At 63.0% G+C, this 52,722-nt stretch carries 64 protein-coding genes and 2 tRNA genes (1 of these 66 cut by a window edge); 29 read left to right on the top strand and 37 right to left on the bottom strand.

The features are described 5' to 3' along the window. Nucleotides 1-73, top strand: the final stretch of a protein-coding gene (locus VSR72_RS27970) for an ABC transporter ATP-binding protein (RefSeq protein WP_342955585.1). Its footprint begins 1,757 nt before the window's first position; only the last 73 of its 1,830 coding nucleotides appear in the window; its start codon lies beyond the left edge, outside the window; it ends in the stop codon at nt 71-73. Nucleotides 74-116: 43 nt separating this feature from the next. Here the strand turns inward: VSR72_RS27970 and VSR72_RS27965 are convergent, their stop codons facing one another. Together VSR72_RS27965 and VSR72_RS27960 are read right to left on the bottom strand one after the other, a co-directional pair. Then, on the bottom strand, nt 117-422 hold the full coding sequence (locus VSR72_RS27965; RefSeq protein WP_321913927.1) for a HigA family addiction module antitoxin: 306 nt from the start codon (nt 420-422) through the stop codon (nt 117-119). An 11-nt stretch (nt 423-433) separates the two neighbouring features. Next, entirely contained in the window at nt 434-715 is a 282-nt protein-coding gene (locus VSR72_RS27960; RefSeq protein WP_342955584.1) for a type II toxin-antitoxin system RelE/ParE family toxin, read from the bottom strand. 223 nt (nt 716-938) lie between these two features. Between VSR72_RS27960 and ribBA the strand changes: the two genes are divergently transcribed. From ribBA to VSR72_RS27940, 4 genes are all read left to right on the top strand, one after another. Then, nucleotides 939-2,105 (top strand): bifunctional 3,4-dihydroxy-2-butanone-4-phosphate synthase/GTP cyclohydrolase II, encoded by a 1,167-nt coding sequence (gene ribBA / locus VSR72_RS27955; RefSeq protein WP_342955583.1) that lies wholly within the window; start codon nt 939-941, stop codon nt 2,103-2,105. Between the two features lie 57 nt (nt 2,106-2,162). After that, nucleotides 2,163-2,678 carry a 6,7-dimethyl-8-ribityllumazine synthase gene (gene ribH / locus VSR72_RS27950; protein ID WP_112171437.1) on the top strand — a complete coding sequence of 172 codons (516 nt, stop codon included), beginning with the start codon at nt 2,163-2,165 and terminating at the stop codon, nt 2,676-2,678. Further along, nucleotides 2,675-3,109, top strand: a complete 435-nt coding sequence (gene nusB / locus VSR72_RS27945) for a transcription antitermination factor NusB (RefSeq protein ID WP_028205233.1) — start codon at nt 2,675-2,677, stop codon at nt 3,107-3,109. The genes ribH and nusB overlap by 4 nt, the downstream gene beginning before the upstream one ends. Before the next feature lie 84 nt (nt 3,110-3,193). Next, complete coding sequence (locus VSR72_RS27940; RefSeq protein ID WP_342955582.1) at nt 3,194-4,387, top strand: pyridoxal phosphate-dependent aminotransferase; 1,194 nt, start codon at nt 3,194-3,196, stop codon at nt 4,385-4,387. A gap of 80 nt (nt 4,388-4,467) precedes the next feature. Here the strand turns inward: VSR72_RS27940 and VSR72_RS27935 are convergent, their stop codons facing one another. Continuing rightward, the gene (locus VSR72_RS27935; RefSeq protein WP_342955581.1) at nt 4,468-5,679 is read right to left on the bottom strand and encodes a transglycosylase SLT domain-containing protein; all 1,212 of its coding nucleotides are present in this window, start codon (nt 5,677-5,679) and stop codon (nt 4,468-4,470) included. A gap of 643 nt (nt 5,680-6,322) precedes the next feature. Here VSR72_RS27935 and VSR72_RS27930 point away from each other — a divergent pair. The 3 genes from VSR72_RS27930 to VSR72_RS27920 all read left to right on the top strand — a co-directional run bounded on the left by VSR72_RS27930 (nt 6,323) and on the right by VSR72_RS27920 (nt 10,289). Next, on the top strand, nt 6,323-7,900 hold the full coding sequence (locus VSR72_RS27930) for a UbiD family decarboxylase (protein ID WP_342955580.1): 1,578 nt from the start codon (nt 6,323-6,325) through the stop codon (nt 7,898-7,900). A 143-nt stretch (nt 7,901-8,043) separates the two neighbouring features. Continuing rightward, complete coding sequence (locus VSR72_RS27925) at nt 8,044-9,513, top strand: NAD-dependent succinate-semialdehyde dehydrogenase (RefSeq protein ID WP_342955579.1); 1,470 nt, start codon at nt 8,044-8,046, stop codon at nt 9,511-9,513. Between the two features lie 101 nt (nt 9,514-9,614). Further along, nucleotides 9,615-10,289, top strand: coding sequence for a LysE family transporter (locus VSR72_RS27920; protein WP_342955578.1), 675 nt, complete (start codon nt 9,615-9,617; stop codon nt 10,287-10,289). A 129-nt stretch (nt 10,290-10,418) separates the two neighbouring features. Here VSR72_RS27920 and VSR72_RS27915 read toward each other — a convergent pair whose 3' ends face one another. Next, nucleotides 10,419-10,724: a hypothetical protein gene (locus tag VSR72_RS27915; protein ID WP_342955577.1), complete on the bottom strand. Its 306-nt coding sequence runs from the start codon at nt 10,722-10,724 to the stop codon at nt 10,419-10,421. Between VSR72_RS27915 and VSR72_RS27910 the strand changes: the two genes are divergently transcribed. Then, on the top strand, nt 10,702-11,004 hold the full coding sequence (locus VSR72_RS27910; protein WP_342955576.1) for a hypothetical protein: 303 nt from the start codon (nt 10,702-10,704) through the stop codon (nt 11,002-11,004). The genes VSR72_RS27915 and VSR72_RS27910 overlap by 23 nt on opposite strands. 150 nt (nt 11,005-11,154) lie before the next feature. On the opposite strand, the gene VSR72_RS27905 is transcribed toward VSR72_RS27910, so the two are convergent. After that, entirely contained in the window at nt 11,155-11,316 is a 162-nt protein-coding gene (locus tag VSR72_RS27905; protein ID WP_165822777.1) for a hypothetical protein, read from the bottom strand. 611 nt (nt 11,317-11,927) lie between these two features. On the opposite strand from VSR72_RS27905, the gene VSR72_RS27900 reads away from it, so the two are divergent. The 5 genes from VSR72_RS27900 to trmB all read left to right on the top strand — a co-directional run bounded on the left by VSR72_RS27900 (nt 11,928) and on the right by trmB (nt 14,631). Next, nucleotides 11,928-12,248 (top strand): EthD family reductase, encoded by a 321-nt coding sequence (locus tag VSR72_RS27900; protein WP_342955575.1) that lies wholly within the window; start codon nt 11,928-11,930, stop codon nt 12,246-12,248. Nucleotides 12,249-12,353: 105 nt separating this feature from the next. Further along, nucleotides 12,354-12,917 (top strand): YggT family protein, encoded by a 564-nt coding sequence (locus VSR72_RS27895; protein WP_342955574.1) that lies wholly within the window; start codon nt 12,354-12,356, stop codon nt 12,915-12,917. 109 nt (nt 12,918-13,026) lie between these two features. After that, a tRNA-Gly gene (locus VSR72_RS27890) sits at nt 13,027-13,101 on the top strand. A 249-nt stretch (nt 13,102-13,350) separates the two neighbouring features. Continuing rightward, entirely contained in the window at nt 13,351-13,560 is a 210-nt protein-coding gene (locus tag VSR72_RS27885) for a hypothetical protein (protein ID WP_342955573.1), read from the top strand. Between the two features lie 294 nt (nt 13,561-13,854). Then, the gene (gene trmB / locus VSR72_RS27880) at nt 13,855-14,631 is read left to right on the top strand and encodes a tRNA (guanosine(46)-N7)-methyltransferase TrmB (protein WP_342955572.1); all 777 of its coding nucleotides are present in this window, start codon (nt 13,855-13,857) and stop codon (nt 14,629-14,631) included. A 58-nt stretch (nt 14,632-14,689) separates the two neighbouring features. Here trmB and VSR72_RS27875 read toward each other — a convergent pair whose 3' ends face one another. The 3 genes from VSR72_RS27875 to VSR72_RS27865 form a co-directional block, all read right to left on the bottom strand. Then, nucleotides 14,690-15,544 (bottom strand): undecaprenyl-diphosphate phosphatase, encoded by an 855-nt coding sequence (locus VSR72_RS27875; RefSeq protein ID WP_342955571.1) that lies wholly within the window; start codon nt 15,542-15,544, stop codon nt 14,690-14,692. An 88-nt stretch (nt 15,545-15,632) separates the two neighbouring features. Beyond that, on the bottom strand, nt 15,633-16,220 hold the full coding sequence (locus tag VSR72_RS27870) for a DUF1439 domain-containing protein (protein ID WP_342955570.1): 588 nt from the start codon (nt 16,218-16,220) through the stop codon (nt 15,633-15,635). 78 nt (nt 16,221-16,298) lie between these two features. Then, nucleotides 16,299-16,616, bottom strand: a complete 318-nt coding sequence (locus VSR72_RS27865) for a YkgJ family cysteine cluster protein (RefSeq protein ID WP_342955569.1) — start codon at nt 16,614-16,616, stop codon at nt 16,299-16,301. Nucleotides 16,617-16,855: 239 nt separating this feature from the next. Between VSR72_RS27865 and hemN the strand changes: the two genes are divergently transcribed. The 4 genes from hemN to VSR72_RS27845 all read left to right on the top strand — a co-directional run bounded on the left by hemN (nt 16,856) and on the right by VSR72_RS27845 (nt 20,386). Beyond that, nucleotides 16,856-18,241 (top strand): oxygen-independent coproporphyrinogen III oxidase, encoded by a 1,386-nt coding sequence (gene hemN, locus VSR72_RS27860; protein WP_342955568.1) that lies wholly within the window; start codon nt 16,856-16,858, stop codon nt 18,239-18,241. 110 nt (nt 18,242-18,351) lie between these two features. After that, nucleotides 18,352-18,436: transfer RNA gene (locus VSR72_RS27855), tRNA-Leu, on the top strand. 211 nt (nt 18,437-18,647) lie between these two features. Next, nucleotides 18,648-19,871, top strand: a complete 1,224-nt coding sequence (locus VSR72_RS27850; RefSeq protein ID WP_342955567.1) for an integrase arm-type DNA-binding domain-containing protein — start codon at nt 18,648-18,650, stop codon at nt 19,869-19,871. Nucleotides 19,872-19,903: 32 nt separating this feature from the next. Further along, a complete protein-coding gene (locus tag VSR72_RS27845) occupies nt 19,904-20,386 on the top strand; it encodes a J domain-containing protein (protein ID WP_342955566.1) in 483 nt (160 codons plus the stop codon). 58 nt (nt 20,387-20,444) lie between these two features. On the opposite strand, the gene VSR72_RS27840 is transcribed toward VSR72_RS27845, so the two are convergent. Together VSR72_RS27840 and VSR72_RS27835 are read right to left on the bottom strand one after the other, a co-directional pair. Then, entirely contained in the window at nt 20,445-20,741 is a 297-nt protein-coding gene (locus VSR72_RS27840) for a hypothetical protein (RefSeq protein WP_342955565.1), read from the bottom strand. Between the two features lie 14 nt (nt 20,742-20,755). Further along, nucleotides 20,756-21,079, bottom strand: coding sequence for a DUF3761 domain-containing protein (locus VSR72_RS27835; protein ID WP_342955564.1), 324 nt, complete (start codon nt 21,077-21,079; stop codon nt 20,756-20,758). 279 nt (nt 21,080-21,358) lie between these two features. On the opposite strand from VSR72_RS27835, the gene VSR72_RS27830 reads away from it, so the two are divergent. Continuing rightward, nucleotides 21,359-22,528 (top strand): acyltransferase, encoded by a 1,170-nt coding sequence (locus VSR72_RS27830; RefSeq protein ID WP_342955563.1) that lies wholly within the window; start codon nt 21,359-21,361, stop codon nt 22,526-22,528. A 100-nt stretch (nt 22,529-22,628) separates the two neighbouring features. Here the strand turns inward: VSR72_RS27830 and VSR72_RS27825 are convergent, their stop codons facing one another. The 15 genes from VSR72_RS27825 to VSR72_RS27755 form a co-directional block, all read right to left on the bottom strand. Continuing rightward, nucleotides 22,629-23,273 carry a hypothetical protein gene (locus tag VSR72_RS27825; RefSeq protein WP_342955562.1) on the bottom strand — a complete coding sequence of 215 codons (645 nt, stop codon included), beginning with the start codon at nt 23,271-23,273 and terminating at the stop codon, nt 22,629-22,631. After that, a complete protein-coding gene (locus VSR72_RS27820) occupies nt 23,270-23,539 on the bottom strand; it encodes a hypothetical protein (protein ID WP_342955561.1) in 270 nt (89 codons plus the stop codon). The genes VSR72_RS27825 and VSR72_RS27820 overlap by 4 nt, the downstream gene beginning before the upstream one ends. 106 nt (nt 23,540-23,645) lie before the next feature. Continuing rightward, complete coding sequence (locus VSR72_RS27815) at nt 23,646-24,224, bottom strand: recombinase family protein (protein WP_342955560.1); 579 nt, start codon at nt 24,222-24,224, stop codon at nt 23,646-23,648. 442 nt (nt 24,225-24,666) lie between these two features. Further along, nucleotides 24,667-26,187 carry a hypothetical protein gene (locus tag VSR72_RS27810; protein WP_342955559.1) on the bottom strand — a complete coding sequence of 507 codons (1,521 nt, stop codon included), beginning with the start codon at nt 26,185-26,187 and terminating at the stop codon, nt 24,667-24,669. Nucleotides 26,188-26,210: 23 nt separating this feature from the next. Beyond that, entirely contained in the window at nt 26,211-26,471 is a 261-nt protein-coding gene (locus VSR72_RS27805) for a hypothetical protein (RefSeq protein ID WP_342955558.1), read from the bottom strand. Nucleotides 26,472-26,507: 36 nt separating this feature from the next. Continuing rightward, nucleotides 26,508-26,789 carry a hypothetical protein gene (locus tag VSR72_RS27800; protein ID WP_342955557.1) on the bottom strand — a complete coding sequence of 94 codons (282 nt, stop codon included), beginning with the start codon at nt 26,787-26,789 and terminating at the stop codon, nt 26,508-26,510. Between the two features lie 48 nt (nt 26,790-26,837). Further along, nucleotides 26,838-27,665 carry a hypothetical protein gene (locus VSR72_RS27795; protein WP_342955556.1) on the bottom strand — a complete coding sequence of 276 codons (828 nt, stop codon included), beginning with the start codon at nt 27,663-27,665 and terminating at the stop codon, nt 26,838-26,840. Between the two features lie 55 nt (nt 27,666-27,720). Beyond that, the gene (locus VSR72_RS27790) at nt 27,721-29,505 is read right to left on the bottom strand and encodes a glycosyl hydrolase family 28-related protein (RefSeq protein WP_342955555.1); all 1,785 of its coding nucleotides are present in this window, start codon (nt 29,503-29,505) and stop codon (nt 27,721-27,723) included. A 117-nt stretch (nt 29,506-29,622) separates the two neighbouring features. Then, nucleotides 29,623-30,669 (bottom strand): tyrosine-type recombinase/integrase, encoded by a 1,047-nt coding sequence (locus tag VSR72_RS27785; protein ID WP_342955554.1) that lies wholly within the window; start codon nt 30,667-30,669, stop codon nt 29,623-29,625. Further along, the gene (locus tag VSR72_RS27780; RefSeq protein ID WP_342955553.1) at nt 30,666-31,748 is read right to left on the bottom strand and encodes a hypothetical protein; all 1,083 of its coding nucleotides are present in this window, start codon (nt 31,746-31,748) and stop codon (nt 30,666-30,668) included. The genes VSR72_RS27785 and VSR72_RS27780 overlap by 4 nt, the downstream gene beginning before the upstream one ends. Next, nucleotides 31,745-32,431, bottom strand: coding sequence for a phage antirepressor KilAC domain-containing protein (locus tag VSR72_RS27775; protein ID WP_342955552.1), 687 nt, complete (start codon nt 32,429-32,431; stop codon nt 31,745-31,747). Before VSR72_RS27775 ends, VSR72_RS27780 begins: the two co-directional genes overlap by 4 nt. A gap of 122 nt (nt 32,432-32,553) precedes the next feature. Next, complete coding sequence (locus VSR72_RS27770; protein WP_342955551.1) at nt 32,554-32,820, bottom strand: AlpA family phage regulatory protein; 267 nt, start codon at nt 32,818-32,820, stop codon at nt 32,554-32,556. Between the two features lie 106 nt (nt 32,821-32,926). Continuing rightward, nucleotides 32,927-33,538 carry a hypothetical protein gene (locus tag VSR72_RS27765; RefSeq protein WP_342955550.1) on the bottom strand — a complete coding sequence of 204 codons (612 nt, stop codon included), beginning with the start codon at nt 33,536-33,538 and terminating at the stop codon, nt 32,927-32,929. Nucleotides 33,539-33,631: 93 nt separating this feature from the next. Further along, entirely contained in the window at nt 33,632-33,859 is a 228-nt protein-coding gene (locus VSR72_RS27760) for a hypothetical protein (protein ID WP_342955549.1), read from the bottom strand. Next, complete coding sequence (locus VSR72_RS27755) at nt 33,849-34,244, bottom strand: hypothetical protein (RefSeq protein WP_342955548.1); 396 nt, start codon at nt 34,242-34,244, stop codon at nt 33,849-33,851. The genes VSR72_RS27760 and VSR72_RS27755 overlap by 11 nt, the downstream gene beginning before the upstream one ends. A 345-nt stretch (nt 34,245-34,589) precedes the next feature. Between VSR72_RS27755 and VSR72_RS27750 the strand changes: the two genes are divergently transcribed. Continuing rightward, complete coding sequence (locus VSR72_RS27750) at nt 34,590-34,895, top strand: helix-turn-helix domain-containing protein (RefSeq protein WP_342955547.1); 306 nt, start codon at nt 34,590-34,592, stop codon at nt 34,893-34,895. A gap of 622 nt (nt 34,896-35,517) precedes the next feature. Here VSR72_RS27750 and VSR72_RS27745 read toward each other — a convergent pair. From VSR72_RS27745 to VSR72_RS27735, 3 genes are all read right to left on the bottom strand, one after another. Beyond that, nucleotides 35,518-35,643 carry a hypothetical protein gene (locus VSR72_RS27745; RefSeq protein ID WP_342955546.1) on the bottom strand — a complete coding sequence of 42 codons (126 nt, stop codon included), beginning with the start codon at nt 35,641-35,643 and terminating at the stop codon, nt 35,518-35,520. Between the two features lie 170 nt (nt 35,644-35,813). Further along, complete coding sequence (locus tag VSR72_RS27740) at nt 35,814-36,440, bottom strand: ImmA/IrrE family metallo-endopeptidase (protein ID WP_342955545.1); 627 nt, start codon at nt 36,438-36,440, stop codon at nt 35,814-35,816. Beyond that, entirely contained in the window at nt 36,437-36,763 is a 327-nt protein-coding gene (locus VSR72_RS27735; RefSeq protein WP_342955544.1) for a hypothetical protein, read from the bottom strand. Before VSR72_RS27735 ends, VSR72_RS27740 begins: the two co-directional genes overlap by 4 nt. A gap of 485 nt (nt 36,764-37,248) precedes the next feature. Between VSR72_RS27735 and VSR72_RS27730 the strand changes: the two genes are divergently transcribed. Continuing rightward, a complete protein-coding gene (locus tag VSR72_RS27730) occupies nt 37,249-37,470 on the top strand; it encodes a hypothetical protein (protein WP_342955543.1) in 222 nt (73 codons plus the stop codon). 21 nt (nt 37,471-37,491) lie between these two features. On the opposite strand, the gene poxB is transcribed toward VSR72_RS27730, so the two are convergent. Continuing rightward, nucleotides 37,492-39,210, bottom strand: coding sequence for a ubiquinone-dependent pyruvate dehydrogenase (gene poxB, locus VSR72_RS27725; protein WP_342955542.1), 1,719 nt, complete (start codon nt 39,208-39,210; stop codon nt 37,492-37,494). Nucleotides 39,211-39,467: 257 nt separating this feature from the next. Between poxB and VSR72_RS27720 the strand changes: the two genes are divergently transcribed. Together VSR72_RS27720 and VSR72_RS27715 are read left to right on the top strand one after the other, a co-directional pair. Further along, complete coding sequence (locus tag VSR72_RS27720) at nt 39,468-40,175, top strand: 16S rRNA pseudouridine(516) synthase (RefSeq protein WP_342955541.1); 708 nt, start codon at nt 39,468-39,470, stop codon at nt 40,173-40,175. 155 nt (nt 40,176-40,330) lie between these two features. Further along, nucleotides 40,331-40,519: a hypothetical protein gene (locus tag VSR72_RS27715; RefSeq protein ID WP_254333857.1), complete on the top strand. Its 189-nt coding sequence runs from the start codon at nt 40,331-40,333 to the stop codon at nt 40,517-40,519. 34 nt (nt 40,520-40,553) lie between these two features. Here VSR72_RS27715 and VSR72_RS27710 read toward each other — a convergent pair whose 3' ends face one another. After that, nucleotides 40,554-41,645: an NAD-dependent epimerase/dehydratase family protein gene (locus VSR72_RS27710; RefSeq protein WP_342955540.1), complete on the bottom strand. Its 1,092-nt coding sequence runs from the start codon at nt 41,643-41,645 to the stop codon at nt 40,554-40,556. Nucleotides 41,646-41,776: 131 nt separating this feature from the next. Here VSR72_RS27710 and VSR72_RS27705 point away from each other — a divergent pair, with 131 nt between their 5' ends. The 3 genes from VSR72_RS27705 (at nt 41,777) to VSR72_RS27695 (ending at nt 44,827) form a co-directional block, all read left to right on the top strand. Continuing rightward, the gene (locus VSR72_RS27705; RefSeq protein ID WP_342955539.1) at nt 41,777-42,808 is read left to right on the top strand and encodes a CDP-6-deoxy-delta-3,4-glucoseen reductase; all 1,032 of its coding nucleotides are present in this window, start codon (nt 41,777-41,779) and stop codon (nt 42,806-42,808) included. 354 nt (nt 42,809-43,162) lie between these two features. Further along, entirely contained in the window at nt 43,163-44,347 is a 1,185-nt protein-coding gene (locus VSR72_RS27700) for an acetylornithine transaminase (protein WP_342955538.1), read from the top strand. An 18-nt stretch (nt 44,348-44,365) separates the two neighbouring features. Further along, nucleotides 44,366-44,827, top strand: a complete 462-nt coding sequence (locus VSR72_RS27695) for a GNAT family acetyltransferase (RefSeq protein ID WP_342955537.1) — start codon at nt 44,366-44,368, stop codon at nt 44,825-44,827. A gap of 96 nt (nt 44,828-44,923) precedes the next feature. Here VSR72_RS27695 and VSR72_RS27690 read toward each other — a convergent pair whose 3' ends face one another. The 7 genes from VSR72_RS27690 to VSR72_RS27660 form a co-directional block, all read right to left on the bottom strand. Next, on the bottom strand, nt 44,924-45,640 hold the full coding sequence (locus tag VSR72_RS27690; RefSeq protein WP_342955536.1) for an ABC transporter ATP-binding protein: 717 nt from the start codon (nt 45,638-45,640) through the stop codon (nt 44,924-44,926). Continuing rightward, entirely contained in the window at nt 45,640-46,416 is a 777-nt protein-coding gene (locus VSR72_RS27685) for an ABC transporter ATP-binding protein (RefSeq protein ID WP_321913954.1), read from the bottom strand. The genes VSR72_RS27690 and VSR72_RS27685 overlap by 1 nt, the downstream gene beginning before the upstream one ends. Nucleotides 46,417-46,431: 15 nt before the next feature. Further along, nucleotides 46,432-47,601, bottom strand: coding sequence for an ABC transporter ATP-binding protein (locus tag VSR72_RS27680; protein WP_342955535.1), 1,170 nt, complete (start codon nt 47,599-47,601; stop codon nt 46,432-46,434). Between the two features lie 16 nt (nt 47,602-47,617). Beyond that, complete coding sequence (locus VSR72_RS27675; protein WP_158758450.1) at nt 47,618-48,568, bottom strand: branched-chain amino acid ABC transporter permease; 951 nt, start codon at nt 48,566-48,568, stop codon at nt 47,618-47,620. 213 nt (nt 48,569-48,781) lie between these two features. Next, nucleotides 48,782-49,084, bottom strand: coding sequence for a hypothetical protein (locus VSR72_RS27670; RefSeq protein WP_342955534.1), 303 nt, complete (start codon nt 49,082-49,084; stop codon nt 48,782-48,784). A 551-nt stretch (nt 49,085-49,635) separates the two neighbouring features. Beyond that, complete coding sequence (gene ispH / locus VSR72_RS27665) at nt 49,636-50,607, bottom strand: 4-hydroxy-3-methylbut-2-enyl diphosphate reductase (protein ID WP_342955533.1); 972 nt, start codon at nt 50,605-50,607, stop codon at nt 49,636-49,638. Nucleotides 50,608-50,612: 5 nt separating this feature from the next. Continuing rightward, nucleotides 50,613-51,068: a peptidylprolyl isomerase gene (locus VSR72_RS27660; protein ID WP_342955532.1), complete on the bottom strand. Its 456-nt coding sequence runs from the start codon at nt 51,066-51,068 to the stop codon at nt 50,613-50,615. Between the two features lie 189 nt (nt 51,069-51,257). On the opposite strand from VSR72_RS27660, the gene radC reads away from it, so the two are divergent. The 3 genes from radC to rpmG all read left to right on the top strand — a co-directional run bounded on the left by radC (nt 51,258) and on the right by rpmG (nt 52,602). Next, the gene (radC, locus tag VSR72_RS27655) at nt 51,258-51,950 is read left to right on the top strand and encodes a DNA repair protein RadC (RefSeq protein WP_342955531.1); all 693 of its coding nucleotides are present in this window, start codon (nt 51,258-51,260) and stop codon (nt 51,948-51,950) included. A 240-nt stretch (nt 51,951-52,190) separates the two neighbouring features. Beyond that, complete coding sequence (gene rpmB / locus VSR72_RS27650; RefSeq protein ID WP_027794135.1) at nt 52,191-52,424, top strand: 50S ribosomal protein L28; 234 nt, start codon at nt 52,191-52,193, stop codon at nt 52,422-52,424. A gap of 10 nt (nt 52,425-52,434) precedes the next feature. Further along, on the top strand, nt 52,435-52,602 hold the full coding sequence (gene rpmG / locus VSR72_RS27645; protein WP_027817504.1) for a 50S ribosomal protein L33: 168 nt from the start codon (nt 52,435-52,437) through the stop codon (nt 52,600-52,602). Nucleotides 52,603-52,722 lie beyond the last annotated feature (120 nt).

Below are 52,722 nucleotides of genomic sequence, written 5' to 3'. Positions count from 1 at the left end.
GTACCGGCGCCTGTTCGAGCGCCAGGCGCTGGAACTGACGAAGGGACTCGCCGACGATGTGATCCTGCGCTGAAACGGCGCGTCTTCACGCTCGCGCCCTCGCGCCGCAAGCCGGCTCAGGCGGGAACGGCGCGCGCGTGCGGCGTGATGCGCGCGAGCACCTCGGCGAGCGCCTCGCTTGCGATTTCGGTGTCGTAGTGCGCCTGCAGCTCCATCCAGCTGCGGGCGTCGGTGCCGAAATAAACCGCGAGACGCACCGCCGTATCAGCCGTGATGGCACGCTTGCCGAGCACGATCTCGTTGATACGGCGCGGCGGCACGCCAATCGCCTTGGCGAGCGCGTACTGGCTGATGCCCATGGGCTTGAGCCACTCTTCGTTCAGAATCTCGCCCGGTGTGGCAAGCGGTACTTCACGTGCCATGGTTTTGCTCCTCAGTGATAGTCCACGATGCGTACGTCCGATGCCTCACCGCCCGCGAAATGAAAGCAGATTCGCCACTGCCCATTGATGCGGATGCTGTACCAGCCATCCAGTTCGCCGGAAAGGCTCTCCAGCCGGTTGCCCGGCGGTGCCTTCAGAAACGCGAGCGTAGCGGCCGCATGGACCTGCTGAAGCTTGCGCATGGCGACCGTTTCAATGGCAACGAAGCGGGCGACGCGTCGCCCGGCAAAAAGCGCCGCGGTATCGCGGCAGGCAAAGGAGGTAATCGTCATGGATAGTAACGTCTCGCGTTAATAACGTCAAGCGTTACTAGTGTGAAACAGGTGCGATTCGCGCACCAGTCGGCCGTTCGGCCAACATGGGCAGCCGCGCGCCGCCGCCCCGGCGCACCGGAACACAGGGCCACCGGGCAAAACGCGCTGCGTCGTCCCGCGTTCTGGGCGACGCGCCCGCCCGCGTGGCGTAAAATGTGGCCTTTCCAGCCAGAATCCCAACATGACGCTCGCCTCCACCCCTGAGATCATCGCCGAGCTCAAAGCCGGCAAGATGGTCATCCTCGTCGACGAAGAAGACCGGGAAAACGAGGGCGACCTCGTCATCGCTGCGGAGTTCGTCACGCCTGAAGCCATCAACTTCATGGCGAAGTACGGCCGCGGGCTGATCTGCCTCACGCTCACCCAGGAGCGCTGCAAGCTGCTCAACCTGCCGCTCATGACCTACCGCAACGGCACGCAGTACGGCACGGCGTTCACGGTCAGCATCGAGGCCGCCGAAGGCGTCACGACCGGCATTTCCGCCGCCGACCGCGCCCGCACGATCCAGGCCGCCGTCGCGCACGACGCGCGCGCGGAGCACATCGTGCAGCCCGGCCACGTGTTCCCGATCATGGCGCAGCCAGGCGGCGTGCTCGTGCGCGCGGGCCACACCGAAGCGGGCTGCGACTTCACGGCGCTCGCGGGCCTCACGCCCGCGTCGGTGATCTGCGAGGTCATCAAGGACGACGGCACGATGGCGCGCCTGCCCGACCTCATGGAGTTCGCTCAGGAGCACGGCCTGAAGGTCGGCACCATCGCCGACCTGATCCACTACCGCAGCCGCACCGAATCGATCGTCGAGCGCGTGGCCGAGCGCACCATGCAAACCGCGCATGGCGCCTTCCGCGCGATCATGTACGTCGATCACCCCACGCGCACGCCGCACATCGCGCTCGTGCGCGGCACGCCGAAGCCCGACGTCGACACGCCCGTGCGCGTGCACGAGCCGCTCTCGGTGCTGGACCTGCTCGAAACGGGCTCGTCCACGCACTCGTGGACGCTCGACGCCGCCATGCGCGAGATTGCCTCGCGCGACGTGGGCGTGATCGTCATGCTCAACTGCGGCGAACCCAAGGAACATCTGATCGACGTCTTCAAGGCGTTCGACCAGAAAGAGCGCGCGGAGGCGCTCGCCCGTCGGCCCGTGGACTTCAAGACCTACGGCATCGGCGCGCAGATCCTGCGCGAACTCGGCGTGGGCCGCATGCAGGTGCTTTCGAAGCCGCGCCGCCTCGGCAGCATGTCGGGCTACGGTCTCGAAGTCACCGGCTTCGTGCCGATGCCGGGCGGGAACGCGGAAGCGCCCTGCCCGCCGGAAGCCGCTGACCCTGCCTCGTCGCGCGCCTGAAGTCGCATCGCGCTCTTTTCACGCGTCACCACGCTCAACCGAACTTACGGACACCACATGGAAATCGGACAATACCAACCGAACCTCGACGGCGACGGACTGCGCATCGGCATCGTCCAGTCGCGCTTTAACGAACCCGTCTGCAACGGCCTCGCCGACGCCTGCATCGAAGAACTCGAACGCCTCGGCGTGACGGGCGAAGACGTGCTGCTCGTCACCGTGCCGGGCGCACTCGAAATCCCGCTCGCGCTGCAAAAGCTCGCCGAAAGCGGCCAGTTCGACGCCCTGATCGCGCTCGGCGCGGTCGTGCGCGGCGAGACGTACCACTTCGAACTCGTTTCGAACGAAAGCGGCTCGGGCATCTCGCGCGTCTCGCTCGACTTCAACGTGCCGATCGCGAACGCCGTGCTCACCACCGAAAACGACGAGCAGGCCGTGGCCCGCATGACCGAGAAGGGTCGTGACGCCGCGCGTGTCGCCGTGGAAATGGCGAACCTGACGGTGGCGTTGGAGCAGCTCGACGGCGGCGACGACGATGAAGAAGACGAGGAAGACGAAGAGGAACAGCAATGAAGAGCGCGCGCCGCCGCTCCCGCGAACTGGCCACGCAGGGGTTGTATCAGTGGCTGCTGTCGGGTGTGCCCGCCGGCGAGATCGACGCGCAGTTGCGCGGTTCGCAGGGCTACGACAAGGCCGATCACGAGCATCTGGACGCGATCCTGCACGGCGTGATCCGCGAGTCGGACGAACTGTCCGCCTCCATCACGCCGTGTCTCGACCGTCCGATCGAGCAGCTTTCGCCCGTCGAACGCGCGGTGCTGCTCGTCGCGACCTACGAGTTCAAGCATCACGTCGACATTCCGTACCGCGTGGTGATCAACGAGGCGGTCGAGCTCACGAAGACCTTCGGCGGCTCGGACGGCTACAAGTACGTGAACGGCGTGCTCGACAAGCTCGCGGCGCAACTGCGCGCCACCGAAGCGCAAAACGCCCGCAAGTCGTAAGAACGCGAGCTGCCGGGGCAACGGGGTGCGCCTGAACGCCCCGCCCCGCGCGCCGCGTGATCTGTCAGTACTGGAAATACCCGCATGAACACCGTTGCCGAACCGCTGCTGCGGCTAGCCGCACGCGTCGACGAGATCCAGCCTTTCTACGTCATGGAACTGGCGAAGGAAGCCGCGAAGCTCGAACGCGCTGGACGCGACATCATCCACATGGGGATCGGCGAGCCGGACTTCACGGCGCCCGAGCCCGTCGTCGAGGCCGCGGCCGCCGCGCTGCGCCGCGGCGTCACCCAATACACGAGCGCGCTCGGCATCCACGCGCTGCGCGAGGCGATCGCCGCGCACTACCTGCACGCGTACGGCCTCACGGTCGACCCCGCGCGCATCGTCGTGACGGCTGGCGCCTCGGCGGCGCTCCTGCTCGCGTGCACGGCGCTCGTCGACCGCGACGACGAAGTGCTGATGCCCGACCCCTGCTATCCGTGCAACCGCCACTTCGTGGCCGCGGCGGAAGGCAAGCCGGTGCTCGTGCCGAGCGGGCCGGAGGCGCGCTTTCAGCTCACCGCCGCAGATGTCGAGCGCCTGTGGTCGCCGCGCACGCGCGGCGTGCTGCTCGCTTCGCCGTCGAACCCCACCGGCACCTCGATCGAACCCGACGAACTCAAGCGCATCGTGCAGAGCGTGCGCGCGCGCGGCGGCTTCACGATCGTCGACGAGATCTATCAGGGCCTGTCGTACGACACGCCGCCCGTCTCCGCGCTTTCGTTCGGCGACGATGTGGTGACCGTCAACAGCTTCTCGAAGTACTTCAACATGACCGGCTGGCGTCTGGGCTGGCTCGTGGTGCCGCCCTCGCTCGTAGGCGCGTTCGAGAAGCTGGCGCAGAACCTGTTCATCTGCGCGTCGGCACTCGCACAGCATGCCGCGCTCGCGTGCTTCGAAGCGGACACGCTCAAGATCTACGAAACGCGCCGGCTCGAATTCAAGCGCCGCCGCGACTTCATTGCACCGGCGCTCGAGTCGCTCGGCTTCACGGTGCCCGTGATGCCCGACGGCGCGTTCTACGTCTACGCCGACTGCTCGAACGTCACGCACCCCGCCGCCGGCGACAGCGACGCGCTTACCCGCGCGATGCTGCACGACGCGGGTACGGTGATGGTGCCCGGCATGGACTTCGGCGTTGCCGCGCCGCGCCGGTACGTGCGGCTTTCGTATGCCACGGCGTACGAGCGCCTGGAGGAAGCGGTCGACCGGCTGCATACGTTCTTCGGACGCTGATCCGCCGTGGTCGTGAAATAGAAAAAGGCACCCGAGGGTGCCTTTTTCGTTTCGTCCGACGTTCCAGCTACGCGCAAGTCTTATGCGCCGAGCTCCGACGAACCGTGCTTCTGAGCCGACGTGCTCGTGCTGGCGTCGTCCTGATCGGAAGCGCCGTTCGCAGACGACTTCTCAACCATCGCGTGGGCGTTGTCGAGCGTCACGTGCACGCGCTTCTCGCCATTGATGCTCGCCACCTTCTGCGGCGCAGGTGTGCTGGCCGTGTTGGTGACGGGCGCCTGCGGCGCGTTGATCGGCACGTTGCGCCCGCGTGCGACGTCGCGCAGACGCCCGCGCTCTGCCATCACCTTGGCGCCGTAGCCGCCGTCGTCCGGCGAGGTCGAACCGACATAGAGGCGCAGGCCGCCCGGCAGCGTACCACCGCGCGCGATGCAATCCTTGAGCACCAGCGCCCCGACCTTGATGTTCGCGAGCGGATCGAGCGCCGCGCGCTGGCCGCCGAAGTACTGGAACTTGTCCGAGTGCACCTTCGACATGACCTGCATGAGGCCCTTCGCCCCCACCCCGCTTTCAGCGTACGGATTGAAGCCCGATTCGATCGCCATCACGGCGAGCAGCAGCAGCGGATCGAGCCCCACTTCGTGACCTGTGTCGAACGCCGCTTTAACGAGTTCGCCAACCGGTTCCTGCGCCACACGATAACGACGCGCCAGATAGGTGGCGACGAGCGCCTGCTCGCGCGCCGAGACGAGCACGCGGTCGTCGCGTGCGTCGGGCGTGATGCGCTGCGGCGGAATCATGCGCGCCAGCGAGCCGACGCTGGTCGGCAGCGCACGCGGATCGAGACCGTTGAGCGTCACGGCGTCGAGCGTGGCGATGCCGCCGTTCGATACCGAGGTCGCGACCTTCGCGACCGTGCCGTTGGAGCCAGCGGGCGAAATGCCCGTGGCGCCGGCGGCACTGGCATCGGGCGCGAGCGCCGTCGGCAGCATCGCGCCGTCGGCGTTGTCGTCGTTGGTCGTCACGCCGTGGGGCGCGAACGAGGGCAGCGGGTTGCCTTGCAGCAGACGTGCAGGACCGGCCTGCACCGCCGCCGAGACGAAGGGCATCACGCGTGCTGCCAGCGTGATGCGCCAAGCGGGCAGCAGCCAGAGGGCAACTGCGAGCAGAACGGCACAGCCGCCAACAATGCTGAACAGGTGATGGCTTAGGCGCGTGCCAAGACGCAGCAACGCGCGCAGGCCGGGAGCTCCACGCTCGTCGGCGCGCCACCACGATAACCAGGTATTCATCTACAGATCTCCCATGTTGCATGATCCGGCTCAGGGGTCTGCACGAGGCAGACGACCAATCGCAGGATCAAGACACCGCGCGCCCTGGCTGGTGCGGCAGCGGCGTCGGGAAAACGGCAAGTCGCCGTGGGTGGAACTCCTTTCGTACGACCAGGCACGCAGTGTGCGCGCACGGAGTTCTCACGCGAATAGCCAGCGCGAAGGCGCGCTAGCGAGGAAAGCCAATCTAAACCGTGGACAGCCGTGCAGGGATTCGGCTAAACGGCGACGCGTTGCGTCTGAAGGACCGGGAAGGTGGTTAAAAATTTCAAAACCTGCAACCAATGTCGACGGATTCTAGCAGCGTTTTATAGATCGTCAATACTATAGAATGCAGAAATCATAACTAATAGTAATGATAAACACTGTTCAATCCGCCGGAATCCGCGTCGCACGCGCGTCTGCGGGCGCTTATGCAGATTGGCACCCAGCGTGCGCTAGCCAACGCAGGTAAAATCGACAATCGTTACGCCGCGTTTCCCCGGCCAGATGTCAGATACGTCTTGATACGTCTGATACATCTGATACGGCGGCCGCGGAATCCGTGCCGTCGCCCTATGCGGCCCCCAAGCCGGCCACCCGTGTTGGCCACGATTGGTTCCTGATGAAATACAAAGACCTGCGCGACTTCGTTGGTCGCCTGGAGACGCTCGGCGAATTGCGCCGCGTCCCGCAAGCTGTTTCCCCGGTGCTGGAAATGACCGAGCTGTGCGACCGCGTCCTGCGCGCCGGCGGCCCGGCCCTACTTTTTGAGAACCGTTCGACGCACGCGTTCCCCGTGCTCGGCAATCTGTTCGGCACGCCCCGGCGCGTCGCGCTCGGCATGGGCATCGACGCGCCGGAAAGCGGCGGCGACGGCGCCGCGCTCGAGTCGCTGCGCGACGTGGGCCGCCTGCTCTCGGCGCTCAAGGAACCCGAGCCGCCGCGCGGCCTGAAGGACGCGGGCAAGCTTCTGACGCTCGCCAAGGCTGTCTGGGACATGGCGCCCAAGACCGTGAGCGCGCCGCCCTGCCAGGAGATCGTCTGGGAAGGCAACGACGTCGATCTCGCGAAGCTGCCGATCCAGACCTGCTGGCCCGGCGACGCCGGCCCGCTCGTCACCTGGGGCTTGACCGTCACGCGCGGTCCCAACAAGACGCGCCAGAATCTCGGCATCTACCGCCAGCAGCTCATTGGACGCAACAAGCTCATCATGCGCTGGCTCGCGCATCGCGGCGGCGCGCTCGACTTCCGCGAGTTCGCGCTGAAGAACCCCGGCAAGCCGTACCCGGTCGCGGTCGTGCTCGGCGCGGACCCCGCGACGATCCTCGGCGCCGTCACGCCAGTGCCCGACACGCTCTCCGAATACCAGTTCGCGGGCCTGTTGCGCGGCGCCCGTACCGAACTCGCGAAGTGCCTGACGCCCGGCGTCGACACGCTCCAGGTGCCCGCACGCGCCGAGATCGTGCTCGAGGGCTTCATCTACCCGCAGGCGGGCGAGCCCGGCCCGGCGCCCGCCGGCGCCCCGCCCCGCCCCGCCAAAGGCGCGAGCGCCACGTATGAGCATGCGCTGGAAGGCCCCTATGGCGACCACACGGGTTACTACAACGAACAGGAGTGGTTCCCCGTGTTCACCGTCGAGCGCATCACCATGCGCCGCGATGCGATCTACCATTCGACGTACACGGGCAAACCGCCCGACGAGCCCGCGGTGCTCGGCGTGGCGCTCAACGAAGTCTTCGTGCCGCTCCTGCAGAAACAGTTTCCTGAGATTACCGACTTCTATCTGCCGCCCGAGGGGTGCAGCTACCGCATGGCGATCGTGCAGATGAAGAAGAGCTACCCCGGGCACGCAAAACGCGTGATGTTCGGGGTATGGAGCTTCCTGCGCCAGTTCATGTATACAAAGTTCATCGTCGTGGTCGACGATGACGTGGACATCCGCGACTGGAAGGAGGTGATCTGGGCGATCACCACGCGTATCGATCCGGCGCGCGACACTGTGCTGGTCGAGAACACGCCGATCGACTATCTCGACTTCGCTTCGCCGGTGGCCGGTCTCGGCTCCAAGATGGGCCTCGACGCCACCAACAAGTGGCCTGGAGAAACGGACCGGGAATGGGGCCGCGCAATCGAGATGGACGCGGCCGTGAAGACGCGCGTCGACCGTCTCTACGACGAGCTCGGCTTTAGCCGCAGCTAACGCGCCTCGCGACCCGGCGCGGCGCCCTCGGGCGCCACGCCGGCCGATTCATACGCGACGCCTTTTCGCGACGCCGCGCTTACCGCGTCACGCCTCGTGCATGGCATGAGCCGCGGCGCCAGTGAACCTGAGGAGACTCAAGGATGATGCCCGCATCGGAGCGCCTGACACAACTGAACGATCCCGCCCTCTTCAAGACCCGCGCGTACATCGACGGCGAATGGAGCGGCGGTGCAGCCACGTTCGCCGTGCTCGACCCCGCCGACAATGCCGAGATCGCGAGCGTGCCCGACTTCGGCGCCGATGAGGCGTATCGCGCCATCGGCGCCGCGCACGCCGCGCTGCCCGCGTGGGGCGCGAAGACGGGCAAGGAACGCGCGGCTGTGCTGCGGCGCTGGTTCGACCTCGTGATCGAGCACGCCGACGACCTAGCGGCGATCATGACCGCCGAGCAAGGCAAGCCGCTCGCCGAAGCGCGCGGCGAAGTCATATACGGCGCCTCCTTCCTGGAGTGGTTTGCCGAAGAAGCAAAGCGCGTGAACGGCGATGTGCTCGCAAGCCCCGCTGCCGACCGCAAGCTCGTCGTGCTCAGGCAGCCTGTCGGCGTGTGCGCCTCGATCACGCCGTGGAATTTCCCGATCGCGATGATCACGCGCAAGGTCGCGCCGGCCATCGCAGCGGGCTGCACGATCGTCGTGAAGCCTGCCGAGCAAACGCCGCTTTGCGCGCTCGCGCTCGCCGAACTGGCGCAGCGTGCGGGTGTGCCCAAGGGCGTGTTCAACGTGATCACCGCGGACTCCGCGAATTCCATCGAGATCGGCAAAGCGCTGTGCGAGAGCGACATCGTGCGCCATCTGTCGTTCACGGGATCGACGCCGGTGGGCCGCATCCTCATGGAGCAGTGCGCGCCGACTGTGAAGAAAGTCGCCCTCGAACTGGGCGGCCACGCCCCCTTTATCGTGTTCGACGACGCCGATCTCGACGCCGCCGTGGAAGGCGCGATGATCTCGAAGTACCGCAACGCGGGCCAAACCTGCGTCTGCACGAACCGCTTCTATGTACACGACAAGGTGTACGACGCTTTCGTCGAGAAGCTCGCCGCCGCCACGCGCAAGATCAAGGTGGGCAATGGCTTCGATGATGGCGTGAACCAGGGGCCGCTGATCGACGACGCGGCCGTCGCCAAGGTCGCGCAACATATCAGCGATGCGACCGCCCAGGGCGCGAAGGTCGTTGCGGGCGGCAAGGTCAGCTCGGGCCGCTACGTCGAGCCCACCGTGCTCGCCGACGTCACGCGCGAGATGCTGATCGCGCGCGAGGAAACCTTCGGGCCGGTCGCGGCGGTGTTCCGCTTCAGCGACGAAGCCGAAGTCATCGGCCTCGCCAACGACACCGAATTCGGCCTCGCCTCGTACTTCTACAGCCGCGATATCGGCCGTGTCTGGCGCGTGGCGGAAGCGCTCGAGTACGGCATGGTCGGGATCAACACCGGACTCATCTCGAACGAGGTTGCGCCGTTTGGCGGCGTGAAGCAGTCGGGCCTCGGGCGCGAGGGTTCGAAGTACGGCATCGACGAATATGTCGAACTGAAGTATCTGTGCATCGGCGTCTGAACGACGCCTAAACCAAGTTTGATTAGTTGTCCGGCGACGCCCGCATTCTTCCTGGCGGGCGGGCGCGGCGCGCAGTCCCATACCAACAAGAAATCGTTTTCATGTCTCACGTTTCCCTGCTTTCCGACGGTTTTTTTCTGTCGCTTTCGCTTTGTCTCGACATCGGTCTCGTCAACGTCGCCATCATCTCGCTCACGCTCACGCACGGCTTCCGGTCTGGTTTCTGGCTGGGGCTCGGCTCGTGCTTCGGCGACCTCATCTACGCCGCGCTCGCGCTTGCGGGCATGGCCGCGCTGCTGCAGTTCTCAGCCGTGCGCTGGATCGTGTGGATCGGCGGCTCCGCCCTGCTGCTCATGCTCACATGGAAGATGGCGCGCGAGGCGCTCAATCCGGCATCCGCGCCGCCCGTGGAAGGCGAAGCCGATAGCACCGCGCCGCTGCCCAACCCGTGGCGCAGCTTCGGGCGCGGCGTCCTGCTCGCACTCTCGTCGCCGAGTGCGATTCTCTGGTTTGCGGCTGTCGGCGGCGCGCTCATCGCAAAGTCGGGTGCGACGAGCGCTGGCGCAGCCTCGCTCTTTCTGCTGGGCTTTTTCGCGGGCGGACTCGGCTGGACCTTCTTTCTTTGCGGACTGGCTAGCCACGGCCGCAAACGCGCTGGCACCGGACTGCTGCGCGCCTGCCACGTGCTTTCGGCGCTGCTGTTCGCGTACTTCTCGTATAGCGTGATCGTGCACGGCTATCGCGATTTCATCCTGCAAGGCGCGGGCGCGACGTAATCCGTGTCAGCCGCGCGCCATGCAAGCGGTGAAATCGAACGCTGGAAAGCAAACGGCGCAACGCGGCATTAGCCGGCGTTGCGCCGTTCGTGAAACCTGCGGCCGGGCGGCGTGCGCCGCCCGTCACGCTCAATGACGGTAGTAGCCGCGGCCGTAGTAACCGTGGCCGTAGTAGCCGTGATGCCAATGCGGATGGCCGTAGTAGCCGTAACCAGGGTAGCCGCCAACGACGACGGCAGGCGGCGGCGCGTACACCACCGGCGGCGGCGCATAGACCACGGGCGGCGGCGGTGCGTAGACCGGCGCAGCATAAACGGGATAAGCCGGGGCAACCGGAATGCCAATGCCGATACCCACCGAGACGTGCGCCTGGGCCGCGCTGACGAACCCCACACCCAGCGCGGCGGCAACGATGAACGATACGGTCTTTTTCACTTCTCTTCTCCTGGCGGCCGCCAGCGGCGACGCGCATATTACGGGCACTGCCCACACATTCAATGTATCGAAAACGGCGGCCCTCATTGGTAGCCATTTGTTTCGAATTGCAATCTTATTTGGGGGGCGCTTAATAGCGCGTCAAGCCCGCTGGGCGCGGCTGCCGCGAAAAATCGCCGCACACGCGCCCGGTCGCGCTGCCATTGGTTACAAAAACCGGGGCGCTGTCATTGTTACCGCCGCGAGGGTATCGCGCGGCAAGTCGCCCGGTAATGTTTGATTACAAATTGGTTGAGCGGGACTACGTTCGGGCCGCCGTTGCCTGCGCGCGGCGAGGCTGTAAACGACGATGCCCGGTCTTGGGACCGGGCATCTCATCCGATCAGCCGGCGATGCAAAAACCGCCGGCCGCAAGTCAACGCACTCTCCGTTATCCGACCTTCACGTAGGTGAACTCGCGCGTGACGTTCGGCGGCACGTAGGCGCCGCTGATGCGAACGCGCGGCGTCAGGCGCTTCTTCTGATCCCACCAGCGGCGGCGCTGAAAGGGCGTGAGGAACCGCAGATGCTTTCGGTAAGCGAAGATGCTCATGGTGAACTCCCCGAATCGGACTACCGACAGGAACAAACCCAATTGCACGATTGCAACAACGAAACCGAAACGATGAAAAGTATTGTGCTCAGATTCCGCGACAAAAATTGCAGTGTTGCGAGATAGCCTCATGACTGCCGTATATGCACAGCGCACTGTTCGTTGCGGCCTCCCCGTGCTGGATTTGGGGGCTGCGCAATAGGCGCGACCGCCAGCCATCAGCAGAAATCGTGCCGCGCCAGGCTACCGGGCGCGATTCCATGCCCGTCAGTGTTATTTGTAGTCGCACCGTCGGCGCGTGATCGGTACGAAAGCGAACATTTCGCGCGGCGCGCGCTTTCGCAGCAACACTCGGTCAACCCGCCGCCTGCTAACGTAGTCCGTCAGAAACACTGTAGCCGTTCGCGGAAAAGCCTGCAGTGAGTGCAGCCATTTGGCGCGACGTCCCCGTCAGGAACGGCGGCAGCAACCGCGCGCCAAACCCGCGCGGCTGAATCGATCGCGGATACTGGCGAGGCATGAGCCGTGGTAATGTGGCGACGGCGCGGGCATCGCAACGGCACCCCGTACACGCCCAGCGCGCCCAAGGGACTCACCGACGAGCACGCACAATGATCAAGGTCAGCATCCTCTATCCGTATCGCGAGAACGGGCGTTTCGACACCGAGTACTACTGCTCGCACCACATGCCGCTCGCGGCGAAGCTCTTTGGCGCATCGCTCAAGGGCTGGTCGGTCGACATCGGCATCAATGCGGGGCCGCCGGGTACGCCGCCGCCGTACGTCGCAGCGGGACACTTTCTGTTCGAGACGGCGGATGCGTTCTACGCCGTGTTCCAGCCGAATGCCGACACACTCCTCGACGACATTCCCAACTACACCGACGGCGGAAATGGCACCATTCTGATCAGCGAGGTCAAGGTGTCCGTCTGACGTGCTCCGCCCGGCTTACCGGGGCGAGAGAGCTTCGGCTAGACCTCTTATCGGCCGCCACACGCCAAGCGCGCCGCCACCCAACACAAGAAGGAAACAACACCGATGTTCGGCGATATCGCCCGCTTTCTGCTCAATACGGTCTTCACGCTGTTCGGCGCCGCCCTGCTGTTGCGCGCCTGGCTCCAGTACGTGCGTGTGCCGCCGTACAACCCCGTAACCCACGCGATCCAGCAGGTCACCAACTGGCTGGTGCTGCCGCTGCGGCACGTGATTCCCGGCGTGCGCGGCATCGACTGGGCAAGCGTGGTCGCCGCGCTGGTCGCGGCCATTGCCTACGTGCTGCTGATGGTATGGATCGCGGGCGTCGACCCATTGGGTCTTTTGCCGACGCTGCTCATCGTGGCCGTCCTCACGCTCGTGAAATGGGCGCTCAACCTGCTGATCTGGATGACGATCCTGATGGCGCTGCTCTCGTGGCTCAACCCGCGCTCGGCGGCGATGCCCGTGCTCTTCCAGCTGACGGCGCCGTTCCTCAACCCGCTGCGCCGTATCCTGCCGAACCTGGGCGGTCTCGACCTCTCGCCGATTCTGCTGTTCGTGATCGTGCAGGTGCTGTTGATGGTGGTCACGCGCGCGGCGGTTTCGCTGACGCTGTTTGGGATCTGAGGACTCATCCGCGCACTGTTTAGCACCTCCTGCGGCGCGCTCGGCGCGCCGCGTCGTTTGACCGCGTCATTGCGCAACCCGGCCAAAACCGCGTAAAATGGCGCGCTCTGCGGGCGTCGTATAATGGCCATTACCTCAGCTTCCCAAGCTGATGACGTGGGTTCGATTCCCATCGCCCGCTCCACGTCGGTTTGCCGACCTCTCTTCGAGGCTTGGGCTTTCGAACAGCGCCCCTCCCGGGACGCCATGCCCGCCCGACCGGCCCATGCAGGGCACGACCTGAATTCCTCCGTTGCACAATGCACTCTGGCGCTCCTCGGGTCCTCCCGCACGCGCCGCGAGCAGGTCCGCCGATACGTAATTCGCTCGACTACCGCATAACGACTCGCTGCGCGCCCTCTGGCGCATCAGTCCTCCGATGGATCATTTTTTCATGTCCCGGCCGAGCGCGATCGCCCTGATCGTGCGCTCGCGCAAAGCCCTTCTCGCCGACGCCGACGAGCGCCCAGCCGCCGAAGCCGAACGCCTGCGCACTGCGGCCGGCGACCTCACGCGCCTGCTGTTCGACGTGCGCGCCGGGCGTCTGAACGCGTTCAAGTTGAACCAACCCACACGCATGCAGGTCGTCGTTTCAGCCGATTGAGGTGGCGCGCCGCGCCAGCCGCCAGACGCATACGAGCGCGCTGATATAATGCGCGACGGCTTTGGAGCCGCTGGGCTTCGAGCGCGCCGCGCCCGCCCTGCCTGGCCAAAGGCCGCCGCCGATTCCGGCTAACGCAAAAGCGGCCCATAAGGCGCCCGGCCACGCCGGCCCGCCTGCCGCCCGGCAATGCGCGTCGCTGGATACCCCGCGCAACGTCCCGCACCGAGCCAACGGCACAGCCTGCCCCGATTATCGACAGCCGCGACATCCGCCGCTCTCACACCACCCGCGAAGATGAATCACGATCCCAACGACGCCGCCCGTCCCGACAGCACGCCGTCAGACCAAGCCGCCTCCGACACGAACACGCGAGCCGAGGCGCCCACCGGCGACGCGCTGCACCACCGCCGCATCCGCAGCTTCGTGACCCGCGCCGGCCGCGTCTCGACCGGCCAGCGCCGCGCGCTCGACGAGCTCGGCCCGCGCTTCGTCGTGCCCTACGCGCCCGAAGCCGGCGACTGGGACGCCGTGTTCGAGCGGCACGCACCGCGCATCCTGGAGATCGGTTTCGGGATGGGCGCGAGTACGGCGGAGATCGCCGCACTGCGGCCCGAGGACGACTTCCTCGGCGTGGAGGTTCACGAGCCTGGCGTGGGCGCGCTGCTGAAGCTGATCGGCGAGCAGAATCTGGAGAACATCCGCATCATTCAGCACGACGCCGTGGAGGTGCTCGAGCACATGATCGCGCCCGCGAGCCTCGACGGCGTGCACATCTTCTTCCCCGACCCGTGGCACAAGGCGCGCCATCACAAGCGCCGCCTGATTCAGCCGAAGTTCGTCGCGCATCTCGTCTCGCGCATGAAGCCGGGCGCGTACCTGCATTGCGCGACCGACTGGCAGAACTACGCCGAGCAGATGCTCGAAGTGCTCAGCGCGGAGCCCACGCTCGAGAATACGGCCGTCGACTACGCGCCGCGCCCCGAGTACCGCCCGGTGACGAAATTCGAGCGCCGCGGCCTGCGGCTCGGTCACGGCGTGTGGGATCTCGTGTTCCGTCGCCGCGCGGACTGACACTGGGAACCATGAAAAAAAACGGGCGCCGTGATGTCACGCGGCGCCCGTTGCGTTTTTAGTCGTCCCAGCCTAGTCCGCCGCCGTAGCCGAACAGCAGGATCACGAGGCCGAAGGCGATCCGATACCACGCGAAGGCCGTGAAGTCGTGCGACGCCACGAAGCGCAGCAGCCAGCGCACGCACGCGAACGCGCTAACGAACGCGGCGACGAAGCCGATGCCGAAGAGCCCGAGCCAGTCCGCGGAAAGCTCGTGCCAGCTCTTGTAAAGCTCATAAACGGTCGCGCCGAAGATCACGGGAATCGCAAGGAAGAACGAGAACTCCGTCGCGACACGCCGCTCGAAACCGAACAACATCGCGCCAATGATGGTCGAACCCGAGCGCGACATGCCCGGAATCAGCGCGCAGCACTGCGCACAACCCACCTTGAACGCGTCGAGCGGCGTGATCTCGTCGATCGAGTTCACGCGCGCGCCGCGCTGCGCGGCGACCGGCAGTCCCTTCGGACCGCGCAGGCGATTTTCGACCCACAGGATCACGAGGCCGCCGCCGACGAGCGCAAACGCGACCGGCACCGGCGCGAAGAGCACCGACTTGATCGCCTTCTCGAACATCAGACCGAGCACGACTGCCGGAATGGTAGCGATGATCACGTTGAGCGTGAAGCGCCGTGCGTCGGACCGCGAGGGCAGCCCCACAACGACCTCGCCGATCTTGCGCCGGAACTCCCAGCACACGGCGAGGATCGAGCCGAACTGGATCACTACGAAGAAGGTCTTTGCATACTCGCCATCGAAGTTGAGCAAGCTGCCGGCGACGATCAAATGCCCCGTGCTCGAAACGGGCAGAAATTCCGTCAGCCCTTCGACGATGCCGAGAATCAAGGCCTTGCAGGTCAAAATCCAGTCCATCCCTTTTATCCCTCTTCTTTGAGCGTCGGGACGGCGCACGCCGCGCCACACGACCGACGACGGCCGCGTGTGCTGGCGTTTCGTCGGCTTACTTCTCGACGATCTGCACGCGTATGCCGTTTGTAAGGATGGTGATTGTACCGGGTTCGTAGTTGACGCCGGCAAATTGGAGCTGCTCGGGTTTGAACGTGTAGACCGGATAGTTGTTGAGCAACTGGGTGGCAACGAGCGCGGCGACCGCGCTGACCTGCGACGCGTAGGCGGCGGCGTTGCCCGCCATGTCGACGCCGTCGACCGAAGGCGAGCGCAGCACCACGGCGCGGCTCGCGCTGTCATACGCGAGCTCGCTCGACACCGTGAACGCGCCGCTCACGGGCTGCTGCATCAACGGGCTTTCGAGGTGCGCATCGAGCCGCACGGCCACGCGGTTGCGATCGGGCAGCAGCGTTACGACGGGGTTCGTGAGCGAGACGTCGATAATCTGCTGCATCGAGCGGTGGTAGGGAAACTTGCGTTGCACCGCGTCCTGCACCTGTTGCTGCGAAAACGTGTAGTGATCGGGAATGAACGGGAAGATCCCCGTCGCGCACGCGCCGAGCGACATCGCCGTACCCGCCGCAGCGCAGGCTGAGAACAGGAAGGCGCGCCGGGAAACGCGCGTTGCGGTGTGGGCCATGCGAAATCTCCTTGTTGGGCCGCGTTTGACGCGCCGTCATTCTGGCGCATAACGGCTGGCCGACGCAGTTTGCCTGGTTCAGCGCGCGGCTGGCGATGGTGGCGGGGTTTGCGGCTGGGTCTGCGCCTCGAGACGCGTGAGCCAGACAATGGCCTCCTCGCGCGACGCCCCGCACATCTCAGGCTGTGGCTGCAGCCCCGAGCAGCAAGCCGGCCGCAACGGCGAGCCGAAGATCATGCAGCGCAGATCCTCGCCGAGCTGAACGCAACGCACGCCGGCCGGCTTGCCGTGAGGCATGCCCGGAACCGGGCTCGTAATGGACGGCGCGATGCAGCATGCGCCGCAACCGGGACGGCAGGCATGCGCTGAGACATCGGCGGGAATAACGGTACTCACTTCGGCTTCCTGGAACTCTGACAAATTGTGTCCGCGACGGAGTGGCGATCGCGCCACCGCGCTGCTGCGGACCAGACGCATTGTGCCATTGCCCGCATGCGACCTTTTTACACAATCGCTACTTCCTGCTCGCTCGTACACTTTGTTCATCTGGCGCTGTAGGACACGCCACCGGTGCGCGGCGTTCCGTCGCGCCGGACGCTGCCCGCCCATGCGCCGCCCTTCCCAGTGAGCCTTGCATGAGCGACGCCGACCTGCTCTTTCGCCCCGACCTGCTTGCCAAATACGGCGCCAACGGCCCGCGCTACACGTCCTACCCCACCGCCCTGCAGTTCCGCGACGACTTCGATCCCGCCGACTACCGCCGCGCGGCTGCCGATCCGGGCGCGAGCGAAACCGATCTCTCGCTGTACTTCCACATTCCGTTCTGCGACACCGTCTGCTTCTATTGCGGCTGCAACAAGGTCATCACGAAGAACCGCGGCCGCGCGAAGCCGTATCTCGCGCAGATGATCCGCGAAGTGGAGCTGCAGGCCGCGCTCTTCGACACGAAGCGCCCCGTTTCGCAGCTGCATTGGGGCGGCGGCACGCCCACCTTTCTCTCGCTGGACGAAATGAGCACGCTCATGGCCGCCACGCGCGAACACTTCGCACTGCAGCCCGACGACGCAGCCGAATACTCGATCGAGATCGACCCGCGCGAAGCCACGGCGCAGACCATTGCGCATTTGCGTTCGCTAGGCTTCAACCGGCTGAGCCTGGGCGTGCAGGACTTCGATCCGGTCGTGCAGAAGGCGGTCAACCGCATTCAGCCGCTCGAGCTGACCGTCGACGTCATGAACGCCGCGCGCGCGAACGGCTTCGAATCGATCAGTGTCGATCTGATCTATGGCCTGCCGCACCAGAACGTCAAAACCTTCGGCCGCACGCTCGAGACGATGTTGCTGCTCGCGCCCGATCGCATCTCGGTGTTCGGCTACGCGCACATGCCGCATCTGTTCAAGATGCAGCGTCAAATGGACGACGCCGCGTTGCCCACGCCCGCCGAGCGCATGGCGCTGTTGAGACTCGTGATCGAACAACTCACCGAGGCGGGCTACGTCTACATCGGCATGGACCATTTCGCGCTGCCCACCGACGAACTCGCGCGCGCGCAGGCGCAACGCACGCTGCACCGCAATTTCCAGGGTTACAGCACGCGCGCCGACTGCGACCTGATCGGCTTCGGCGCTTCGGCGATCGGCAAGGTCGGCGACGTCTACGCGCAGAACGCGAAGGACCTGATCGGCTATGGCGCGGCCATTGACGCGGGCAAGCTCGCGACCGCGAAGGGCGTGCGCCTCACCGCCGATGACCGTCTGCGCCGCGACATCATTACCGAGCTGATGTGTAACCTCGAACTGCGCTATGACGAGTTCGAGGCCGCCTACGGCGTGCGTTTTCCGGCGGCCTTTGCGGCCGAGCTCGAACGGCTGAGTGAGTTCGAGCGCGACGGGCTCGTTGCGCGCAGCGCCGACCGCCTGGAGGTACTGCCCGCCGGGCGCATGCTGGTGCGCAATATCGCGATGGTGTTCGACCGCTATCTTGGTGCGCAACAGCCCGAACGGTTCTCGCGGACGATTTAACGGCTTGCCGCCGCCACATGGTTGCTCGGGCGGGCGATTTGCGTCATAATCTACGGCTACTTCGCGCGCCTGTGCTTGGCGCCTGAAGAAGTTGCCAGGAAGTTGCAAGCGCCTCGGTGGTGAAATTGGTAGACGCGCCGGACTCAAAATCCGGTTCCGAAAGGAGTGCCGGTTCGATTCCGGCCCGAGGCACCAGATACTCTTCAAACGTTCACAACGTTTCGCACAAATACCCCGCCGGGCTTGGCTCCGCGGGGTTTTTTGTTGCACACTACTGCAACCTACCACTCACTGATACAACCCCCACGCGGGGGTTTTTCCGGGGGTTGTTCTGTTCTGTGGCGGGTCGACACCCCCAAAGAACCCCCGCGGCAACCCCCAACTCGGCCGCGGAACCGGAGCAGACATGGCTCTCACCGATCTCGCGATCCGCAATGCCAAGGCTGCAGCGAAACAGCAAAAGCTGTTCGATGCCGGTGGCCTGTTCCTGCTCGTAACCCCCGCCGGCGGCAAGCGCTGGGTGCTCAAGTACCGCTTCAATGGGAAGGAAAAGAGCCTCGCGCTCGGCACCTACCCGGAAGTCTCCCTGGTCGAAGCGCGAAAGCGGCGCGACGCCGCGCGCGAGAAGCTGGCGACCGACATCGATCCTGGGGAAGCCAAAAAAGCGGATAAGCGAGCAGCCAAGCTCGCGGCCACCAATTCGTTTGAGGCGGTCGCCTTGGCTTGGATGGACGAGCGCCGCCCCTACGTCGAACCAGCGCAGTACGACAAGACGCTGGCGCGCTTCAAGAACGATGCATTCCCTTGGCTAGGAAAGCGGCCCATCTCAGAGATCGAGGCGCCGGAGATCCTCGAGACATTGAAGCGCGTCGACAGCCGTGGCGCCCGCTTTACGGCCCATCGCCTGCGCGGCGAAATTAGCCGCGTGTTCCGCTACGGGATCAAAGAAGGCTTCTGCAAAAGCGACCCTGCGCGCGACCTGCTTGGCGCAATCCCGCCAGCCCAGACCACCCATTTCGCGTCGATCACCGAGCCGGCCAAGGTCGGCGAAATGCTGCGTGCGTTTGACGGCTTCACAGGCACATTCCCGGTGCTGTGCGCGCTCAAGTTGGCGCCTATGCTGTTCGTGCGGCCTGGTGAGCTGCGGCAAGCCGAGTGGTCGGAGATCGATCTGGACAAAGGCGCGTGGCGCTATCACGTCAGCAAAACAAAAACTGAGCATCTGGTGCCGCTAGCATCGCAGGCCGTCACAATCTTGCGCGAACTATACGCGCTGACGGGCGCCGGCCACTATGTCTTCCCCGGCGCACGAGATCGCAAGCGCCCGATGAGCGAGGCCACGGTCAACGCCGCGCTGCGCCGCCTCGGCTATGACACGCGCACCGAGATTACCGGCCACGGCTTTCGGGCGATGGCTCGAACGATCCTGCACGAGGAGCTCGAGCAAAAGCCAGAGGTAATTGAACACCAGCTTGCGCACGCAGTCCCGGACAACCTTGGCGGCGCGTACAACCGCACGCGGTTCATCAAGGAACGCCGCGCCATGATGCAGAAGTGGGCGGATTACCTCGATCGGCTTAAGGCCGGGGCCGAGGTGATCCCGATCAATACGGTAGGCGGCGCCGCTTAAACGCCGCGCACCGGGGCTCAACGGAGAAGGCGGTGGCAAATATCCGAAGTCACTACGAACGGCTCTCGATCGCGCGAGATGCGCCGCCGGAGGTCATCCGGGCCGTATATAAGGCACTCTCGCAGAAATGGCATCCGGACAGGAACCAAAACCCGGCATCGGCGGAAATGATGCAGGCAATCAACGTTGCCTACGCAACCCTGTCCGACCCGGCCGCGCGTATTCGTTACGACCAGTGGCTGGAATCGGAAGAAGCCGCGCGAGCTGCGCCGCCCTCGCAAACTACTTGGACACGTGCGCAGCGGCCTGCTCATGAGCGGCCGGCACCGAACGCCGAGTCACCGCAGGCGGAACGCCGGCGTGGAAGGGCATTCGAGATCGATGAGGAAAAGCTGAAGACAGTAAGGTTCCGGCCGCCTCCCGAAGAAGTCCATTGGGCGCGATACATCCTGTACTTCCTTTTCCCGCTCTATATTCCAATCGACTTGATGCGTCGGAAATGGCCCAGTCGCTGAGTCCATGCTTTCGACAGCGCACGCCAATGCCCTCGACGCTTTGAGGAGACTTGGCGGATCAGGCAGCCGGCTTCTTGCAGGCGATGACCATCGATCGCTCGTTCGTCTTCGCGCCGAAGAGACCGCTGTGGGTCGCGCCCACCGCAGCCGCATCCTCATCGCTTCGGTCGATCACATCGAAGCCGCTCGTCTTGCAGAGATCCCCAGCGGCCTCGAAGCACTTGTCCCAGCCGCGGGCGATGCCGCTGCAGTTCAACGTGTAGGCGGGGCGCCCGTCCGGAGCATAGCTTTCGTGAACCGTGGCGCACGCACCAAGCGCTAGCGTCACGATGACACCAACCACTGCGCGTTTCATTGCCTACTCCCGGTTCATTGTTGTTCCCACTCGGCTACACCCTGATGACGTGAACACGTGCCCGAGTGGTGCTGGCTGAAACTGTACGTCCCGTCACCGCACCTCGCGGTCGCGCCGACCGGTACGACACCGTTTCGAGTATGCGCAGGCGAATGCACGACATTCCCATCGTGGTTCACGTAGTGGCCGTGCTCCTGCAATTGGGATTCATCGGGGGACGATGGCTGGTACGCGTGCGCAGTGCTTGCGAGCACCAGCAGCGCCACGAGACTGCCACACCGAGATACTGCTAACGTACGTGCGGCAGTGCGACCGCAATTCCAGCTGATCCCTGTCATCCCCGTCCTCGTTCTGGTTCTGTGGTGCTGTCAGCCCGTTGCGGGCCGGACTCAGTATATCGGTTTGCCGTTATCCAATGACGGGGTCACCTCTACTAATGGGTCGGCCGCCAGCCACCGAGTTGCCTGCAACCTAGCCCACCCTGAACTAGTTAACGAACCTTTCGGACTGCTCCAAAAGCGGCTCACATTTGATGCAGTGTAATGTGTGGCAGAATCCGCCATTGCTCGACCGCGCCAGATCTTCACGCGGGAGCGTTTAGCCCTTCAGATTGATAGATGAACAAGAGAAATCTCGACATTGAGGTACTGCGTGCGGTCGCCATTCTTGGCACCCTGATCGTGCACGTCGACATCCTGCTCTTTTGGGGCAGCGACAGACTCAGCGCGTTCAGTCACGTTTTTAGTCCTTGGGGTGGTGTCGATCTTTTCTTCTGCATTTCAGGCTACGTCATCACCGGGAACCTCCTACGTTCTCTCGATCAGTCTCGGCCGTCGAGCTTCTCGGAACTTGCGTTCCCCTTTTGGATAAAGCGGGTATGGCGGATTTTTCCATCGGCATGGCTGTGGGCGACCGTCATGCTTGTTCTGAGCATCGCATTTAGCCGGGAAGGCCACTTCGGAACTCCGACTGCGAATTTGATCGATGCCGCCGCTGTCATTTCACAAGTGGCTAACTTCCGCATCTGGTCCTGTTTCGCGATACCAGGAACGCTGTGCGGTGGCAATGTGGTGTACTGGAGCCTATCTCTCGAAGAACAGTCATATATGCTGCTCCCGTTGCTTCTGTTCTTCTGCGGGCGCCGAATCGTTGTGTATGCCTTAGCGGCTGCAGTTCTTGCGCAACTCTTCCTGCATCGCCCACTTCTGTCTTTCCTGTGGTTTTTCAGGACCGATGCACTCGCTCTCGGCGCCTTGATCGCCATTGCTAAAAGTAGCGGGGTGCTCGCGAAGATCGAACCGCGCTGGCTATCAAACGGCTGGAGATCGGCAATTGCACTTGCCTTGTTGTGCGCCTTGCTTGCAGCAATCCCTGCGGCTTTTGTGAGCATTCCGTTTCATACCGGGCTTCTAGCCATTACTTCAGCCGCCATGATATGGATTGCCAGCTACGCAAGGGGATACACATTGCCAGATGGCTTGATCAAGCGCGCAGCGGTATACATTGGCGCTCGATCCTATGCGATCTACCTCATCCATATTCCCGTCTATCTGGTGACGCGTGAGATCTGGTCGCGCATCGAAGGAAATGGCGCAGCGATCGACGGACATTTCACTGTCCGTTTTATCGTCACTGCGACTGTCCTGATATTGGTTCTGGCAGAGTTGAATTTCCGCCTCATCGAACAACCGCTTCGAAGATATGGCGTATCCCTAGCCAACAAGTGGGAATCAAAAAGGGCGCGCGCAGTCTCGACAGCATCAACCCAGAACATCGCCACCCCTTAGGACTTCGTCGATCGTTTGCGAGCCGAGGCGCGCGCACCAAACGCCTGCAGCGCGACCGCACCCGTTATTGCCACTTGGCGCCGTTTTCGCGATTTCGTGGCTAGCGACGCCTGCCAGCTTGCCTGCCAGTACGAGGCGCATTCGCAGACATGCGCCGATCCTCCGCCCCAACGGTCAGTTCAATCGCCTGGATGACTTTATCCAACAGACGTAAGACTAGCGGGATGCTGTAGCCAAGGAGGAAAGGCGCCAATGCAATCATGCCCGCAGCCTTGCCTGGGTTTTCCACCGTGGAATTGAGGGATTCCAAGAACTGACGGATCTCTGGGAACAGCGTTAGAGACAGCACTACGCTGAACAGGCAGCCAAGCATTGTGCGGCCGACCACTTCGAAGAAGTCGGACGTATTCAGCGTCTGTTGCGGGACCATCTTCAACAAGTGCAAAAAGGTATTGGCGACGGCACCAAGTCCCCCGAGGGAGAGTGACCACAGAACGACCAGTAACATCCCGAATCTGTGCACCTGAATATTTAGGACCGGGATTGCCAACGCGATGACCATCAGCATCAGAAAGACAGCGCTTCCGGAACACACGAACATCTTCACGCGCCTATTGGTGCGCCCAGCTTCTGCTATTGCCTCGCGACGAAAGTCATTGATGCTTATCCCGTCGCCCAACCGGGTGAGGATCTTGATGTACTCGTCAAGATCTGCACGGTCCTGTGCTGAAGGGCGGTCGCTCATGGCATTGGGTATCCGCTGCCCTGGTGCGCCGGCATCGCCTGCTGTGATGTTTCCTGCTTTGATATTTTCTCCGGAGCAACCAGAGCTTCCGTCAGTCTCGCTAGCCCCTCGATTACGTCCGCCGGCACCTCGACGCCGATCCCCAGCAGAAAAGTCTTGAATCTGTTCGCCGCCTCAAGATCGTCGAGATACTGACGCGTCGCGTCGCTTTCGACTCGTTCGGGCGAGTCATCAGCCAGAGTTGCAGCGGCAAGAACGGATTCCATGGTTCCCTCTGCGGCCAGATAATAGGGGCACTATAGTAAATGGATGACGGACACCCAAGGATCTGCCGAAGATTCTCGTTGGTTGTGCGACCAACACTGCCGACAGTCATGAGCCAGCGCTACGAACACGCATGATCGTTTGCCGACTTGTCGCGTATTCCCGGGCCAGCGCAGCAACGCTTTCCCCGCCAGCCAATCTGTCTGCAACTGCGCGACGTTGCTCTACTGAGAGGGCTGACGGCCGCCCGAATGTCTTTCCGCCAGCTTTTGCACGCTGCAGCCCGGCCTGAGTCCGCTCAATGAGCAGATCGCGCTCAAACTCCGCTACCGCCGAAATGACCTGCATCGTCATGCGACCCGCGGGGCTGGTGAGGTCAACGCCGCCAAGCGCCAGGCAATGCACGCGGACGCCTGTTTCCGTCAGCTGTTCGACTGTAGATCGCACGTCCATCGCATTGCGCCCAAGGCGATCGAGCTTGGTCACGATGAGAACGTCTCCCGGCTCGAGCCGATCGAGCAGCTTGCTAAAACCCGGGCGGTCTTTAGCCGCCACTGATCCGCTAATCGCCTCTTCGATGATCCGCCGACTTTCGATGGCGAAACCAGCGGCCTCAATTTCCCTGCGCTGATTCTCCGTCGTCTGGTCGGTGGTCGACACCCGGCAATAAGCAAAGACTCGCGACATTTTCGCCTCACACATGTACGAAACCCATGTCCGAATACTAGATCATGTCCGAAACGTATACAAGCTATTTTTCGTACATGCTTGGCGTCCCAGTACGTAACCGATCGTTTTCGGACGTATGTCTGGACATGGATTGGCGAAGGTATGTGCAGCGCGGCCGAACAGATTCTGAGTCTTCACATGAGGATGGTTTCGGGGGAGTACCTCTCCATCAGGGCGACAACGAATTGGTCAAACTCCGCAAGCGATACCTCAGCGCTCATCAGAGCATCGGTCACCGGATCAATCCACCAAAGCCACACCACCCCATCGGCGTGGCACATGCTCGCGACAACCATCGGAGCGATCGGGAGATAGCATATCGGGGCGCTCGAAGGGATAGGCGAACCGCCTCCGGCCGCGCGGCTGCCCAGTCTGGCCATGGCCTGATCGAAGGCGTCGCTCACTGGAACGCCCCCATCGCATTCGCGCGCTTGTAGATCGCGCCAAACTGCTGCTGCTGCGCGGGCGACATGTCGCGCAGATAGTTCACGCGGTCACCCGGTGACATGTTCTGGAATTGCCACAGGCGAGGGTCGCTGACCATCGCAAGATCCGATTTGCGGTTCTTGTACGTCGCCGCGTCGTTGCCGTTCGATGCGCCTTCCAGATAATGCTGCGCGAACAGCTGCATCTGGGCATTCGCCTTGCCGTACTCGCTGATCTCCTGATTCACCTTGTCCGGCATAACACTGCCCGGCGTGAAGTGCGCAACGACCGCGCGAGCCGCGTCGGTGTTGCCGCCGAATGCCTGCTGGATCATCGAGGCATTCTTGTTCAGCGCAACCTGTGCGTCGTTCATGTCCGTAAACGGACCAACGCCGGCCAACGCGAGCACGCTGTTCGCGTAGTTCAGACGATCCCGCGGGCCAGTGAGCGCCTTTTTCGACAGCTGCTCGACGTTGTTGTAGAGCCCAACGCGCTGCTGCGCGGTCGACGCGTCCTTCACAACGCCGTTGTTGTAGTCGTTCTTCATCCAGTCGACATCAGCGCCCGCGCCCATCGGCGCACCGCTGCCCACGAATGACGAATTCTGGCCTGGCTGTGCAGCGAAGCGCCCATTTCCGAATGGGCTTCCGGCGTTGTAACCGGGCGCGCCCGGCGTGACGGAGCCGAGCGATACCGTGCCGGGCTGGCCGTTCTGGAAGGTCCCGACGCGCTGGGCTGCCTGTGCGGGGCCGAGGCCTTGCGCCACTTCCGGTCCTTGCGCCCCCATCGGAACTGCCGAATAGGGATTGGTCTGGAATGCCTGCACCCCGCCACTAGGGCCAGTCGTTGTGCCCATCTGTGGTGCCTGCTCGGCGGCCGTGGTGTTCGCCGGCTGAAACTCCATCGCAAGCTTCTGAAGCGCCATATCGCGCTGCTCAGGCGGCATGTTTGCGCCCGCGCCTGCGATCAGGGACTTCGCGCGAGCGATGGCCGGCGCAGCGTTCGGATTCTGTTTCGCGTAGACATCGAGCCCGGCATTCACGGTCCCGGCTGGGTCATCCGTGCCGATGCCCGAACGCACGATTCCCGAGATATCGTTGCGGAAGTTCTGGCCAAGACCTCGCACGGCGTCATTCAGGCCGACGCGATCGCTCAGCGTCTTGATGATCGTCTGCTGCACGCCCTGCCCGGTAAGGGGCATGTATTTGTTCGCGAAGTTCGCCATCGCGACAGGATCGATCTGACCATCGGCGCCCTTGATGGAATTGCCGTCCGGATCCTTCCCGCTCATCATCGCGCGTTGCAACGACTGACGCTCATCCATCTGCTGCTGGGCTTGCTGCGCCTGCCCTTCTCCGACTTGCAACGCCTGCTGGCCGAGCTGCAATTGCTGCTGCTGATTGCGAAGCCCCATGAGACCCGAGAGGGTCTGCATGGACTGATTGGGGTTGGGTGCCTGAATCTGATCAGCTACAGGACTTCCGAAATCGGGCATGAGTTAGCTCCTGGGGACGTGAATCAGCGCGGCAGTCCCGCGCCAAGGATCTTGCATGCCGCATCGGAGCCGTCCTCCGCAAGCGCAGCAAGGGAAGCGACATCGAGCGCGAATTGTTGCTGGTCCACGTTTTCGGCATCTTCGTTTACACGCTCCGCGTATGCCCGCAGCTCGGACGCGATCCGGTGTCTTTGCTCGTCTGGCACCGCGAGGCAGATCGCACTGAGAACGGCCGACACGAGCGCGTAAGGATCGGTGTTCAGTGAAAAGGATTTTTGGTTCATAGCAATCTCATATCGAGTGTGTTTCAGGGAAGTAAGTCAGCCTTGCACGTCCGAACCGTTCAGAACGAGTTGGATAGGCCCACCACCATCGCCAGCAACCTGCAGCGGCAGCAGCTTCGGGTAAATGGTCCCCCAGAAGACTCGCTCATTAAGCGGATCTTCTTTCGCCCATGCCACTAGACGATCGACGCCGCCGAGCTTCTCAGCGGCAAGCGCGATCGCGTCCTTGACAGTCCGCGTCGCCTTGTTCGGCGTGCCCTTCTTTCTGCCACCGGTCTTGGGCTTCGCAGCTCTATTTGTCCCTACTTTAGAGTTCATATCAGCGTCCACATTGCTCGGATGACCGAAAAGGCACAGCGCTTCGATCTAGGGCAACTGATCAATCGAAATCTGGACCTGCGGCGCTATGCTCGACAGTGCCGCAGCCGCGCCGTTGTTCTGGAATGCCTTGCACGCCACCGTGTTTCCGGATGTCAGTGACATCGTTGCGTTGACCTGGACGAAGTTCGTCGTTGCGGTCGTTGTCGGGGTATACGACGCACTGTCCGGAGATCCGACGGCGCCGATGAAAAGCCCTGCTGCTACGACCGCCCCAGCGCTAAGGCTCGTCCAGTTCATCTGGCAGCTAATGCGATAGTTCGCCGTCGCAGGCGCTGTAAAGATGCCGGTCGATGCAGCGAAGTTGCTGTTCGCATCGAACACGCTTGTCCAACCCGTGACGGTCGTATAGGCGTTGTTCGGGATGCTCTGCGCGCTCGTGTTGTTGTATTTCAGGTGCGCGAGCGATGTGCCCTGCAGGGTCGTGAACTTACCCGCCGCTGCCGCCGTCGTGCCGATCGCGGGCGGCGACGCCAGGTATGTCGAGAAGCCGGTTCCGCTCACCGTGCTCGAGGCTGACAACGTCGTGAATGATCCTGCGGCCGCAGCCGTGCCGCCAATGGCCGGTGGAGACGCCAGATACGTGCTGAAGCCTGTCCCGCTCACCGCTCCCGATGCAGAGAGCGTGGTGAAGCTGCCGGCGGCCGCCGTAGTGCCCCCAATGACCGCGCTGTTGATCGTCCCGCTCGTGATACAGGCCGCTGAGAGCGCAGTGTTCAGGCCCGAGGCCGTCAGAACTTGCTGGGCGGCAAATGGGTTGCATTGCGCCCATGCGAGCGCGGGCAGGAACAGCAGAAGCGCGAGAAGTTTTTTCATTTCCAATCCGAAACGATAGCGTTGCAGGGTGTGGTTGTTTTCCATGTTGTCCTCGCTACGTAAGGTTGCCGCCTAGTACGACGACGGATATTGAAGAGAAGTCCTGAGCGGTGTTGCTTGTATTTGTTGTGCCAATGTTGACGCCGGTCGAGTTCTCATTGATCACGCTGTTAAACCCGGCACCATTGGTCGCGATCGAATAGCAGTTGGTCGACTGCTGCAAGCCGCGCGCGTAGTTCACCGTGTAGTTGCCGGGAGAATTGCGCGTGATCGAGCTCACGTTGAAAGACTGGGCAATGGCGGCCGTGTTGCCGTTAAATCTCACCCATGCAACCGGGACCGCGGGTGCGACAACCGGGGAAGCGGGCATTGCGACAGAGCCCGAATAGTTCGGCGCCTCTACGCTGTTGTCGTAGTAGTTGGAGAGGTCGACAAGCTGCACCGGATCGGTCGCGCTCACAACCTGAATGTAGGGTCGCGAGGACGATGCCGTATAGTCGGGCCAGCCTTTGTGGCCATTCCCCTGCAGCACGACCTTGTGCCGGTTGCCGCCCGACGTATCGATCCGGATGTTGTTGATGGAGTAGTTGGCGTGCCGCTGGAACGAGCAGCCCTGCACTACCAGCGTGGAAGGCACTGCATCATTCACATACCAGATATCAGCCTGTCCAACACCAGCACTCGGGCTCCCATTGCTCTCGATATAGGCACCGAGGAAAGAAGCCGCCGCGGTGCCCTGCGCCGCGTTGCTGTTCATGTTCAGTCGGCAGCCCCAGATCGTGCTGTACGACGAGCTATTGTTCCATTCGATCGATCCGCCGACGTAGACGAACGTCGCAACGTTCTGCGCGTCGATGCCGTAGTTCGCGTTATTGCCATAGGTGCAGTCCTGGAATAGGAGCGCGTTGGGCTCCGTGGAATTGCCCTCGGAGCAATAGAAGCCGCCGTTGTTCCACTGACAGTCGACATTGGTCTGAACCGACTCCTGCACGTCCTGATAAACGATCGCGATGTTGAAGCCGGACACCCACAGGTCGCTCAGATCGACGTGCGCCATCTGCAGCAGGTACAGGCCAAAACCCGCCCGCAAGCTCGAACTGATCGCAATGCCCTGGATCTTCTGCAGGGAGGTCTGCACGGAACTCGAATTCTTGATCGAAATGCCGAGGCTCGCGCTATTCGTGAAAAATAGATTCGTGCTCGCTGCACCATCGCCGCGGATCGAAATTCGCTTCACCGGGAAGGTCGACTGGGCAGAATTGTCGATGCTGATCCCTGAGCTGAGGATGTATGTCCCGGCAGGGATGTACAGCTCCTTGCCCAGCAGGTTCGCTGCATTGAAGGCGGCCTGCATTGCTGCCGTGTCATCGGTCACACCATCGCCAGCCGTGCCGAAGTCCGTGCAGCTGATGAAATCCTGCAGCTTCGAAAGCACCGTGCGTTGCACGGCGCCCGTGCCGAGCTGCGTGAATGCAAGCTTGCTCGCGTTGATCGCCGCGTTTGCCGCGACATACGCATCCGTGATCACACCGAGGCCGGGCGAACCCGCGACCGCCGTCGCCTGGTTGATCTGGTTCCCGTTCGCGTCGAATTGCGTGAAGGTGTACGTCTCGCCAGCAACGAGGAACAACTGGCACGAGATCCCAGACGTGTTGGACACCTCGCCGCGCGAGTTGAGCGGAATCGGATTCGGCAGCGGCGTGTTGCCGGCGGCATCCTGATAGGTCGCGTAATTGACGCCGTTCACCTGCGTAAGCACGGTCCCGCCGGAGTTCGGCTGTCCCGCATTGTTGAAAAACTGCAGGATGGGCATCGGAGCAGAAACAACGGTTGCGCTCATTTATGAAGTTCCCCTGGTGCTGAAAATTCGCTTGTGTGAAATTTCACTGACAACTCTCCATTGTTTGGCGGGCCTTGATTGACGGCCCTTTCGGCGGTTGTGCTCGCCACTTTCTGATCAAGCTTCGCCATTCCTAACCTCCGTCGACTGCTGCTCGAATCCGAGCCTGTTGGCAATGCGCTGCTGCCCGGCGACGGCCCGACCGAGATCCACCTCGAGGTAGCCAATCGTTGTCAGGACGCTTTTGTGTCGCATGACTTGCTGGATGGTCTGCACCGGGACGCCGGCCTCGCTGAGCATCGTTGCGAAGGTCCCTCGCAGACGGTGAGGCGTCAGCCCCTCGATACCGACGGCAGAATTGGCAGCCTTGATTACGCGACTGGCGAAGCCGGCATACAGGGGGGCGCCGCGGCGATTGGCGACGATCAGGCCGGCCGCAGAGCGTCTCGGCTCGAGGTAGGTGGCCAACCAGTCAGGCAGCGGCACCGGGACGGCCTCACGTCCCTTGGTGCGCCCCGGCGTGTACGTCCGGCGCTCCCAGTCAATCCATTCCCATCGGGCCGTCCTGACCTCCGATTCGCGAAGGCCGAGGCCCAGCATCAGGCGAATGCCGCAGGACACTGCGGGGCCGCCTTCCTGATCGACCGCGGCGAGCCAGTCAAGCGCGCGAGCGGCCGGCAGGATCGCCCTCGGACGCTTCTGCGTCTTGATCGGTTTGACCGTCCAGCTCACTTCGGCAATCAGGCGCCGCCGCACCGCCCAGCGGAAGAGCAGCCGCAGAAGGCGCAGCCAATGGTTTGCGGTCGCCGGTGCGTGTCCGCGCAGATGCTGGGCGCGCGCCGCCTCGACGAGAGATGTCGAAAACACGTCGATTTTCAGTTCGGCCAGTTCGTACAGGTGCAGGCGGCCGAACTCACGCATGCCCTTGAGGTGCGATGCGCTGACAACGAATTCGTGCGCGGCGATCCACTGCCGAACCAGCTCGCGGAGGGTCGGGATGGGCTCGAGGCCACTCGCCGCGCGCCGGGCATCTTCTGCCGCCTGAGCAGCCACGGCTTCGGCGCGTCGGCGCACCGTCTCCCCCGTCGAACGCTGCTGCCGACGTCCGCCAGCCGAGAGGCGGTAATGCCACATGCGGCCGACGAGGAAGAGCCGGGGCGTCATGCGGTTGCTCCGACGATACGGGCCTTCAGCAGGTCTTTCACGCTCGCCATGGCGGAGCGAGAGGCCTCAGAGGCACCCGTTCGCGGCGCGTCGACCGATGGAAGCTGATCAAGCGGCGTGGCCGGTTGCGCGCGCGACGCCGGCGGCGTACCGCCGTTGTCGATCGCGGCGCGGATCCGCGCGTGCCATTCCTCGCGCGACTCATGAGCCCGCGCATTACCAGCACCGACCTGATTTGCAACCGCGAGCGCCGTCGCGTCAGACAACCACCACGCGCCGTATTTGGTTTTCGCGTCCGGGGCCTTGGAGCCCGCCACGCTTGCCGTCGATGCGCTCTTTGCCCACGATTCGAGGACCTTCACGATGTAGCCAAGGCCGACCTTCTCGCCTTCCTTCGCCGCCTTCGCGTATTCCGCGGCAGCTACGGCCGTCTCCACCGTCACGCCTTGCTCGGTGAGCGCCTGGATCATCGGGTGTGCAGAGGCGCAATTGATGCCAGCGGCGCGCAGCGCGATAGCGAGCTTCGTTGCAGCAGACGGATCGACAGGTGACAGCTGATCACCGGCGCCCTGCTCTTCTAAGAACCAATCTGGTCGGCTCGCCACCTCGTCTAAGACAGATATGTGTTTTTCAACTGCGTTTACATCTGTACAGTGATTCGGCGAAATCGCGCTATCGATTGGGCGATTTCGCTCGATTGATTGAGCGATTTCGCCGGATGCATTGGGCGATTTCGCCGAATGCGGCGCGTCGGGGCTTTCCGGCATCTTCAGCATGCGTGCCTCGTCAACGAACGCATACCAGTTCACGCGTTCCCACGAGTTTTCGGACAAAGCGCGCGTGACCACGACGTGGCCGTCGACAAGCTTCTTGATGGTGCGCTTGATCTGATCGGCACTTAGATACGGGAACAGTTGCGATAGAGCCTTGGCGCTGTTGTATGTCCACGTACGACCGTCAAACAGGTGTTTCCCATTTGCCTTGTTGTGTTGAATCCAGAAGCGCAAGTTGTAGAGAAACACTGCAGCATGGACTCCATGCTCCACTGCATCGTCAATCTCGAAGCTGTGCACGCTCATTGCGCGCCCCCTCGCGCCGCCAGTTTGTCGGCCTCGATGCATTGAGCGATTCGCGCCAGCCCTCGTGGCGTAACGTAGATCGAGCTCACGAGCCGGTCCCCTTCGGGACCGTTCAGCAGGTGGGACTTGTGCTCAAGAGCGCCGGCATCGAGTGCCGTCTGGTAGGCAACCATCCTCCCGCGATGGGACCGCCAGCACCAGGCGTTACGAATCAGCCAGTCCGCCAGCGCCGAGGGCTGCATGTGAATCGCCTTCGCCGAGTCGCGAATGCACATCGCCCCCTCGGATGCCTGCAGCCGGTCAAAGGCCACGGCCTTTGGGGCTTGTTCGTTGACGAGGCGAGTCAATTCCGCGACCGATTCAGCGAGTGGTGCAGTCAGCCGCAGCACAGCTTCCTCGACCGCCCAGGGCGATGTCGAGACCGCCGCTTCCAGTTCGCGCCAACGATCGACGAGGCGCCCAGTGAACTCAGGAGACAACTGGGCCATAACCACATAGCTGTCCCGCTCTGTGAGGTGGTAGGCCCGGACGGTCCGGGTACGCCCCATCGAATCGGTCCGGGGTTCATCCTCAATTCGTGGATGAACAGCCCCCTTCGACGTGGCCCCGCGAATCACCCGCACCACGTGGTCAGAACGCTTCCCGGTCAACGCGGCGAAATCGAACTGCGTCATGGTGGCCATGGCACCAATTGCACCCATCGCAGCGGGCCCAGCGACTGGCAAGCCCGCCGCTTGCCGCGCAGCGTCGGGTTCAACACACTGCGGGGCCGCCTTTTTGTTTTGATGGGCCATCGCGAGCCCCCTTACGCGGCTTGCGGTGCGCGATAGCCAGCGGGGTCCGCCAGCCAGCTCAAAATCTCGCTGTTTTTCCACGCGACGCAACGAGCCGAGCCGAGCTGCACACGTTTCGGGAAGCGTCCTTTGAGTTCGCGTTGCCGGATCGCCTCGCCGCTCATTGGAACGATGAGCAGCAGTTCGGCCAGGCGCGTGTAACCTTCGGGCAGGAGGGACGGTGGTTGAGTGGCGATCGTTTCGCCAGTCCGATTGGCGTCAACTGCTTTGCGGGCCATTGCGGTGCCTCCTGAGGCGTCGATTGCAATGACTCCACTCTGATGCGGCGCGAGCGGGGAAAAATCAGGCCGATTAAATATCCGCTTCGGCCCAGTCCTTCGGCCGTTAGTGCCGCTTTCTCATTCTGAGATTGACGGGCTTGTCCTTCGCCCAATCGGGTCGCGGATTCTTGTCATTTTCCTTCGCCGGGTGGGAGTAGTTATCGATGGCCTCGCGGATGTTCATGTCCTGCGAATCCTTCTGGTCTCCAGCGCTAGCTGATTCCGGTTCCTCGCGCCATTTCTTCAACAGTTTGCGGACCTCGGTGTAGGCCGTTTTAACCATATCGTCCGCGCGAGACTCCCGGATCTCGCCGCTTCTTTTCCCTCGCCGGTCTACTTCGGCGCCATTGTGCCGCCGTATCGCCTCCACCAACTCCTCGCGCACGGCCTCTTTCATCGTGAGCGGTCGGCGGTCCGCGTCTGCCTGGTCCATGCGTTGCTCTACCTGCCATGCGAGCGCCGCATAGTTCGCCTTTGCGGTGACCGTGACATTGTCACTTTTGCCCCTGACGAATGCGGCATCGTCGTCGTGACGCGGCCTCCCTCGCTTGGCGGGCGCCCGGTTAGTGCTGTCGAGCCTCGACGCAAGCTCGATTGCCACTTGTTTCCACTGCTCCCTTGTCCAGTTTGATTGCGGACGACCGAACCTTTCCGCAAATTCGTCCAGTGCAGACATTGCACACCCTTAGCGCGCCCTTATGAGGAACCGCGCCAGCCGGGTAAGGGAGCCCGGTTTTCGCCCCGTCGAGCTAGGCGCGGTTGCAGACGATTATGCCAGCGGCTCTATGCGCTTGATTGCGCGAGCAGCCATCAGCAGATGGTAGGCCACTTCATGGACCGCCTTTTCAGTTCTCGCCAATCGTTGCTCAGCCGTCTCAGCCTCAATGCTGTCTGATGCGAAATCGAGAACAGTCGCAACGGGAACACCGGGAACAGGATAGACACGGCGGCGGCCGCGCTTGCGCTGAACGGGGAGCGCGTGAACGTTATTGGACATGGTCTTCCCCAGCACCGCACAACCTCCCCGCTGTCCGGTTCGATGCAAAATTCTCTACACCTTCCGATAGGCCCTCGAGGAACTCGTCATACATTGCATCTACGAGATCACCGAACTCCTCGTCGGACTGCCCAACAGCAACAGGAATGTTGGCGGTCATCCAGTTCAGCCAAAGCTGTTCGGAAACGCCCTGCAGAGCGTTTGGATCGCCGAGAATTTCATGGCCCGCAACGCGCGCCCGCCCGAGCGCCTCTTCGCGAGGCAGAGATGCGAGATTGGTCGGCTGATGCCCGTTCAAGGGAATCTGAGGGAAAGTCGGAAGGAAGGCATCGCCGAGAGGCGTCGAATCTTCTTGCTCAGAACGAGCAGGTACCTTGGAGGACATGGCTTGACTCCTAGAACGTGTAGGAGCCTGCCGCTCATCGCCAAATGAGGTGGGCAGGCACATGACAAGGTTGGCGAACCGGCGTTCTAGGAAACCGGCATGCGCGCGAGCGCATCCCTATCATGGCCCACCCGTAAACTGGGCACGCGCGATGATACAACGGACGAAAAAATACCGCCTTGAGGCGGTTCGTCCGCCTAGAAACATCGGGTCGCCAAACCCGGTCGCTGTTGTCTCAGCGACAATTGGAGGTTAGTTTCGCTTAATAAAAGCGTCAAGCAGATTTTGCAAATGTTGAGTAGCCATGGGACAAGATACGCACGTGCGCGAATAAGAGGAGGCAACATGCAGTGCAAATTCGAAGGGACCGTGACGCTCGGCGCTGGCCAAGCAGCACAGATGTCGCTCGGTGATGCCCGGCACCCGCCCGCGGCTACCTTGGCGGAGCCAGAGGTGGTGCGAATCGCCGTTCGCGCCGTTCAGCTCTACGCGGAGTCCCATCCGCGCCCGACGCAGGTCAACCAGAAGCAGGCGGCCGAAATGCTCGGCGTGAGCGCGCGGACGGTCCACAATCTCATCAAGGCCAACACCCTTCGGCTGAACAAGTGCGGCATGATCCCGATTGAACTGGTCGACAAGGCTCGAGCCTAGTGAAAAGGGTCCGCGTCGTTCGTCGTTACCTACCCCCTGAACATTAAGGGGGGACGCCATGACTCCCGAACTCGCACTTGCCGAAATGAAATGCCCCGCCCCGAGCGGGGCATTCACTCCAAGTCCCTTGTCAGCGACACAAACCACCTGCCCAGTGCGACCGTCGCCGACCCGGCCCACGCGCGCCGTAACGGCTGAGTGCGTCGCGGATGCGGGTTTCACCATTGACGCAGTAATCACGGAAGTCCGCCAGCCACGCCAGTTGGGCCCCCATGACGCTCAAGGGAGGCGTTCGAGCCCTATCGCTTCTTGAATATGTCGCTGAGCATCGACTCTACCTTTGACTTTGCTGCGCTCATCGCCGCTTCATGCAGTTCGCCGTAAGTCCCAGCGACCTCTCCGCACCCGCTACATTTGACCTCAGTGTCATCTGCACTGTCATCCGCCCAGCTCAGACGACTTCCACATTTTCCGCATTTAAACGAAACCTCAATTTTGTCTTGCGACATCCTGATTTCTCCTTACTCGGGTTCGCCAGCGCAATCGCTGCTGGGCGCGCCCGTTGCAAAAATGGAGGAGCCCCTCGATCTAACCGAGGGGCTGGGTTTCATCGCGCTATCCGTTACTGACCTTTCTTCTTGCGAAGAACGATGCGGAACGGCTGGCCATTAGGGCGGCGAATCACCTTCCCTTTGACCGTGATGGTCATCCGGTAGATGACCTGCTCGTCGTTGCTGCTCGTGGGCATATCAATGCTCCATGACGCGCGCTCAACATCGAACTCGACGTTTGACAATCACAATTTGCGTGACTATCATGCAGGTCGCTAAACCAAGCAGTCGAGACGCGTTGCTCATGAGCACTTTGAGCTTCACGTTTTACCCCAAGGGTCGAAAGCGTTCGCAGCGCTAACGGCCCTTATTCTTGCCCAAAGCTCACGTCAAACAGCCCGTGCTGCGGCTTCGGCTTGATCAAGCCGCGCCGTACAAGGTTATCTATGCGGTAGCCCGCAGCTTGAGAGCTGGTTCCGCAGGCCTCAGCCAGCTCGTGAGCTGATCGGGCTGATCGGCACGCGTCGACCGGCATCATTACCGCCGCGGTCAGCGCCTTCGCCTGCCACTCCGAGTCCTCGCAGAACTGGTGTTGCCCCAGGATCGCTCCGCGATGCAGGGTCACGTGATGCCGCAGCACGATGTGCGCAAGCTCGTGAATCACCGTGCTGCGCGAGAATGGCGAGTCGTCGAACAAGCCCTCATATACATCCTCACGCAGCACAACGACATTGCGCTCGGGGATCGTGAACGCCGCACAGTCCTTCAGATCCTCGACGTCCTCGATCATGTAGTTGTAGCCGGCCTGGGGGAGCGTCTGCTCGAGCACGCGCACGCAGTCGATCGCCGAACTCGACCACCCCATGCCGGAAAGCGTCGGCAACAGCGGGCGCAGATCCTTCGCTGCGCGCTCGAGCTTGTCGTAGCTTGTGGGCGCGACCTTCATCCCAGACGGGGTGCGCGCACCCTTTTTAGCGGTTCCGAGTGTCGTCATTTTCGTTTCACCTCTTTCTTCGCGATCCATTCGTGAATTTCAGGCGTCGGCACCGCACCCTCCTGGAGGCGACGCGCAAATGCTGCAACGAGCCCGCGAGCGTCCGGTGTGAGAGTCTCCAGAGCGACCACGTCCTTCGAGCGCGCGGCCGCGTCACGCAGGCTCGAGAGCTCTTCGTCGGTTGCACGCCCGCGGAAAAATGCCAACGCCGAATCAACATGCTTCTGCTGCAGGCGACGTTCACCGTATTCGATGCCGCTCAGATACGACGAGCTGATCTGCATCTCCTCAGCCATCGACTTCAGCGACGCGTCGTAGCGCATCCTCAGGTGGCGAACTGCCTCGCCAAACGGTGTAAGTTTCATGGCATGCCCTCTCCCGGTTATCTCCACACTGCGCATTGTAGTCACAATTCACAAATTTGTGAAGATCTCATCTGATCTGTGTACGTATTCGCTTTGTTGCAAAGCAGCAACACGGCACAATCCTCTAGACGCATCTCTAGCGTCGCAACGATGGGGGTTTTTTTGGGGGTTTTCTGAGTAGCCGAAAAGTGAACTGGCTTGCGTGGAAAGCCTTTCCCGGCATGATTTAATTCCGGCCCGAGGCACCAAAGAATATTCCGGCAAGTTCCGGCGCAGTACACAAACCCGCAAAAGCTCACGGCTTCGCGGGTTTTTTGTTGCCCGGTTGAATGCGGCACGTCCTCATTTGGACAAACATCAAACATTCTGCGGATGTCGCACGGCGCGCCGCGCCCCGCTGCTATCGTTTTCGACGTTATCGAGATAGCAAGCCGGAGCGCAAAATGGACCGCATTTTCATGACGCGAGAGGAAGCCATACGCATCCTCATCGAGGCCCACGAATCTGTCTGCGGACGCTCCGCCGCAACGCTGATCCGATCGAGCGAAGACAGATCCACCAGGCTCGAGGCGCTGGACCGTTTGCTGCTCGACGTGCGCGCGGGCCGGGTCGATGAATTTCGCACCATTCCCGAAGACGGCACCTGCGTCTCGATCACTGACTGACGCAGGCGCACCGCACGAACCTCAGCGCAAATTCGTCTGCGCCAGTTCCACCACCTCGTCGCCGCGCCCGCTCAGCACTGCGCGCAGCATATAGAGGCTGAATCCCTTCGCTTGCGCCCACTGCAGCTTCGGCGGCATGGCCAGTTCATGCTTCGTCGTCACCACGTCGACGAGCGCCGGACCAGCGTGTGCGAACGCCGCGCGCAACGCCTCGTCGAGTGCTTCCGACGTCTCCACGCGCACGCTGAAGAGACCCGCACCTTTCGCGATATCCGCGAAGTTGGTGGCCACGAGATCGGTTCCCGTCTCGACGTAGCCGCCAGCCTTCATCTCCATCGCGACAAAACCGAGCGAGCCATTATTCAGGACAACGATCTTGATCGGCAGATCGAGCTGACGCGCCGTGAGGATGTCGCCGAGCAGCATCGACAAGCCGCCGTCGCCGGAGAGCGAGACCACCTGACGCCCGGCGTGCGCAGCCTGCGCGCCGAGCGCCTGCGGCATGGCGTTCGCCATCGAGCCGTGGTTGAACGACCCGTGCAAGCGGCGCCGGCCGTTCATCGTCAGGTAACGCGCGGCCCAGAGCGTAGGCGTGCCCACGTCGACGGCGAAGATCGCGTCGTCCTCGGCGATGGCGTCGAGACGCGACACCACGTACTGCGGATGCAGCGGCTTGCCCGCGGCCGCCGGGCGCGCGAGTTCGTCGAGTCCCTTGCGCGCGTTCGCGTAGTGCTCGCGCGCATGCTCGATGAAGCGCCGGTCGGTCTTGCGCGTGAGCTTCGGCGTGAGCGCGCGCAGCGTTTCGCGCACGTCGCCGATGAGTCCAAGCGTGAGCGGCGCGCGTTTGCCGAGCGCGGCCGCGTCGCGGTCGATCTGCACGATGTTCGCGTGCTGCGGGTAGAAGTTGCGATACGGGAAGTCGGTGCCGAGCATGACGAGCGTGTCGCACGACATCATCGCGTGGTAGCCCGAGCTGAAACCGATCAGCCCGGTCATGCCCACATCGTATGGGTTATCCCATTCGACGTACTGCTTGCCGCGCAGCGCATGCACCGTCGGCGCACCGAGCGCATCCGCGAAGGCCACCACTTCGTCATGCGAGCCCTTGCAGCCGCTTCCACACAGCAGCGTCACGGCCTCCGAGCGGTTCAGCAACTCGGCGAGCCGGTCGATATCCGCCGACGAGGGCAAGGTCGCCGGACGCGCCGCCTGGGCCCATGCCGGCTCCTCGTCGGACGATTCCAGAAGCGCCACGTCGCCGGGCAGCACGATCACCGCGACGCCCTTCTGGTCGATCGCCGTGCGCAGCGCGGTGTCGAGCACGCGCGGGAACTGCGAGGCGTTCGTCACCAGTTCGACGTAATGGCTGCACTCGCGGAAGAGTTCGGTCGGGTGGGTTTCCTGGAAATAGCCGAGGCCGATTTCCGTCGATGGAATGTGCGCCGCGATCGCGAGCACCGGCGAGCGGTTGCGATGGCAGTCGTAGAGACCGTTGATGAGATGCAAATTGCCGGGCCCGCAACTGCCCGCGCACACGGCGAGCCGACCGGTTGCAGCAGCTTCGGCGCCTGCCGCGAAGGCTGCGACTTCTTCGTGCCGCGTGTGCATCCAGCGGATCGTGCCGAGCTTGCGCAAGCTCGCCGACAAGCCGTTCAGGCTGTCGCCTGTCACGCCCCAGATGCGCTCGACGCCAACTGCCTCGAGCGTTTTCGCCAGATGATCCGCTATCGTCTTCGCCATGGTGTTCTCCACATGAGCCGTATAGCGCAGCGCGCGCACCGAGGCCGGGCGCTGCGCGAGAAGAAAATTGGGGGTCAATTATCCGGGCGCACAGGCCCTGCAACACAGCGGGGCCTGCCAATGCTTTGCGCTACGTTACGCCTTCCGCCCGGAATACGCGGTCAAGCCGCGCGAAGCGCGCTGGCACGGTGGGCACGTGGGCGCGCAACACGTCGAGGCGGATAAAATACCCGGCTCTACGTTGGTCGCCGTCCGTCATGAATCTCGAAAGCATTCTCTTCACCCAGGGTTTCGGCTCACGCCGCCAATGCCGTGCGCTCATCGCCGACGCGCGGGTCGCCGTCGCGGGCGAGCCGTGCACGGACCCGCTCGCCACCTTCGACACGGCGAGCCTCGTCTTCAGCGTCGACGGCACGCCGTGGCCGTTTCACGAACGCGCGTACATTGCGCTCAACAAGCCCGCGGGCTATGAGTGCTCGCGCGATCCGCAGCATCATTTGAGCGTGTTTCATCTGCTGCCGCCGCAGTTCGCCGAGCGCAACGTGCAATGCGTGGGCCGCCTCGATCAGGATACGACCGGCCTCCTGCTGCTTTCCGACGATGGCCAGTTCGTCCACGCCTTCACGTCTCCCAAGCGCAAAGTGCCGAAGGTCTACGTGGCGACGACGCGCCATCCGCTCGACGAAACCCAACTGGGCGCCCTGCGCGAAGGCGTACTGCTGCATGGCGAGCGGGAGCCGAGCGCCGCCGTCGCGGCAAACGCACGTGCAGAGCACGAGTTGGAGCTGACGGTGCTCGAGGGCAAGTATCACCAGGTCAAACGGATGGTGGCCGCGGCCGGCAACCGTGTCGAGGCGCTCCACCGCGAGCGCATCGGCGGCTTCTCCCTGCCCGCGGGCCTGACTCCGGGCACGTGGCAATGGCTCGACGCCGCCGCGCTCGACGCATTGCGCAACAAGGGGTAAACCACCACCGAGCGGCGCGAGCGCCCGCCGCTCAGTGCGTTGACGTACCGATGCTTGCAAACAGGCTGCGTTTACGTCGCGGCGCAACATGTCGTTGCCCGGCTTCCGCCCTATACTCGTCTCAAGAACGATTACAAGTTGCAAGGAGGGGCATCATGATCATCAACGGCTCATTCGAAATCTCATTCATGTTGATGGCATTCATGGCGCTTGGGGCGGTTCTGATTGGTGGCCTGCTCGCGTCGATGCATATGCGACATCAGTATCATCCGAACCTCATCGGGGCGCTCATCGGAGCGCTATTGTGCTTCCTCCTGCTCGAAGCGCTGCCGGCCATCACGTGAACGGCACGCTTTGCGCCGCGCCGCCCGCCCGCAGTCACGGGTGCGGCGGCAGCGTGCGCAAGAACGCATCCACATCGGGATAACGCAAACGCACGCGCAATTCGCGCTTGAGGCGCGTATTGGCGAGCCGTCGCGACTCGCGCATGAACGACAGCAAGACGGGCTCGAGTTCGCGCTCGGCCTCAGCGCGGCTGACGCGCGGCGCGCGCGCGAGGCCGAAGGCATCGGCTACGCGGTCGAAATACTCGCCCATCTTCAGTTCGCTGTCGTCCGTTGCGTGGATCGTGCGCGACGCTCGCCCGTGCGTCGCGAGGCGCAGGAGAATCGTCGCGAGGTCGTCCGCGTGGATGTGGCTCGTGAAGACGTCCTCGCCCGCAACGAGCGCCGGCGTGCGCTTCTCCAGCCGCGCAAGCGGGAGTCGGTTCGCCGCGTAGATACCGGGAATGCGCGCGATCGTGGCGCGAAGCGCGCCGCGCGCCGTTGCGCGGCGCAGTTGCCGTTCGGCCGACACCCGGCGTATGGCGCGGGCGTTGGCGGGCTGTACCGTGCGGGTTTCGTCGATGCGCGCGCCGCCGCAATCTCCGTACACCCCCGTCGTGCTGGCGTAGACGAGCGTTGGCCAATTCGGCCGGCTCAGGCGCTTGCGCCGGGTGCGAGAAAACCGCCGGATGCGCTCGGGTACAATAACGGATGCTCCAAAGCCTGCGGCATCGCCGAAAGCGCTGCGGCGAATGCGGTCCACCAGCGAATGCAATGGGGGCCGCAATGCGCGCGGCGCCGCGCCCGCCAGCATGGGCCGCGAGGCCGCGCGACGGCGCGCCGCGAGCGCTGCGATCAGGCGGCGCGTGCGCAGGTCGTCGTCGCCGGTTTTTTGCGGCGGAGCGAGATGCAGCACGGTGCCCGCCAGGCCCGCGATCCGCGCGAGACTCGCGCGGGAATCGAGGTCGCCGCGCACCGGCGTTGCGCCCGCGGCCCGCGCCGCGTCTGCGCGCTCGGCACGGCGTGTGAGCGCAAAAACGCGCGCGCGGTCTGGCCGCTCGCGCAACTGGGCGACGCAGCGAAGGCCGACGTCGCCGCTACCGACAATCAGGATGCGCGCACGGCGCAAGGTTCGTGTGGCAATCATGGTGGAACCATTTTAGCGGCCCGCGCCCTCCGGCGAAGGCCGGCAAGGAAACGCGGACACTAGCCGGAAACTGCCGGAGACGGCCCGCGACCGGATTCAACCCTCGGATACAGACTTACGCTTCCCTGAATATGGCTTTCAACGTAACGCTCAAGCAAAGCGGCCGGCAATTCCAGGTCGAGCCCGACGAACCCATTCTCAACGCCGCCCTGCGCCAGGGCATCGGCCTGCCGTATGGCTGCAAGAACGGCGCCTGCGGCTCCTGCAAAGGCACGGTCTGCCATGGCGAGGTCGAGCAGCGCGCTCACGCGGCCTCGGCGCTTTCCAATGACGAAAGAACGCGCGGCATGGCCCTCTTCTGCTGTGCGACGGCGCAAACCGACCTCGAAATCGATATCCGCGAAGTGGCCGGCGTGGGCGACGTGCAAGTGCGCAAGTTGCCCACCCGCATCGCCGCCATCGAGCGCAAAGCCGACGACGTCGTCGTCCTCAAGCTGCAACTGCCTGCCAACGAGCGCCTGCAGTATCTTGCCGGCCAGTACCTGGAATTCATCCTCAAGGACGGTACGCGTCGCAGCTACTCCATGGCTAGCGCGCCGCACGAGGAAGGCCCGATCGAGCTGCACATCCGCCACATGCCGGGCGGCAAGTTCACCGACCACGTCTTCTCGCAGCTGAAGGAGCGCGACATCCTGCGCTTCGAAGCGCCGCTCGGCACTTTCTTCCTGCGCGAAGAGTCGGACAAGCCGATCGTGCTGCTCGCCTCGGGCACCGGCTTCGCGCCGCTCAAGGCGATCGTCGAACACGCGGTCCACAAGAACCTGAACCGTCCGATGACGCTCTACTGGGGCGCGCGCCAGAAGAAGGACCTGTACCTGATGGATCTGGCGGAGCAATGGGCGAAGGACATCCCGAACTTCCGCTTCGTGCCGGTGCTCTCCGAGCCCGCCGCCGAAGATAACTGGAACGGCCGCACGGGATTCGTGCACCGCGCCGTGATCGAGGATCTGCCGGACCTTTCGGGCTACCAGGTCTATGCGTGCGGCGCACCCGTGATGGTGGAGTCGGCGCAGCGCGACTTCACGCAGCACCACAGCCTGCCCGAAGACGAGTTCTACGCGGACTCGTTCACGAGCGCCGCGGACCTCGCGAACGCCGTCTGAGGCTTGTCTGAGCGGGTCGTTGCGTGTGCAATGCATCGACCCCGCATCGGTCGGGAAGGCCGCCGTCACGAAAAATTCTTCGGCCGATCGGAAAAATTCGGCACATTGACGGTTTACATCGCCATTCGGCTTGTCGTATTCTTGCGCCCATGAACTGCATCCTGTCCGCCCTTCGACGTCGCCGCTCGCCCCGTCTTTAGGGCCTGGCTACTCGCGGACGCGCGTTGCACTTCTCAACGCACAGCAAGTTCGAATCACGAAAGCCACGGCCAGTCCGTGGCTTTTTGTTTTTCCGCCGTACTTTTTTAACGCCGTCTTCAACCTTTTTGCAGCCCCAACGCGGAGCCCGTTGCCATGAATTATTCCGAGTACCCGATCGAGTCGCTGATGTACATCACCAACCGGCCCGAAATCGTTTTCACGCATGGCAAGGGGTCGTGGCTCTACGACAACGAAGGCAAGCGATACCTGGACTTCATCCAGGGCTGGGCCGTCAACAGCCTCGGGCACTGCAACGAAGGCATGATCGAGGCGCTGGAAAAGCAGTCGCGCTTGCTCATCAACCCGTCGCCTGCTTTCTACAACGAGCCGATGGCGAAGCTCGCGGGCCTGCTCACTAAGCACAGCTGCTTCGACAAGGTGTTCTTCGCCAACAGCGGCGCCGAAGCCAACGAAGGCGCGATCAAGCTCGCGCGCAAGTGGGGCAAGAAGCATCGCGACGGCGCCTACGAGATCATCACGTTCGACCACAGCTTTCACGGCCGCACGATCGCGACGATGTCGGCAAGCGGCAAGCCGGGCTGGGACACGATCTACGCGCCGCAAGTGCCGGGCTTCCCGAAGGCCGACCTGAACGACATCGCCTCGGTTGAAAAGCTCATCACCGGCAAGACCGTCGCCGTAATGCTAGAGCCGATCCAGGGCGAAGGCGGCGTGATTCCCGCCACGCGCGAATTCATGCAGCAACTGCGCGCGCTCACGAAAAAGCACGGCATCCTGCTGATCGTCGACGAAGTGCAGAGCGGCTGCGGCCGTGCGGGCACCCTCTTCGCCTACGAGCTTTCGGGCATCGAGCCGGACATCATGACGCTCGGCAAGGGCATCGGCGGCGGCGTGCCGCTCGCGGCGCTGCTCGCGAAGAAGGAAATCGCCGTGTTCGAAGCGGGCGACCAGGGCGGCACGTACAACGGCAACCCGCTGATGACGGCCGTGGGCTATTCGGTGATCTCGCAACTGGTGGCGCCCGGCTTCCTCGAAGGCGTGCGCGCTCGCGGCGAGTATCTGCGCGAAAAGCTGCTCGAGCTTTCGGCTGAACGCGGCTTCGAGGGCGAGCGTGGCGAAGGCTTGCTGCGCGCGCTGCTGCTCGGCAAGGACATCGGGCCGGAGATCGTCGAGAAGGCGCGCCTCATGCAGCCGGACGGCCTGCTGCTCAACGCCGCGCGCCCGAACCTGCTGCGCTTCATGCCGGCGCTGAACGTGACGACGCAGGAAATCGACCAGATGATGGCGATGCTGCGCACGATCCTCGACTCGCTGTAATCGGACGGAGCACGAGCGATGGCCGTCACGATCCGCGTGTTCAGCGAAGCCGATACCGAAGCGGTGATCGCGCTCTGGCTGCAGGCGTTTCCCGAGTACAACGACGCGAGCCGGCCGCATCGCAATCCGCGTTTGTCGATCGCGAACAAACTCGGTACGCAGCCGGAGCTTTTCTTCGTCGCCACGCGCGATGTTGACGGCGCGATCGTCGGCACGGCGATGGCCGGTTACGACGGCCATCGCGGCTGGCTCTATTCGGTCGCCGTCGCGCCTGAAGCGCGGCGCCACGGTCTTGGCACGCGGCTCGTGCGTCATGCGGAAAGCGCGCTCGCCGCGATGGGCTGCCTGAAGCTCAACCTTCAAGTGCTCACCGACAAGGCCGAGGTGCTCGCGTTCTACGAGCAGCTTGGCTATCGCGCCGATGCTGTCGTGAGTCTCGGCAAGCGTCTTGCCGTGCAGGAGTCCGAAGCGCTCGTCTGAGCTTTATCGGGCGACGTCATGAAAAAAGCCGCATGGGTTACGCACCCATGCGGCTTTTGCATTTATGCGGCCGCGAGGACCGCAATGCAATGCAGCTTACTCGCCGAGATACGCCGCGCGCACCTTCGGATCGTCGAGCATCTGCTTCGCTTCGCCTTCCATCGTCACGAGGCCGGAGTCCATCACGTAGCCGCGGTTCGCCGCCTGCAGCGCGAGACGCGCGTTCTGCTCCACGAGCAGCACCGTGATGCCCTCCGACGAGATCGTGCGCACCACTTCGAAGATCTTCTCGACCATGATCGGCGAGAGACCCATCGAAGGTTCGTCGAGCAGAAGAAGCTTCGGCTTGCTGATGATCGCGCGCGCCATGGCCAGCATCTGCTGCTCGCCGCCCGAGAGCGTGCCCGCGAGCTGCGTCGCGCGTTCCTTCAGGCGCGGGAAGAAGCCGAACATGCGATCGACGTCCTTCTGGATGCCGTCGTTGTCGCTGCGCAGGTACGCGCCCATCTGCATGTTTTCGAGGATCGACATGCGCGCGAAGATGCCTCGGCCTTCCGGCACCATGGCCAGACCGCGCTTGAGCAGTTCGTACGCCGGCACGCCCTTGATCGACTGGCCCATGTACTCGATGTCGCCCGCCGCGTACGGCTTCAGACCCGTGATGGCCTTCATCGTCGTGGTCTTGCCTGCGCCGTTCGCGCCGATCAGCGTGACGAGTTCGCCCTGGCGAACTTCCATGTCCACGCCCTTGACCGCCTGGATCCCGCCGTAGTTGACCTGCAGACCCTTGATTTTCAGAACCGATGTAGCCATCAGTGAACCCCCGCACCCAGATATGCCTCGATCACCTTCGGGTCCTTCTGCACGTCTTGCGGCAGCCCCTCGGAGATCACCTTGCCGTAGTCGAGCACTGTCATCCGGTTGCACAGGCCCATCACCAGTTTCACGTCGTGCTCGATCAGCAGGATGGTCTTGCCATCGGCGCGGATCTTGTCGAGCAGGCGCGTGAGTTCGACCTTCTCGGTCGCGTTCATGCCGGCCGCCGGCTCGTCGAGCGCGAGCAGCTTCGGATCGGTCGCGAGCGCACGCGCGATTTCCAGACGGCGCTGGTGGCCGTACGAGAGATTGCGCGACGTGTAGTCCGCGTATTGCGCGATGCCCACGTATTCGAGCAGTTCGATCGCGCGTTCCTTGATCTCGCGCTCTTCCTGGCGTTCCGACGGCGTCTGGAACACAGCGCCGAGCAGCCCGTGCTTCGTGCGCACGTGACGGCCCACCATCACGTTTTCGAGCGCCGTCATGCCGCCGAACAGGCGAATGTTCTGGAACGTACGTGCAATGCCCGCTTGCGCCACCTGATACACGGCGGTCGGCGTGTAGGCCGTGCCGTCGAGCTTGAATTCGCCTGAATCCGGCGTGTAGAGGCCCGTGATCACGTTGAAGAACGTGGTCTTGCCAGCGCCGTTCGGGCCGATCAGGCCGTAAATCGTGCCTTCCTCGATCTGCAGACCGACGTCGGACAGCGCCTGCAGACCGCCGAAGCGCTTGTTCACGCCCTTAACGGACAGGCGGATGGATTTGTTGCTCATAGTCTGTTCTCCCCGTTATGCGCGAATCGGCTTCTTGCTCGCGCGCTTGGCGATCTTCGCAATCTTGTCTTCGTGCTTCGCCGCGGGCCACAGGCCTTCCGAGCGATAGAGCATGATGACGACCATGGCGAGGCCGTAGAGCAGCTGGCGAATGACTTCCGTATCGACGATTTCGTGGCCGAACAGCATGTGCTGGAGCGGGCCCATCGTCGAGCGCAGGAACTCGGGGAAAATGGCGAGCAGCACGGCGCCGAGAATCACGCCGGGGATGTGGCCCATGCCGCCCAGCACCACGCAGGCGAGCACGACGACCGATTCCCAGAACGTGAACGATTCCGGCGACACGAAGCCCTGGAACGCACCGAACATCGCGCCCGAAAGACCGCCGAACGACGCGCCCATCGCGAACGCGAGCAGCTTGACGTTACGGGTGTTGATGCCCATGGCCTTGGCGGCGATTTCGTCTTCGCGGATCGCGGCCCATGCACGGCCGATACGCGAGTGCTGCAGACGCGTACACACCCAGATCACGAGCAGCGCGCAGATCACGAACACGTAGTAATACATGTAGACCGACGTGAACGTGAAGCCGAGGATCTCGTGCGGCTGCGCGAGGTTGAAGCCGAACACCTGCAGCGGCGCGACGCCGGTAATGCCCTGCGGCCCGTTGGTGATGTTCACCGGACGGTCGAGGTTGTTCATGAAGATACGAACGATTTCCCCGAAGCCCAACGTCACGATGGCGAGGTAGTCGCCGCGCAGACGCAGCGTCGGCGCGCCGAGCAATACGCCAAAGAGCGCGGCGAGCGCCATCGCGCACGGGATCACAATCCAGTACGGCGTATGCATGCCGCCGGGGAACATGGCGGCGATCCACGCGAACTGGTTGGAGAGGTGCGGCGAAGTGAGCAGCGCGGCCGTGTAGGCGCCCACCGCGTAGAACGCGATGTAGCCCAGGTCGAGCAGGCCGGCGAAGCCCACGACCACGTTCAGGCCCAGCGCGAGCATCACGTACAGCATCGCGAAGTCGAGCACACGCACCCAGTAGTTGCCGCCCGTGGCGCCCACAACGAAGGGCAGCGCGGCCACGACGATGGCGGTCACGATGCCGACAGCGAGCGTCTTCGTCGTGTTCTTTTCGGGGATGAGCGTCGTCGACGGCTCGATCGGTTGAATTGAAGTCATGTTGTGCTACTCCCTCTTATGCGCGGTCCGCGACACGTTCGCCCAACAGCCCCGACGGACGGAACACGAGCACGACGATCAGCACGATGAATGCGAAGACATCCTGATAGTTACTGCCGAACACCCCGCCGGTCAGGTTGCCGATGTAGCCTGCGCCGAGCTGCTCGATCAGACCGAGCACCACGCCGCCGACCATCGCGCCGCCGAGATTGCCGATACCGCCCAGCACCGCCGCCGTGAAGGCCTTCATGCCGGGGATGAAACCCATGTAGAAGTGCGCGTTGCCGTATTCCGAGGCGATCATCACGCCTGCCAGCGCCGCGAGCGCCGAGCCGATCATGAACGTGGCCGAGATCACGAAGTTCGGGTTCACGCCCATCAGCGAGGCATTGTTCGGGTTCTCGGCGATCGCACGCATGGCGCGGCCGAGCTTGGTCTTGTGCACGAGGAGCAGGAGACCCGCCATCACGAGGAACGCGACCACGATGATGACGATTTCCGTCATCGAGATCACGGCGCCCACGCCGGTTTCAGTCGGCTTGATGACGTTGATCGGATCGGTCGAAATGAGCTGGGGGAACGCGAGCGGATTGCGGCCCCAGATGATCATGGCGAGCGTCTGCAGCAGGATCGACACACCGATCGCAGTGATCAGCGGTGCGAGGCGCGGCGCCCGGCGCAGCGGCCGGTACGCGACCTTCTCGATCGTGTACCCGACGCCCGCACATACGACCGCGGCAACCGCGAGCGCGATGCACAGCGTGGGGATGTTCCCGAGGCCCGGGAAGTGATTGTGGAGCACGTTGATGGCGGAAAGCGCGACCATGGCGCCCACCATGAGCACGTCGCCGTGCGCGAAGTTGATGATGCCCAGAATCCCGTACACCATGGTGTAGCCAAGGGCGATGATGGCGTAAATGCTGCCAAGCACCAGCCCGTTCAGGATCTGCTGGATGAAAATATCCATTTAATGCTCCTTAGCCCGTGCAACCGGATTCGCGCTCGTCATCGGCCGGTGGGCGATGTTTTACGGAACCGCAACGACACTTTCGGGTATTGAAGTAAAAACCGGTAACGGTTGGCCGCCCTGGTTTGCGTTGCCACTGTGTTGCAGCGGCAGGCTCGCCTTAAGCGGATGCAAAAACGGCACCGTCGGATGGTTCGGTGCCGTCGGGTTCAATCAACTACGCGTCATATTCACGTTGGCGTATTCGCGGCGAGCCTTGCGGCCGGCAAACGCGAATGCGTCAAACGTCATGACTCCCTCTCCCCGGCCGCCCGCGCACTCCGCGATCTCACTTGCGAGATCCATCGCACCCAGGCGGCAAACCGGCATGACAACGCCGGAGCATGCAAAAGCAATCTGCATGCCAGAATCCATCAACGTTGGGCTTACGCCCGTTTCGGCAGCACGGCTATCCCACACATTGTGTGACGCAACCGCATTTGCCAAAGGCGCGGCAAAAGCAAACTCGTATTGCATTATTGAGGTCTCCTGCGCCTTGCGAAATGCTTGTCTGATGGGCCTTTTGAAGGACATCCAGCCCTCAGAACGCGCGCATTGTAACGCCAATTATGCGACGGGCAATATTGTTGAACCGGCAGGGTTTTCCTGCATTGCAACCATATTTTTAGATAAGCGTATGCGTCGGGTTGCACCGAAGGTTGCGCCGTATTTTCGTGCACCAGTTGCACCAAAAATCGACGGGCTTCGCATCATGTGTTGCAGATAATCGCCGCAATGCCTTGTCGGGCGGGCATTGGGTCAAATGAATGGTATTTAAGGGAGAGCATAATAATCCCGCCCCGCACCGGTGCATTCGTGTCGAAAGCGTGGCAATTACCCCGGAAATTCGGGGTCACACCACGCGATTTGATCCCGCACTCTAGCGAAAACACTAATAAGAACACCCAGCCAATGTGAGGTTAACCTGCCCTTTCTCTCGATATGGCCCTTGTTATGCACGATACGCACATGGCACGGGCATAAAAAAACGCGCCGGATGGGCGCGTTTCTGTAGAGAGCGGGAGACTTTAGACCGGCTGGCCGAGTCCGCGCGGCAACGGGAACGCAATGTTCTCCTCGATGCCTTCGAGCGCACGCACGTTGCGCGCACCAAGCTCGTGCAGGCGGCGAATGATTTCCTGCGCAAGCGCCTCGGGAGCCGACGCTCCGGCCGTCAAACCGATCCGGCGCTTGCCGACGAGCCACAGCGGGTCAATCTGCTCAGGGGCATCCACCATATAGGCGGGAATACCGCGTTTCTCGGCCACTTCACGCAGGCGGTTCGAGTTGGAGCTATTGGGGCTGCCCACCACGATCACGACATCGCACTGCGGCGCCATGAACTTGACGGCGTCCTGGCGATTCTGCGTGGCGTAGCAGATGTCCTGCTTCTTCGGCTCGCGAATCGCTGGAAAGCGCGCCTTGAGCGCCGCGATGATTTCCGCGGCGTCGTCCACCGACAGCGTGGTTTGGGTGACGAACGCCACGCGCTGCGGATCGCGCAACTTGAGCGCCTCGACATCGGCGATGTCTTCGACGAGGTACATGCCCTCGGCCACCTGGCCCATCGTGCCTTCCACTTCAGGATGGCCCTTGTGCCCGATCATGACGATGTCGAGCCCCTCGTCGCGCATCTTCGCGACTTCCACGTGCACCTTGGTGACAAGTGGGCAAGTCGCGTCGTAGACGCGCAGGCCGCGCGCTTCCGCGTCGGCGCGCACTGACTTGGAAACGCCGTGCGCGCTGAAGATCACCGTATTGCCGGACGGCACCTCATCGAGCTGCTCGATGAAGATCGCCCCCTTCTTGCGCAGGTCTTCGACGACATAAGCGTTGTGGACGATCTCGTGGCGCACATAGATCGGTGCGCCGTGAAGCTGGATGGCGCGCTCGACGATCTCGATGGCCCGATCCACGCCGGCGCAAAAGCCGCGCGGCTGGGCGAGCAGGATTTCCGCTTCGGCCAGTTCTGCGATGAGGGACGTGTCCGTGTTGGTCATGGGCTTTAAAGGATTCCGATGATTTGCACTTCGAACGCAACCGCCTGGCCAGCGAGCGGGTGGTTGAAATCGAACAGGGCGGAGGTCTCGTTCACTTCCTTGAGCACTCCCGCGTAGCGGCCGCCGTTGGGCGCATTGAATTCGATCAGGTCGCCCGGATTGAACTCCTCGCCGATCATGCCGTTCTCGCGCAGGGTCTTGAGCGAGACGCGCTGGATCAGGTCGGGGTTGCGCTGGCCGAAAGCGATGCCGGGTTCTAGCTGAAAGGTCGAGTGGTGACCCACCTTCAGGCCCTGCAAAATGTCCTCCAGCGGCGGCGCGAGCTGGCCGGCGCCCATCAGCAGGGTGGCGGGACGGTCCACAAAGGTATTGACGATTTCGGTGCCATCGGCGAGTGAAAGCCGGTAATTCAGCGTCACGTGGGAACCGGATTTCACTTCGGAGATGTCGATGATGCTCATGCGTAACTCTTTTCGTCGGGACGCGCGCTTCGCGCGTGCGCGCCGCAAGGCGCCGGTCCGGCCTGCCTTGGGCGGCCGGAAAGCATCTATTGTAAGCCACTTGGCCGGGGCGGTCGCGGCACGATTGTGCACCGCCCCCGCCACCGCACGCGTGCGCTTCGCGCCCCGTATCTGTTCCTGGAGACTGCCATGACGGAACTTGCCTTGCCCGACGCGCCGCCTGCGGCGAGACGCCACGACATGCCCCGCGAGCGGCTGCGCAAGGCCGGCGCGGCTGCGCTCTCGGACGTGGAACTGCTCGCGATCCTGCTCGGCTCCGGCTTGCCGGGCCACGATGTCTTCGAGGTCGCCCGCGCACTCCTGACCCAATTCGGCTCGCTGCGCGCCATGCTCGACGCGCAGCGCGAAGAATTCGAGGCCCTGCGCGGCATCGGGCCCGCGAAAGCCTCGATGCTGCAAGCGGTCACCGAGCTCGCGCGGCGCGCGCTCGCCGAAGCGCTCGACGACAAACCGCTCGTCGACTCTCCGGGCGCGGTCGAGGACTATTTGCGCCTCCTGATCGGCGGCCGTCCACACGAGGTGTTCGTTTGCCTGTTTCTGGATGCGCGCCACCGGCTGATCCGCTCGGAGGAAAGCTCGCGCGGCTCGCTCACGCGCATGGCGGTGTATCCTCGTGAGATCGTGCGGCGCGCGCTGACGCTCAATGCCGCGAGCCTGATCGTCGCCCATAATCACCCTTCGGGCGCGGTGCAGCCGAGCGCGAGCGACCGGCGCCTCACGCGGGTGTTGCGCGAAACGCTGGCGCTCGTGGAGGTTCAGCTCATCGATCACCTGGTCATCGGTACACGGGAGACGTTTTCCTTTGCACGCCATGGCTGGTGAGGCGCCGCACAACAACATGCGCAAATCGTGTTTGATTTTCCAGGGCTTTTTCTGCTAGACTCACGGTTTGCCTATTTCCAACCCTGTTCTGAAGCCCTTCAAGGCCTTCCAGGGGAAATACGGCCTGGGTTCGAGGTTGTCTCTCATCCATACGTGAGCGCGCTCTTATTCCGGCCATTTCTCGCCTGGGAAACTTAATTAAGCGGCTCTCGAACTCAGAATTTCCGTAGGAGTGCACTCATGGCACGTGTATGCCAAGTCACTGGGAAAGCGCCGATGAGCGGCAACAACGTTTCCCACGCAAACAACAAAACCAAGCGCCGTTTCCTCCCGAATCTGCAAAATCGCCGTTTCTGGGTTGAAAGCGAAAACCGTTGGGTGCGTCTGCGCATCTCGAACGCAGGCCTGCGCCTGATCGACAAGAACGGCATCGATTCCGTGCTCGCAGACCTGCGCGCACGCGGCGAACTGTAAGGAGTAAATCATGGCCAAGGGTATCCGCGACAAGATCAAGCTCGAGTCGACCGCAGGCACGGGTCACTTCTACACGACGACGAAAAACAAGCGCAACATGCCGGAAAAAATGTCGATCAAGAAGTTCGACCCGGTTGTTCGCAAGCACGTCGAGTACAAGGAAACCAAGATCAAGTAATTGATCCGGTTTCGAGCCTGACGAAGACAGAAAAACCCCGCTTTTCAGCGGGGTTTTTCTTTTGGCGCGCCGTGCAACGGTGATTTAACGGCAACGCCCAAACTGGCGCTATCCGTTCGC

The organism is Paraburkholderia sp. JHI869, from assembly GCF_038900775.1.
In the GTDB taxonomy this organism is placed as follows: Bacteria; Pseudomonadota; Gammaproteobacteria; order Burkholderiales; family Burkholderiaceae; genus Paraburkholderia.
The sequence above is the reverse complement of the archived record's forward strand: the minus strand, read 5'-3'. Positions and strand labels throughout refer to the sequence as shown.

Excerpts from the sequence above, each read along its gene's own strand:
- VSR72_RS27965 (WP_321913927.1), bottom strand. The coding sequence starts at position 422 with ATGGCACGTGAAGTACCGCTTGCCACACCGGGCGAGATTCTGAACGAA.
- VSR72_RS27960 (WP_342955584.1), bottom strand. The coding sequence starts at position 715 with ATGACGATTACCTCCTTTGCCTGCCGCGATACCGCGGCGCTTTTTGCC.
- ribBA (WP_342955583.1), top strand. The coding sequence starts at position 939 with ATGACGCTCGCCTCCACCCCTGAGATCATCGCCGAGCTCAAAGCCGGC.
- ribH (WP_112171437.1), top strand. The coding sequence starts at position 2,163 with ATGGAAATCGGACAATACCAACCGAACCTCGACGGCGACGGACTGCGC.
- nusB (WP_028205233.1), top strand. The coding sequence starts at position 2,675 with ATGAAGAGCGCGCGCCGCCGCTCCCGCGAACTGGCCACGCAGGGGTTG.
- VSR72_RS27940 (WP_342955582.1), top strand. The coding sequence starts at position 3,194 with ATGAACACCGTTGCCGAACCGCTGCTGCGGCTAGCCGCACGCGTCGAC.
- VSR72_RS27935 (WP_342955581.1), bottom strand. The coding sequence starts at position 5,679 with ATGAATACCTGGTTATCGTGGTGGCGCGCCGACGAGCGTGGAGCTCCC.
- VSR72_RS27930 (WP_342955580.1), top strand. The coding sequence starts at position 6,323 with ATGAAATACAAAGACCTGCGCGACTTCGTTGGTCGCCTGGAGACGCTC.
- VSR72_RS27925 (WP_342955579.1), top strand. The coding sequence starts at position 8,044 with ATGATGCCCGCATCGGAGCGCCTGACACAACTGAACGATCCCGCCCTC.
- VSR72_RS27920 (WP_342955578.1), top strand. The coding sequence starts at position 9,615 with ATGTCTCACGTTTCCCTGCTTTCCGACGGTTTTTTTCTGTCGCTTTCG.
- VSR72_RS27910 (WP_342955576.1), top strand. The coding sequence starts at position 10,702 with ATGAACGATACGGTCTTTTTCACTTCTCTTCTCCTGGCGGCCGCCAGC.
- VSR72_RS27905 (WP_165822777.1), bottom strand. The coding sequence starts at position 11,316 with ATGAGCATCTTCGCTTACCGAAAGCATCTGCGGTTCCTCACGCCCTTT.
- VSR72_RS27900 (WP_342955575.1), top strand. The coding sequence starts at position 11,928 with ATGATCAAGGTCAGCATCCTCTATCCGTATCGCGAGAACGGGCGTTTC.
- VSR72_RS27895 (WP_342955574.1), top strand. The coding sequence starts at position 12,354 with ATGTTCGGCGATATCGCCCGCTTTCTGCTCAATACGGTCTTCACGCTG.
- VSR72_RS27885 (WP_342955573.1), top strand. The coding sequence starts at position 13,351 with ATGTCCCGGCCGAGCGCGATCGCCCTGATCGTGCGCTCGCGCAAAGCC.
- trmB (WP_342955572.1), top strand. The coding sequence starts at position 13,855 with ATGAATCACGATCCCAACGACGCCGCCCGTCCCGACAGCACGCCGTCA.
- VSR72_RS27875 (WP_342955571.1), bottom strand. The coding sequence starts at position 15,544 with ATGGACTGGATTTTGACCTGCAAGGCCTTGATTCTCGGCATCGTCGAA.
- VSR72_RS27870 (WP_342955570.1), bottom strand. The coding sequence starts at position 16,220 with ATGGCCCACACCGCAACGCGCGTTTCCCGGCGCGCCTTCCTGTTCTCA.
- hemN (WP_342955568.1), top strand. The coding sequence starts at position 16,856 with ATGAGCGACGCCGACCTGCTCTTTCGCCCCGACCTGCTTGCCAAATAC.
- VSR72_RS27850 (WP_342955567.1), top strand. The coding sequence starts at position 18,648 with ATGGCTCTCACCGATCTCGCGATCCGCAATGCCAAGGCTGCAGCGAAA.
- VSR72_RS27840 (WP_342955565.1), bottom strand. The coding sequence starts at position 20,741 with ATGAAACGCGCAGTGGTTGGTGTCATCGTGACGCTAGCGCTTGGTGCG.
- VSR72_RS27835 (WP_342955564.1), bottom strand. The coding sequence starts at position 21,079 with ATGACAGGGATCAGCTGGAATTGCGGTCGCACTGCCGCACGTACGTTA.
- VSR72_RS27830 (WP_342955563.1), top strand. The coding sequence starts at position 21,359 with ATGAACAAGAGAAATCTCGACATTGAGGTACTGCGTGCGGTCGCCATT.
- VSR72_RS27825 (WP_342955562.1), bottom strand. The coding sequence starts at position 23,273 with ATGAGCGACCGCCCTTCAGCACAGGACCGTGCAGATCTTGACGAGTAC.
- VSR72_RS27820 (WP_342955561.1), bottom strand. The coding sequence starts at position 23,539 with ATGGAATCCGTTCTTGCCGCTGCAACTCTGGCTGATGACTCGCCCGAA.
- VSR72_RS27815 (WP_342955560.1), bottom strand. The coding sequence starts at position 24,224 with ATGTCGCGAGTCTTTGCTTATTGCCGGGTGTCGACCACCGACCAGACG.
- VSR72_RS27810 (WP_342955559.1), bottom strand. The coding sequence starts at position 26,187 with ATGCCCGATTTCGGAAGTCCTGTAGCTGATCAGATTCAGGCACCCAAC.
- VSR72_RS27805 (WP_342955558.1), bottom strand. The coding sequence starts at position 26,471 with ATGAACCAAAAATCCTTTTCACTGAACACCGATCCTTACGCGCTCGTG.
- VSR72_RS27800 (WP_342955557.1), bottom strand. The coding sequence starts at position 26,789 with ATGAACTCTAAAGTAGGGACAAATAGAGCTGCGAAGCCCAAGACCGGT.
- VSR72_RS27795 (WP_342955556.1), bottom strand. The coding sequence starts at position 27,665 with ATGAAAAAACTTCTCGCGCTTCTGCTGTTCCTGCCCGCGCTCGCATGG.
- VSR72_RS27790 (WP_342955555.1), bottom strand. The coding sequence starts at position 29,505 with ATGAGCGCAACCGTTGTTTCTGCTCCGATGCCCATCCTGCAGTTTTTC.
- VSR72_RS27785 (WP_342955554.1), bottom strand. The coding sequence starts at position 30,669 with ATGACGCCCCGGCTCTTCCTCGTCGGCCGCATGTGGCATTACCGCCTC.
- VSR72_RS27780 (WP_342955553.1), bottom strand. The coding sequence starts at position 31,748 with ATGAGCGTGCACAGCTTCGAGATTGACGATGCAGTGGAGCATGGAGTC.
- VSR72_RS27775 (WP_342955552.1), bottom strand. The coding sequence starts at position 32,431 with ATGGCCACCATGACGCAGTTCGATTTCGCCGCGTTGACCGGGAAGCGT.
- VSR72_RS27770 (WP_342955551.1), bottom strand. The coding sequence starts at position 32,820 with ATGGCCCGCAAAGCAGTTGACGCCAATCGGACTGGCGAAACGATCGCC.
- VSR72_RS27765 (WP_342955550.1), bottom strand. The coding sequence starts at position 33,538 with ATGTCTGCACTGGACGAATTTGCGGAAAGGTTCGGTCGTCCGCAATCA.
- VSR72_RS27760 (WP_342955549.1), bottom strand. The coding sequence starts at position 33,859 with ATGTCCAATAACGTTCACGCGCTCCCCGTTCAGCGCAAGCGCGGCCGC.
- VSR72_RS27755 (WP_342955548.1), bottom strand. The coding sequence starts at position 34,244 with ATGTCCTCCAAGGTACCTGCTCGTTCTGAGCAAGAAGATTCGACGCCT.
- VSR72_RS27750 (WP_342955547.1), top strand. The coding sequence starts at position 34,590 with ATGCAGTGCAAATTCGAAGGGACCGTGACGCTCGGCGCTGGCCAAGCA.
- VSR72_RS27745 (WP_342955546.1), bottom strand. The coding sequence starts at position 35,643 with ATGCCCACGAGCAGCAACGACGAGCAGGTCATCTACCGGATGACCATC.
- VSR72_RS27740 (WP_342955545.1), bottom strand. The coding sequence starts at position 36,440 with ATGACGACACTCGGAACCGCTAAAAAGGGTGCGCGCACCCCGTCTGGG.
- VSR72_RS27735 (WP_342955544.1), bottom strand. The coding sequence starts at position 36,763 with ATGCGCTACGACGCGTCGCTGAAGTCGATGGCTGAGGAGATGCAGATC.
- VSR72_RS27730 (WP_342955543.1), top strand. The coding sequence starts at position 37,249 with ATGGACCGCATTTTCATGACGCGAGAGGAAGCCATACGCATCCTCATC.
- poxB (WP_342955542.1), bottom strand. The coding sequence starts at position 39,210 with ATGGCGAAGACGATAGCGGATCATCTGGCGAAAACGCTCGAGGCAGTT.
- VSR72_RS27720 (WP_342955541.1), top strand. The coding sequence starts at position 39,468 with ATGAATCTCGAAAGCATTCTCTTCACCCAGGGTTTCGGCTCACGCCGC.
- VSR72_RS27715 (WP_254333857.1), top strand. The coding sequence starts at position 40,331 with ATGATCATCAACGGCTCATTCGAAATCTCATTCATGTTGATGGCATTC.
- VSR72_RS27710 (WP_342955540.1), bottom strand. The coding sequence starts at position 41,645 with ATGATTGCCACACGAACCTTGCGCCGTGCGCGCATCCTGATTGTCGGT.
- VSR72_RS27705 (WP_342955539.1), top strand. The coding sequence starts at position 41,777 with ATGGCTTTCAACGTAACGCTCAAGCAAAGCGGCCGGCAATTCCAGGTC.
- VSR72_RS27700 (WP_342955538.1), top strand. The coding sequence starts at position 43,163 with ATGAATTATTCCGAGTACCCGATCGAGTCGCTGATGTACATCACCAAC.
- VSR72_RS27695 (WP_342955537.1), top strand. The coding sequence starts at position 44,366 with ATGGCCGTCACGATCCGCGTGTTCAGCGAAGCCGATACCGAAGCGGTG.
- VSR72_RS27690 (WP_342955536.1), bottom strand. The coding sequence starts at position 45,640 with ATGGCTACATCGGTTCTGAAAATCAAGGGTCTGCAGGTCAACTACGGC.
- VSR72_RS27685 (WP_321913954.1), bottom strand. The coding sequence starts at position 46,416 with ATGAGCAACAAATCCATCCGCCTGTCCGTTAAGGGCGTGAACAAGCGC.
- VSR72_RS27680 (WP_342955535.1), bottom strand. The coding sequence starts at position 47,601 with ATGACTTCAATTCAACCGATCGAGCCGTCGACGACGCTCATCCCCGAA.
- VSR72_RS27675 (WP_158758450.1), bottom strand. The coding sequence starts at position 48,568 with ATGGATATTTTCATCCAGCAGATCCTGAACGGGCTGGTGCTTGGCAGC.
- VSR72_RS27670 (WP_342955534.1), bottom strand. The coding sequence starts at position 49,084 with ATGCAATACGAGTTTGCTTTTGCCGCGCCTTTGGCAAATGCGGTTGCG.
- ispH (WP_342955533.1), bottom strand. The coding sequence starts at position 50,607 with ATGACCAACACGGACACGTCCCTCATCGCAGAACTGGCCGAAGCGGAA.
- VSR72_RS27660 (WP_342955532.1), bottom strand. The coding sequence starts at position 51,068 with ATGAGCATCATCGACATCTCCGAAGTGAAATCCGGTTCCCACGTGACG.
- radC (WP_342955531.1), top strand. The coding sequence starts at position 51,258 with ATGACGGAACTTGCCTTGCCCGACGCGCCGCCTGCGGCGAGACGCCAC.
- rpmB (WP_027794135.1), top strand. The coding sequence starts at position 52,191 with ATGGCACGTGTATGCCAAGTCACTGGGAAAGCGCCGATGAGCGGCAAC.
- rpmG (WP_027817504.1), top strand. The coding sequence starts at position 52,435 with ATGGCCAAGGGTATCCGCGACAAGATCAAGCTCGAGTCGACCGCAGGC.